Source organism: Oceanimonas sp. GK1 (assembly GCF_000243075.1).
Taxonomy (GTDB): Bacteria; Pseudomonadota; Gammaproteobacteria; order Enterobacterales; family Aeromonadaceae; genus Oceanimonas.
In genome coordinates, this window is sequence record NC_016745.1 from 1,195,001 (window position 1) to 1,250,489 (window position 55,489).

Annotated in this window: 53 protein-coding genes, 4 tRNA genes and 2 rRNA genes (2 of these 59 cut by a window edge); 32 read left to right on the plus strand and 27 right to left on the minus strand. The window is 61.5% G+C overall.

Features of this window, described 5'->3' with window-relative positions:
• Both GU3_RS05745 and rrf read left to right on the plus strand, forming a co-directional pair.
• Window positions 1–2,559: ribosomal RNA gene (locus GU3_RS05745) — 23S ribosomal RNA — on the plus strand; it begins 332 nt to the left of the window's first position.
• A gap of 85 nt (window positions 2,560–2,644) precedes the next feature.
• Window positions 2,645–2,759 (plus strand): 5S ribosomal RNA (rrf, locus tag GU3_RS05750).
• A gap of 130 nt (window positions 2,760–2,889) precedes the next feature.
• Here the strand turns inward: rrf and GU3_RS05755 are convergent.
• Entirely contained in the window at window positions 2,890–3,177 is a 288-nt protein-coding gene (locus GU3_RS05755; RefSeq protein WP_014291588.1) for a hypothetical protein, read from the minus strand.
• Between the two features lie 148 nt (window positions 3,178–3,325).
• Here GU3_RS05755 and cobU point away from each other — a divergent pair, with 148 nt between their 5' ends.
• Entirely contained in the window at window positions 3,326–3,883 is a 558-nt protein-coding gene (cobU, locus tag GU3_RS05760; protein ID WP_014291589.1) for a bifunctional adenosylcobinamide kinase/adenosylcobinamide-phosphate guanylyltransferase, read from the plus strand.
• A 2-nt stretch (window positions 3,884–3,885) separates the two neighbouring features.
• Here the strand turns inward: cobU and GU3_RS05765 are convergent, their stop codons facing one another.
• Window positions 3,886–4,434: a LysM-like peptidoglycan-binding domain-containing protein gene (locus GU3_RS05765; protein ID WP_014291590.1), complete on the minus strand. Its 549-nt coding sequence runs from the start codon at window positions 4,432–4,434 to the stop codon at window positions 3,886–3,888.
• 201 nt (window positions 4,435–4,635) lie between these two features.
• On the opposite strand from GU3_RS05765, the gene gltX reads away from it, so the two are divergent.
• From gltX to GU3_RS05795, 6 genes are all read left to right on the plus strand, one after another.
• Window positions 4,636–6,048: a glutamate--tRNA ligase gene (gltX, locus tag GU3_RS05770; RefSeq protein WP_014291591.1), complete on the plus strand. Its 1,413-nt coding sequence runs from the start codon at window positions 4,636–4,638 to the stop codon at window positions 6,046–6,048.
• A gap of 206 nt (window positions 6,049–6,254) precedes the next feature.
• Window positions 6,255–6,330, plus strand: a tRNA-Ala gene (locus GU3_RS05775).
• A gap of 28 nt (window positions 6,331–6,358) precedes the next feature.
• Window positions 6,359–6,434: transfer RNA gene (locus GU3_RS05780), tRNA-Ala, on the plus strand.
• A gap of 38 nt (window positions 6,435–6,472) precedes the next feature.
• Window positions 6,473–6,548, plus strand: a tRNA-Ala gene (locus GU3_RS05785).
• Between the two features lie 19 nt (window positions 6,549–6,567).
• A tRNA-Ala gene (locus GU3_RS05790) sits at window positions 6,568–6,643 on the plus strand.
• Window positions 6,644–6,743: 100 nt separating this feature from the next.
• Window positions 6,744–7,415, plus strand: a complete 672-nt coding sequence (locus GU3_RS05795) for a DNA-3-methyladenine glycosylase I (protein ID WP_014291592.1) — start codon at window positions 6,744–6,746, stop codon at window positions 7,413–7,415.
• On the opposite strand, the gene GU3_RS05800 is transcribed toward GU3_RS05795, so the two are convergent.
• On the minus strand, window positions 7,412–8,014 hold the full coding sequence (locus tag GU3_RS05800; RefSeq protein ID WP_014291593.1) for an arylesterase: 603 nt from the start codon (window positions 8,012–8,014) through the stop codon (window positions 7,412–7,414). The two genes, GU3_RS05795 and GU3_RS05800, sit on opposite strands and share 4 nt — an antisense overlap.
• Between GU3_RS05800 and GU3_RS05805 the strand changes: the two genes are divergently transcribed.
• Window positions 8,013–8,696, plus strand: coding sequence for an ABC transporter ATP-binding protein (locus GU3_RS05805; protein WP_014291594.1), 684 nt, complete (start codon window positions 8,013–8,015; stop codon window positions 8,694–8,696). The two genes, GU3_RS05800 and GU3_RS05805, sit on opposite strands and share 2 nt — an antisense overlap.
• Window positions 8,689–11,112 carry an ABC transporter permease gene (locus GU3_RS05810; RefSeq protein WP_014291595.1) on the plus strand — a complete coding sequence of 808 codons (2,424 nt, stop codon included), beginning with the start codon at window positions 8,689–8,691 and terminating at the stop codon, window positions 11,110–11,112. The genes GU3_RS05805 and GU3_RS05810 overlap by 8 nt, the downstream gene beginning before the upstream one ends.
• Window positions 11,113–11,238: 126 nt before the next feature.
• Here the strand turns inward: GU3_RS05810 and GU3_RS05815 are convergent, their stop codons facing one another.
• From GU3_RS05815 to yfbV, 3 genes are all read right to left on the minus strand, one after another.
• On the minus strand, window positions 11,239–12,144 hold the full coding sequence (locus GU3_RS05815; protein WP_014291596.1) for a TIGR01777 family oxidoreductase: 906 nt from the start codon (window positions 12,142–12,144) through the stop codon (window positions 11,239–11,241).
• A 151-nt stretch (window positions 12,145–12,295) separates the two neighbouring features.
• Complete coding sequence (tpx, locus tag GU3_RS05820; protein ID WP_014291597.1) at window positions 12,296–12,796, minus strand: thiol peroxidase; 501 nt, start codon at window positions 12,794–12,796, stop codon at window positions 12,296–12,298.
• A 178-nt stretch (window positions 12,797–12,974) separates the two neighbouring features.
• Window positions 12,975–13,415, minus strand: a complete 441-nt coding sequence (gene yfbV, locus GU3_RS05825) for a terminus macrodomain insulation protein YfbV (protein WP_014291598.1) — start codon at window positions 13,413–13,415, stop codon at window positions 12,975–12,977.
• Window positions 13,416–13,691: 276 nt separating this feature from the next.
• On the opposite strand from yfbV, the gene GU3_RS05830 reads away from it, so the two are divergent.
• Both GU3_RS05830 and pta read left to right on the plus strand, forming a co-directional pair.
• On the plus strand, window positions 13,692–14,912 hold the full coding sequence (locus GU3_RS05830) for an acetate kinase (protein ID WP_014291599.1): 1,221 nt from the start codon (window positions 13,692–13,694) through the stop codon (window positions 14,910–14,912).
• Window positions 14,909–17,068 carry a phosphate acetyltransferase gene (gene pta / locus GU3_RS05835; protein ID WP_014291600.1) on the plus strand — a complete coding sequence of 720 codons (2,160 nt, stop codon included), beginning with the start codon at window positions 14,909–14,911 and terminating at the stop codon, window positions 17,066–17,068. The genes GU3_RS05830 and pta overlap by 4 nt, the downstream gene beginning before the upstream one ends.
• 70 nt (window positions 17,069–17,138) lie before the next feature.
• Here pta and GU3_RS05840 read toward each other — a convergent pair whose 3' ends face one another.
• Window positions 17,139–17,318, minus strand: coding sequence for a DUF2892 domain-containing protein (locus GU3_RS05840; RefSeq protein ID WP_014291601.1), 180 nt, complete (start codon window positions 17,316–17,318; stop codon window positions 17,139–17,141).
• A 161-nt stretch (window positions 17,319–17,479) separates the two neighbouring features.
• On the opposite strand from GU3_RS05840, the gene GU3_RS05845 reads away from it, so the two are divergent.
• The 3 genes from GU3_RS05845 to GU3_RS05855 all read left to right on the plus strand — a co-directional run bounded on the left by GU3_RS05845 (window position 17,480) and on the right by GU3_RS05855 (window position 21,862).
• Window positions 17,480–18,232, plus strand: coding sequence for a M15 family metallopeptidase (locus GU3_RS05845; RefSeq protein ID WP_014291602.1), 753 nt, complete (start codon window positions 17,480–17,482; stop codon window positions 18,230–18,232).
• A gap of 526 nt (window positions 18,233–18,758) precedes the next feature.
• Window positions 18,759–20,252 carry a sodium:alanine symporter family protein gene (locus tag GU3_RS05850; RefSeq protein WP_014291603.1) on the plus strand — a complete coding sequence of 498 codons (1,494 nt, stop codon included), beginning with the start codon at window positions 18,759–18,761 and terminating at the stop codon, window positions 20,250–20,252.
• 164 nt (window positions 20,253–20,416) lie between these two features.
• Window positions 20,417–21,862 (plus strand): NAD-dependent succinate-semialdehyde dehydrogenase, encoded by a 1,446-nt coding sequence (locus GU3_RS05855; protein WP_014291604.1) that lies wholly within the window; start codon window positions 20,417–20,419, stop codon window positions 21,860–21,862.
• Window positions 21,863–22,017: 155 nt separating this feature from the next.
• On the opposite strand, the gene GU3_RS17270 is transcribed toward GU3_RS05855, so the two are convergent.
• On the minus strand, window positions 22,018–22,716 hold the full coding sequence (locus GU3_RS17270) for a hypothetical protein (protein WP_014291605.1): 699 nt from the start codon (window positions 22,714–22,716) through the stop codon (window positions 22,018–22,020).
• A gap of 54 nt (window positions 22,717–22,770) precedes the next feature.
• On the opposite strand from GU3_RS17270, the gene GU3_RS17010 reads away from it, so the two are divergent.
• From GU3_RS17010 to GU3_RS05870, 3 genes are all read left to right on the plus strand, one after another.
• Window positions 22,771–23,019 carry a hypothetical protein gene (locus GU3_RS17010; protein ID WP_148265853.1) on the plus strand — a complete coding sequence of 83 codons (249 nt, stop codon included), beginning with the start codon at window positions 22,771–22,773 and terminating at the stop codon, window positions 23,017–23,019.
• On the plus strand, window positions 22,931–23,779 hold the full coding sequence (locus tag GU3_RS05865; RefSeq protein WP_014291606.1) for a glycine betaine ABC transporter substrate-binding protein: 849 nt from the start codon (window positions 22,931–22,933) through the stop codon (window positions 23,777–23,779). Before GU3_RS17010 ends, GU3_RS05865 begins: the two co-directional genes overlap by 89 nt.
• A 95-nt stretch (window positions 23,780–23,874) precedes the next feature.
• Entirely contained in the window at window positions 23,875–24,315 is a 441-nt protein-coding gene (locus tag GU3_RS05870; RefSeq protein ID WP_014291607.1) for a c-type cytochrome, read from the plus strand.
• 60 nt (window positions 24,316–24,375) lie between these two features.
• Here the strand turns inward: GU3_RS05870 and GU3_RS05875 are convergent, their stop codons facing one another.
• Together GU3_RS05875 and GU3_RS05880 are read right to left on the minus strand one after the other, a co-directional pair.
• Window positions 24,376–24,867 carry a heme-binding protein gene (locus GU3_RS05875; protein WP_014291608.1) on the minus strand — a complete coding sequence of 164 codons (492 nt, stop codon included), beginning with the start codon at window positions 24,865–24,867 and terminating at the stop codon, window positions 24,376–24,378.
• 108 nt (window positions 24,868–24,975) lie between these two features.
• Window positions 24,976–26,637: a VRR-NUC domain-containing protein gene (locus GU3_RS05880; RefSeq protein WP_014291609.1), complete on the minus strand. Its 1,662-nt coding sequence runs from the start codon at window positions 26,635–26,637 to the stop codon at window positions 24,976–24,978.
• Between the two features lie 122 nt (window positions 26,638–26,759).
• Between GU3_RS05880 and GU3_RS05885 the strand changes: the two genes are divergently transcribed.
• The 3 genes from GU3_RS05885 (at window position 26,760) to GU3_RS05895 (ending at window position 31,040) form a co-directional block, all read left to right on the plus strand.
• Window positions 26,760–27,365, plus strand: coding sequence for a bifunctional 2-polyprenyl-6-hydroxyphenol methylase/3-demethylubiquinol 3-O-methyltransferase UbiG (locus tag GU3_RS05885; protein WP_202798271.1), 606 nt, complete (start codon window positions 26,760–26,762; stop codon window positions 27,363–27,365).
• Complete coding sequence (locus tag GU3_RS05890; protein ID WP_014291611.1) at window positions 27,365–30,262, plus strand: DEAD/DEAH box helicase family protein; 2,898 nt, start codon at window positions 27,365–27,367, stop codon at window positions 30,260–30,262. Before GU3_RS05885 ends, GU3_RS05890 begins: the two co-directional genes overlap by 1 nt.
• Window positions 30,263–30,332: 70 nt before the next feature.
• Window positions 30,333–31,040, plus strand: a complete 708-nt coding sequence (locus GU3_RS05895) for an inorganic diphosphatase (RefSeq protein WP_014291612.1) — start codon at window positions 30,333–30,335, stop codon at window positions 31,038–31,040.
• Between the two features lie 132 nt (window positions 31,041–31,172).
• On the opposite strand, the gene fis is transcribed toward GU3_RS05895, so the two are convergent.
• The 17 genes from fis to GU3_RS05980 all read right to left on the minus strand — a co-directional run bounded on the left by fis (window position 31,173) and on the right by GU3_RS05980 (window position 46,381).
• Window positions 31,173–31,472: a DNA-binding transcriptional regulator Fis gene (fis, locus tag GU3_RS05900; protein ID WP_014291613.1), complete on the minus strand. Its 300-nt coding sequence runs from the start codon at window positions 31,470–31,472 to the stop codon at window positions 31,173–31,175.
• A 2-nt stretch (window positions 31,473–31,474) separates the two neighbouring features.
• Window positions 31,475–32,464 (minus strand): tRNA dihydrouridine synthase DusB, encoded by a 990-nt coding sequence (dusB, locus tag GU3_RS05905; RefSeq protein ID WP_014291614.1) that lies wholly within the window; start codon window positions 32,462–32,464, stop codon window positions 31,475–31,477.
• Window positions 32,465–32,636: 172 nt separating this feature from the next.
• On the minus strand, window positions 32,637–33,512 hold the full coding sequence (gene prmA / locus GU3_RS05910) for a 50S ribosomal protein L11 methyltransferase (RefSeq protein ID WP_014291615.1): 876 nt from the start codon (window positions 33,510–33,512) through the stop codon (window positions 32,637–32,639).
• A gap of 35 nt (window positions 33,513–33,547) precedes the next feature.
• Window positions 33,548–35,023 carry a sodium/pantothenate symporter gene (panF, locus tag GU3_RS05915; protein ID WP_014291616.1) on the minus strand — a complete coding sequence of 492 codons (1,476 nt, stop codon included), beginning with the start codon at window positions 35,021–35,023 and terminating at the stop codon, window positions 33,548–33,550.
• Complete coding sequence (locus tag GU3_RS05920; RefSeq protein WP_014291617.1) at window positions 35,013–35,255, minus strand: YhdT family protein; 243 nt, start codon at window positions 35,253–35,255, stop codon at window positions 35,013–35,015. The genes panF and GU3_RS05920 overlap by 11 nt, the downstream gene beginning before the upstream one ends.
• Window positions 35,256–35,480: 225 nt before the next feature.
• Window positions 35,481–35,846 carry a RidA family protein gene (locus GU3_RS05925; protein WP_014291618.1) on the minus strand — a complete coding sequence of 122 codons (366 nt, stop codon included), beginning with the start codon at window positions 35,844–35,846 and terminating at the stop codon, window positions 35,481–35,483.
• A 121-nt stretch (window positions 35,847–35,967) separates the two neighbouring features.
• A complete protein-coding gene (accC, locus tag GU3_RS05930; RefSeq protein ID WP_014291619.1) occupies window positions 35,968–37,308 on the minus strand; it encodes an acetyl-CoA carboxylase biotin carboxylase subunit in 1,341 nt (446 codons plus the stop codon).
• Window positions 37,309–37,317: 9 nt separating this feature from the next.
• Window positions 37,318–37,779 (minus strand): acetyl-CoA carboxylase biotin carboxyl carrier protein, encoded by a 462-nt coding sequence (gene accB / locus GU3_RS05935; protein WP_014291620.1) that lies wholly within the window; start codon window positions 37,777–37,779, stop codon window positions 37,318–37,320.
• Between the two features lie 36 nt (window positions 37,780–37,815).
• Window positions 37,816–38,265 (minus strand): type II 3-dehydroquinate dehydratase, encoded by a 450-nt coding sequence (gene aroQ, locus GU3_RS05940; RefSeq protein WP_014291621.1) that lies wholly within the window; start codon window positions 38,263–38,265, stop codon window positions 37,816–37,818.
• Window positions 38,266–38,589: 324 nt separating this feature from the next.
• Window positions 38,590–40,539 carry an acetate--CoA ligase gene (gene acs / locus GU3_RS05945; protein ID WP_014291622.1) on the minus strand — a complete coding sequence of 650 codons (1,950 nt, stop codon included), beginning with the start codon at window positions 40,537–40,539 and terminating at the stop codon, window positions 38,590–38,592.
• 155 nt (window positions 40,540–40,694) lie between these two features.
• Entirely contained in the window at window positions 40,695–41,312 is a 618-nt protein-coding gene (locus GU3_RS05950; RefSeq protein WP_014291623.1) for a 3'-5' exonuclease, read from the minus strand.
• A 111-nt stretch (window positions 41,313–41,423) separates the two neighbouring features.
• Complete coding sequence (locus GU3_RS05955) at window positions 41,424–43,214, minus strand: putative nucleotidyltransferase substrate binding domain-containing protein (protein WP_014291624.1); 1,791 nt, start codon at window positions 43,212–43,214, stop codon at window positions 41,424–41,426.
• Between the two features lie 76 nt (window positions 43,215–43,290).
• Complete coding sequence (locus GU3_RS05960) at window positions 43,291–43,722, minus strand: YqaA family protein (protein WP_014291625.1); 432 nt, start codon at window positions 43,720–43,722, stop codon at window positions 43,291–43,293.
• Entirely contained in the window at window positions 43,715–44,404 is a 690-nt protein-coding gene (locus GU3_RS05965) for a gamma-glutamyl-gamma-aminobutyrate hydrolase family protein (protein WP_014291626.1), read from the minus strand. The genes GU3_RS05960 and GU3_RS05965 overlap by 8 nt, the downstream gene beginning before the upstream one ends.
• The gene (locus tag GU3_RS05970) at window positions 44,392–45,360 is read right to left on the minus strand and encodes an amidoligase family protein (protein ID WP_014291627.1); all 969 of its coding nucleotides are present in this window, start codon (window positions 45,358–45,360) and stop codon (window positions 44,392–44,394) included. The genes GU3_RS05965 and GU3_RS05970 overlap by 13 nt, the downstream gene beginning before the upstream one ends.
• Before the next feature lie 41 nt (window positions 45,361–45,401).
• Window positions 45,402–45,755 carry a DUF2956 domain-containing protein gene (locus GU3_RS05975; protein ID WP_014291628.1) on the minus strand — a complete coding sequence of 118 codons (354 nt, stop codon included), beginning with the start codon at window positions 45,753–45,755 and terminating at the stop codon, window positions 45,402–45,404.
• 8 nt (window positions 45,756–45,763) lie between these two features.
• Window positions 45,764–46,381, minus strand: coding sequence for a molecular chaperone TorD family protein (locus tag GU3_RS05980; RefSeq protein WP_014291629.1), 618 nt, complete (start codon window positions 46,379–46,381; stop codon window positions 45,764–45,766).
• Between the two features lie 252 nt (window positions 46,382–46,633).
• Between GU3_RS05980 and glyA the strand changes: the two genes are divergently transcribed.
• From glyA to GU3_RS06030, 10 genes are all read left to right on the plus strand, one after another.
• Window positions 46,634–47,887 (plus strand): serine hydroxymethyltransferase, encoded by a 1,254-nt coding sequence (gene glyA / locus GU3_RS05985; RefSeq protein WP_014291630.1) that lies wholly within the window; start codon window positions 46,634–46,636, stop codon window positions 47,885–47,887.
• A gap of 297 nt (window positions 47,888–48,184) precedes the next feature.
• On the plus strand, window positions 48,185–48,634 hold the full coding sequence (nrdR, locus tag GU3_RS05990) for a transcriptional regulator NrdR (protein ID WP_014291631.1): 450 nt from the start codon (window positions 48,185–48,187) through the stop codon (window positions 48,632–48,634).
• Window positions 48,635–49,750, plus strand: a complete 1,116-nt coding sequence (ribD, locus tag GU3_RS05995) for a bifunctional diaminohydroxyphosphoribosylaminopyrimidine deaminase/5-amino-6-(5-phosphoribosylamino)uracil reductase RibD (RefSeq protein WP_014291632.1) — start codon at window positions 48,635–48,637, stop codon at window positions 49,748–49,750.
• Window positions 49,750–50,403 (plus strand): riboflavin synthase, encoded by a 654-nt coding sequence (locus tag GU3_RS06000; protein ID WP_014291633.1) that lies wholly within the window; start codon window positions 49,750–49,752, stop codon window positions 50,401–50,403. The genes ribD and GU3_RS06000 overlap by 1 nt, the downstream gene beginning before the upstream one ends.
• 30 nt (window positions 50,404–50,433) lie before the next feature.
• Window positions 50,434–51,543 (plus strand): bifunctional 3,4-dihydroxy-2-butanone-4-phosphate synthase/GTP cyclohydrolase II, encoded by a 1,110-nt coding sequence (gene ribBA, locus GU3_RS06005; RefSeq protein WP_014291634.1) that lies wholly within the window; start codon window positions 50,434–50,436, stop codon window positions 51,541–51,543.
• Window positions 51,544–51,714: 171 nt separating this feature from the next.
• On the plus strand, window positions 51,715–53,763 hold the full coding sequence (siaA, locus tag GU3_RS06010; RefSeq protein WP_014291635.1) for a biofilm regulation protein phosphatase SiaA: 2,049 nt from the start codon (window positions 51,715–51,717) through the stop codon (window positions 53,761–53,763).
• Window positions 53,723–54,265, plus strand: coding sequence for a biofilm regulation protein kinase SiaB (gene siaB, locus GU3_RS06015; RefSeq protein WP_014291636.1), 543 nt, complete (start codon window positions 53,723–53,725; stop codon window positions 54,263–54,265). Before siaA ends, siaB begins: the two co-directional genes overlap by 41 nt.
• A gap of 20 nt (window positions 54,266–54,285) precedes the next feature.
• On the plus strand, window positions 54,286–54,663 hold the full coding sequence (siaC, locus tag GU3_RS06020) for a biofilm regulation phosphoprotein SiaC (RefSeq protein WP_041542975.1): 378 nt from the start codon (window positions 54,286–54,288) through the stop codon (window positions 54,661–54,663).
• Window positions 54,656–55,438: a biofilm regulation diguanylate cyclase SiaD gene (gene siaD, locus GU3_RS06025; RefSeq protein WP_014291638.1), complete on the plus strand. Its 783-nt coding sequence runs from the start codon at window positions 54,656–54,658 to the stop codon at window positions 55,436–55,438. The genes siaC and siaD overlap by 8 nt, the downstream gene beginning before the upstream one ends.
• Before the next feature lie 30 nt (window positions 55,439–55,468).
• Window positions 55,469–55,489 carry the beginning of an alpha/beta hydrolase gene (locus GU3_RS06030; protein ID WP_014291639.1) on the plus strand. Its footprint extends 639 nt past the window's final position, so the window shows 21 of its 660 coding nt (coding positions 1–21); it begins with the start codon at window positions 55,469–55,471; its stop codon lies off the right edge, out of view.

A 55,489-nucleotide genomic window follows, 5' to 3' on the forward strand; every position in this document is an offset into this window, starting at 1 on the left:
TACACCAAACCGCTCTCGTTGTGAAATCGAGTAGGACGGGACACGTGATATCCTGTCTGAACATGGGGGGACCATCCTCCAAGGCTAAATACTCCTGACTGACCGATAGTGAACCAGTACCGTGAGGGAAAGGCGAAAAGAACCCCTGTGAGGGGAGTGAAATAGAACCTGAAACCGTGTACGTACAAGCAGTGGAAGCCCCCTCGTGGGGTGACTGCGTACCTTTTGTATAATGGGTCAGCGACTTACTTTTAGTAGCAAGGTTAACCGTATAGGGGAGCCGTAGGGAAACCGAGTCTTAACTGGGCGAATAGTTGCTAGGAGTAGACCCGAAACCCGGTGATCTAGCCATGAGCAGGTTGAAGGTTGAGTAACATCAACTGGAGGACCGAACCCACTAATGTTGCAAAATTAGGGGATGACTTGTGGCTGGGGGTGAAAGGCCAATCAAACCGGGAGATAGCTGGTTCTCCCCGAAAGCTATTTAGGTAGCGCCTCGGACGAATACTACTGGGGGTAGAGCACTGTTTGGGCTAGGGGGTCATCCCGACTTACCAACCCCATGCAAACTCCGAATACCAGTAAGTACTATCCGGGAGACACACGGCGGGTGCTAACGTCCGTCGTGAAGAGGGAAACAACCCAGACCGCCGGCTAAGGTCCCAAAGTCCTAGTTAAGTGGGAAACGAGGTGGGAAGGCTCAGACAGCCAGGATGTTGGCTTAGAAGCAGCCATCATTTAAAGAAAGCGTAATAGCTCACTGGTCGAGTCGGCCTGCGCGGAAGATGTAACGGGGCTAAAACTAGGCACCGAAGCCGCGGATTCACACTATGTGTGAGTGGTAGGGGAGCGTTCTGTAAGTCTGCGAAGGTGTGTTGTGAAGCATGCTGGAGATATCAGAAGTGCGAATGCTGACATGAGTAACGATAAAGGGGGTGAAAAACCTCCTCGCCGGAAGACCAAGGGTTCCTGTCCAACGTTAATCGGGGCAGGGTGAGTCGGCCCCTAAGGCGAGGCCGAAAGGCGTAGTCGATGGGAAACGGGTTAATATTCCCGTACTGACACACATTGCGATGGGGGGACGGAGAAGGCTAGATGGGCCAGGCGTTGGTTGTCCTGGTGAAAGGGAGTAGGTGGTGCGTTTAGGCAAATCCGGACGCACAACACTGAGACCCGAGACGAAGGTACTACGGTACCGAAGTCATTGATGCCCTGCTTCCAGGAAAAGCCTCTAAGCTTCAGATGTGTGTGAACCGTACCCCAAACCGACACAGGTGGTCGGGTAGAGAATACCAAGGCGCTTGAGAGAACTCGGGTGAAGGAACTAGGCAAAATAGTACCGTAACTTCGGGAGAAGGTACGCTGGAGCGGGTGAAGTCCTTCGCGGATGGAGCCTGAGCCAGTCGCAGTGACCAGGTGGCTGGGACTGTTTATCAAAAACACAGCACTGTGCCAACTCGCAAGAGGACGTATACGGTGTGACACCTGCCCGGTGCCGGAAGGTTAATTGATGGGGTTAGCCGCAAGGTGAAGCTCTTGATCGAAGCCCCGGTAAACGGCGGCCGTAACTATAACGGTCCTAAGGTAGCGAAATTCCTTGTCGGGTAAGTTCCGACCTGCACGAATGGTGTAACCATGGCCACGCTGTCTCCACCCGAGACTCAGTGAAATTGAAATCGCCGTGAAGATGCGGTGTACCCGCGGCTAGACGGAAAGACCCCGTGAACCTTTACTATAGCTTGGCACTGAACATTGACCCTACATGTGTAGGATAGGTGGGAGGCTGTGAAGCGGTGACGCCAGTTGCCGTGGAGCCGACCTTGAAATACCACCCTTGTATGTTTGATGTTCTAACTTGGCCCCCTTATCGGGGGTGAGGACAGTGCCTGGTGGGTAGTTTGACTGGGGCGGTCTCCTCCCAAAGAGTAACGGAGGAGCACGAAGGTTGGCTAAGTACGGTCGGACATCGTACGGTTAGTGCAATGGCATAAGCCAGCTTAACTGCGAGACGGACAGGTCGAGCAGGTGCGAAAGCAGGTCATAGTGATCCGGTGGTTCTGAATGGAAGGGCCATCGCTCAACGGATAAAAGGTACTCCGGGGATAACAGGCTGATACCGCCCAAGAGTTCATATCGACGGCGGTGTTTGGCACCTCGATGTCGGCTCATCACATCCTGGGGCTGAAGTCGGTCCCAAGGGTATGGCTGTTCGCCATTTAAAGTGGTACGCGAGCTGGGTTCAGAACGTCGTGAGACAGTTCGGTCCCTATCTGCCGTGGGCGTTGGATGATTGAGAGGGGCTGCTCCTAGTACGAGAGGACCGGAGTGGACGAACCTCTGGTGTTCGGGTTGTCACGCCAGTGGCACTGCCCGGTAGCTAAGTTCGGAATCGATAACCGCTGAAAGCATCTAAGCGGGAAGCGAGCCTCGAGATGAGTCATCCCTAGGCACTTGATGCCTCTAAAGGGCCGTCCGAGACCAGGACGTTGATAGGCAGGGTGTGGAAGCGCTGTGAGGCGTGTAGCTAACCTGTACTAATGACCCGTGCGGCTTAACCATACAACACCCAAGAAGTGTGAGAGACTTGTAGTCTCGAGAACAAAACAGATTCATCACAAAGCTTTTTTCGAATTCAAGTTTAATGCCTGGCGGCCATAGCGTTGTGGAACCACCTGACTCCATGCCGAACTCAGCAGTGAAACGCAACCGCGCCGATGATAGTGTGGCAGCTGCCATGTGAAAGTAGGTCACTGCCAGGCACCCATTCCAAAAGCCCGATACTGATGTATCGGGCTTTTTTCGTTTGTTCGTTTTTGCATTGCTGCTGTGAACTCAGCGACGATGCCAAACGCAGCGCTCGTTCAACCGCTGCGTTTGGAACACATGTACTCAGTCCAGCAGAGCCTGGGCGATTTGTTGCCACTCTTCCCGGGTGGAGCAGGCCGGGCGTTTTTTACCGGCGCGCCCGTACCAGTAGTCGGCGTTCCAGAGCACACCTTCCACGCGATGCAGATAGGCGTGTACCCAGGCCGAGGGCTGATCGCCGTTATCGCGGATCTGTTCGTGGGCATCTTCCCAGTGGCCATTGGCATCCAGCCAGAGGGCGGTCAGGGCGTCGGAAAGACCGGCAGGGGGCTGAGGTTGGTTGAGCGAGGCATGAAAGGCCTTAAAGTTCATGAACGGCTTCCTTGGGTCATCATTAAAATTTGAGGTTAATCACAGTTTATCATTTTCCATGCTCGGATCAGATCCGTTCATCACCATGGTGCTGGGTTTCAGTATCATGGTTGCTGAAAAACGGTAGGCCATGATAAGGAGATGCAGCGTGAAGGCAGCAGGACAAGACGTTGAGTTATCCAGGCGAGAACTGGTACTGGGGGGCGCCCGTTCGGGCAAGAGCCGGCTGGCGGAGCGACTGGTTGAGGCCACCGGCTGGCCGGTGACTTATATCGCCACTGCCACCCAGGGGAAAGACGAGGAAATGGCCGAGCGCATACGCCATCATCAGGCACGGCGGCCCGGGCACTGGACGCTGGTGGAGGAGCCCCTGGCCTTGGCGCAGGCGTTGAACACCCATGCTGAGCCTGAGTGTTGTGTGCTGGTGGACTGCTTGACCCTGTGGTTGACCAACCTGCTGTTGTGCGACGACGCCGGGCGGCTGGCCTATGAAAAAGCCGCCCTGCTGGAGACCCTGCCACAGCTGCCGGGGCGCATCGTGCTGGTCAGTAACGAGGTAGGGCAGGGCATAGTGCCCATGGGGGCGCTGTCGCGACGTTTTGTGGATGAGGCCGGCTGGCTGCATCAGGCGCTGGCCGAGCGGTGTGAGCGGGTGAGCTTTGTTATTGCAGGCCTGCCCCAGGTGCTGAAAGGACCAGCGCTGTAATGTTACTGCACATTCACCATGGTGAACTCCTGGCCGAGCCGGCGAAAGGCGTTCAGTACCAGGCCGTTGTCGCGTACTTCCAGGTAGTGCAGACGACCGTCAGCGGTGAGTACCAATGTCAGCTGCTGACCCGCTTGCAACCGGCTCAGGGGCTGGTAGGAAGGCTCGGCCCGGATCAGGGCAATCAGTTCCTGACCGGGCAGCTGCCAGCTTCTGAACAGGGAGGAGAGGGTTTCGCCAGAGGCCAGGGTATGGTCAATGCGCCTACCGCCGGCAGGCACATCAATGACCCGCTTGTCGGCGTCGCTCAGCGGCACCGACAGGCTGCCGGTTACCGGCGCCTTGGGGGCCGGCGGCGCAGGCTGCCACCCCAGCAATACCAGCCAGGCCGGGATCAAGATCAGAAGGGCAAGCCGGTGCCGCCGGGGAATGCCTCCCATGGCGCTCAGTAGTCGTCCCAGCCCTTTGCGGGCGGGCAGGGTAATGCGGTTGAAACGTGCTCTCACGGTGTCACGCTGATGGCTTTTGGCAGCGCCTTTTGTTCTGGTCATAATCCCCCCTCCGTCGCGGCCACAAGTGTATCCAGCGGCTGACAACTCCACAAGCGAATGCGACGGTGATGGAAGCGAATGGCACTGCCCGCGACTGGCGTGCGACAAGGCGTTTCACCTGTGCCTTGCGGGTGTTAAAATAATCACCGTTTATCTTTTCATACGGCCCGCAGGCCCCTTCACTCAATCAAGGCAGACAGAATGACAGTTAAAACACGGTTCGCCCCCAGTCCTACCGGCTTTCTTCATGTTGGCGGTGCCCGCACGGCCCTGTATTCCTGGCTCTACGCCCGCCATCATCAGGGTGAGTTCGTGCTGCGCATTGAAGATACGGATCTGGAGCGTTCCACCCAGGAAGCCATCGACGCCATTCTGGAAGGCATGAACTGGCTGGGCCTGAGCTGGGACGAGGGTCCTTACTATCAGACCCAGCGTTTTGACCGTTACAACCAGCTGATCGATCAGTTGCTGGAAGAAGGCAAAGCCTATAAATGTTATTGCTCCCGGGAGCGTCTGGACAGCCTGCGTGAGCAGCAGATGGCCGCCGGTGACAAGCCCCGTTACGATGGCATTTGTCGTGATCCCGATAATCATGGCGATGCCGATGCCCCCTGTGTTGTTCGCTTTAAAAACCCGGACGAGGGCACCGTGGTGTTCGACGACCACGTGCGTGGCCGTATCGAGATTGCCAACGATCAGCTGGATGACCTGATCATTCGCCGTACCGACGGCGCACCCACCTACAACTTCTGTGTGGTGGTGGACGACTGGGATATGAACATTACTCACGTGGTACGTGGTGAAGACCATATCAATAATACCCCGCGCCAGATCAACATCTACAAGGCACTGGGCGCGCCGGTGCCGGAGTTTGCCCATGTGTCCATGATCCTCGGCGACGACGGCACCAAGCTGTCCAAGCGCCACGGTGCGGTGAGCGTGATGCAATACCGGGATGACGGCTACCTGCCCCAGGCCCTGCTCAACTACCTGGTGCGGCTGGGCTGGTCTCACGGTGATCAGGAAATCTTCAGCCTGGAAGAGATGATTTCCCTGTTCTCCCTGGATGACATCAGCAAGTCGGCGTCGGCCTTCAATACCGACAAGCTGTTGTGGCTGAACCAGCACTACATCAAGACCCTACCCGCTGAAGAAGTGGCCGGCCATCTGGAATGGCACATGCAGGATCAGGGCATCGATTTTGCCGAGGGCCCGGCGCTGGCCGAGGTGGTCAGTCTCTACGCTGAGCGCTGCAACACCCTGAAGGAGCTGGCGGCCCAGAGTCGTTATCTGTTTGAAGACTTCAGCGAGTTTGAAGCCGGGGCCGCCAAGAAGCACCTGCGCCCGGTCGCCGCCGAGCCCCTGAGTCTGGCCCGTACCCGGCTGGCGGCGCTGGCCGACTGGCAGCCGGCTGCCATTCACGAGGTGATCAACGCCGTGGCCACCGAGCTGGAGCTGGGCATGGGCAAGGTGGGCATGCCGCTGCGCGTCGCGGTCACCGGCATCGGTCAGTCGCCGGCCATCGACGGTGTGATGGCGTTGCTGGGCAAAGACAAGGTGCTGGCCCGCATCGACATGGCCCTGGCTTTTGTGGCCGAGCGCGCCGAAGGCTGATCACCGCCAGTGTGAAAAACATCAACGGCGCTGCTCGGGCAGCGCCGTTTTTTTATACGCACAGCCGGGATGAGACCATTTTATCGCCGGATTGTTTAAAACTTGATGGGTTGAACGATTTTTTCTATTTGGCGGTTGACTCTGAACGGCCCTGTGCCTATTATGCGCATCGCTCGCAGGGACAAGGTTTCTGCAGCGACTTGTGCGGGGCTATAGCTCAGCTGGGAGAGCGCTTGCATGGCATGCAAGAGGTCGGCGGTTCGATCCCGCCTAGCTCCACCAATCAAGTCGAGAGCAGTTTCTGCCAAATGGGGTTATAGCTCAGCTGGGAGAGCGCTTGCATGGCATGCAAGAGGTCCGCGGTTCGATCCCGCGTAGCTCCACCAGGCGGCAGAAACAAATACCAGTAAAACAGCATTGTTTTGGGGCTATAGCTCAGCTGGGAGAGCGCTTGCATGGCATGCAAGAGGTCGGCGGTTCGATCCCGCCTAGCTCCACCAAAACAAGCCTGTCAAATTTGGGGTTATAGCTCAGCTGGGAGAGCGCTTGCATGGCATGCAAGAGGTCCGCGGTTCGATCCCGCGTAGCTCCACCAAATTTTAAAAAGCCGCAGTTAACCACTGCGGCTTTTTTCGTTCTGGTGTTTTCCCCTGCAACTACGCACAATAAAAACAAACTCGAACGAGACTGTTTTTATGGAGCACTTCGATCACATCTTTGCGCGCGCCTGCGCCCGGCAGGGCGGTGAGGCGGCACTGCGCCGGCTGATCGCCACGCCGGTACTGAGCCCCGGTGAGTTGGCGGCCATTCCCGATGACCGCTGGCTGTCTTCCTTTACCATGAGCCTGTTTCAGTCCGGTTTTGTGTGGAAGGTGATCAGAGACAAATGGCCGGACTTCGAGCAGGCCTTTTTTGGCTTTGATCCCCATAAAATGCTGCTGCTGGATGAGCATCATCTGGAGCGGCTCAATCATGATTCCCGCATTGTACGCCACGCGAAGAAGATCGCCGCCGTGCCGGTCAATGCTCAGATGGTGCTGGATCTGGGCAAGGACCATGGCGGTTTCGGTGCCTTTGTGGCCGCCTGGCCTGCAGACGACGTGGTGGGCCTGTGGCGGCACATTCGCCGGCACGGCCGCCTGTTGGGGGGCAATATCGCGCCTTATGCCCTGCGCCGGCTGGGGGTGGATACCTTTATCTTTACCGGGGATGTCAGTGCCTACCTGCGACATCACGGCGTGGTGGACGCGGCGCTGGGCGCTAAAAAAGCCATGAACCAGGCCCAGGCCGCCTTTAATACCTGGCGGGAGCAAAGCGGCCTCAGCCTGGGCGAGATCAGCAAGACCATCGCCTTTTCCATCGGCTAGGGCGTCAGATAGGGGGTGAGAAACTCGCCCACCTGCCGGGCAATCAGCGGCTGGGCTTTAACGGTGGGATGAATGCCGTCGTCCATCATCATGCCCTGCTCACCCATCAGTGGCGCCACGAAAAACGGCAGCAGGGGCAACTGGTGCTGACTCGCCAGCCGGCTGAATACCTGTTCGAACTGCTGCAGGTAGCGCCGGCCATAGTTGGGCGGCAGTTGAATGTCGGTGAGAATAACCCGGGCACCGGCATCGCCGGCCAGCGCTATTAACCGCTCCAGGTTGCGCTCAATCAGCCCGGGAGGCAGACCACGCAGACCATCATTGCCGCCCAGCTCCAGCAGTACCAGGCTGGGCTGATGCCGTTGCAGCAGGGGCGGCAGCCGTTGCAGGCCGCCCTGCGTGGTGTCGCCGCTGACGCTGGCATTGATGACGGTGACCTGCCGGCCCTCCCGCCGCCACTGCTCGGCCAGCAGGTGGGGCCAGGCCTGATCCGAACGCATGCGATAGCCGGCACTCAGGCTGTCGCCCAGAATAAGCAGGGTGTCGGCCAGTACCGTGGGCGACACCAGACACAGCAACAGCACAAGGATTCGCAGCATGACAACCTCTCCCATCATTCGCGTGGTGGATCTCGGGCACAGGGTCAGCCTGGGCGACGAGCAAATTACCATCCTTCAGGGTGTCAACCTGGAAGTCAAGGCCGGCCAGCGGCTGGCACTGGTGGGGGCCTCGGGCTCGGGCAAGTCCACCCTGCTGGGACTGCTGGCGGGGCTGGATACCGCCAGCCGGGGAGAAATTCATATTGCCGGCCAGCCGCTGCATGCCCTGGATGAAGAGCAGCGGGCGGCGCTCAGGGCGCAGCATATCGGTTTTGTGTTTCAGTCTTTTCTGCTATTGCCCACCCTCACCGCCCTGGAAAACGTCATGCTGCCCGCCGAACTGAAAGGGGAAAGCGGTAACCGGGAGCGGGCCATGGCGCTGCTGGAGCGAGTGGGGCTGGCCGAACGGATGCGGCATTTTCCCGCCCAGCTTTCCGGTGGCGAGCAGCAAAGGGTAGCCATTGCCCGGGCCTTTATGACCGAGCCGGACATATTGCTGGCGGACGAGCCCACCGGCAACCTGGATCAGCAGACTGGTGCCCGCATTATCGAGCTGCTGTTTGAGCTTAACCACCAGCATGGCACCACCCTGGTGATCGTGACGCATGATGAATCCCTGGCCAGCCGTTGCGAGCGCCGCCTGCTGATGACCGCCGGTCATCTGGAGGAGCAGCATGGCTAGCCTGGGCTGGGGACTGATTCGACGGGAACTGGCCAGCGGGCCGCTCAGGCTGTTTGTGCTGGCCCTGGCGCTCTGTGTGGCCAGCATTCTCAGCGTGACCCTGGTGGCGGATCGGCTGAATGCCGCCTTGCAGGTGTCGGGGCGGGACTATATTGCCGCCGACCGGGTGCTGGCGGGCAGTCGGCCCGCCGAGACCGGTTGGCTGAGCGAGGCACAACGCCGCGGCCTGGCGGTGTCGGTAAGCCAGTCCTTTAACAGCGTGCTGTTTGCCAACGAGCAATTGCAGCTGGCCAGCCTTCGGGCGGTGGATGACGCCTTTCCCTTTTACGGCGATCTGGTGCTGGCCCCGGCAGACAAGGTGAGGCCCGGTCACATCTGGCTGTCGGCCCGGCTGCTGGCGTTGCTACAGGTGGCACCGGGAGAAACGGTGGAGCTGGGCAACCTGCGGCTGACCGTGGCCGGTGAGCTGGTCAGCGAGCCGGATCAGGGCTTCTCGCCCTTTTTGCTGGCCCCCCGGGCGCTGATGCACCTGGAGGATGTGGCCGCCACCGGCATTTTTATGGAAGGCAGCCGCAGCCGTTACCGCTATCTGTTTAAGGGCGAAGATAACATCCTCGACGCTTACGCCAGCTGGCTGCAGCCGCAGTTGCAGCAGGGCCAGCGCTGGCGCGGCCCGAGCAACGCCGACACACCGGTGGCCCGCTCCATCACTCGGGCCGAGCAGTTCTTTCGGCTGGCCTCGCTCATTGGGGTACTGCTGGGCATTCTGGCCATGGCCATTGCCCTGGGGTTCTTCTCCCGCCGAGAGCAGGACCGCATTGCCCTGCTGAAAACCCTGGGGGCCGGTCGCCGCCAGCTGCTGATCTGGCTGGGCCGTTTGCTGACGGGGCTGATGATGCTCGGTGCCCTGCTTGGGGCTGTGGCGGGCTATGGCGTGCACCAGCTGATCCTGCTGGCACTGAATGACGCCATGGCGGTGCCGCTGCCGCCCCCTTCGCTCAGGCCCTTTGCGGTGGCCGGCGGGCTGGCCCTGCTGACCACTGTGATGTTGTCGGTGGTGCCCATGTTGCGGCTGTTGAAGGTGCCGCCGCTGCGGGTATTGCGCAACGAGGCCGAGGCGCGCATTTCTCCCTGGCTCAGCGGCGGCATTCTGCTGGCGGGCACGGTAACACTGAGCTGGCTGTTTGCCGGCAGCCTGGGGCTGGCGATGGGGCTGTTGTCGGGCCTGCTGGCACTGGCCCTGCTGTTGGGCGGCCTGTGCCGGGGGCTGCTGGCCCTGGCCCGGTTAACCCGGGGCTCGGTGGCCTTTCGGCTGGCGCTGGGCCGGTTAAGCCGGGCCCGGCTGGCCACCCTGCTGCAGTTTGGCGGCGTGGCGCTGGCGCTGTTTCTGGCCAGTCTGTTGTGGGTGGTGCGGGGCGAGTTGACCGAGGGCTTTCTGGCCAGGCTGCCGGCCGACACCCATAACCGCTTTTTGATCAACATCGCCGAACAGGAGCTGGAGCCGGTGCGGCAGTTGCTGAAGGAGAACGGGCTGGAGTCGTCCCGCTTTTATCCCATCGTGCGCGGGCGGCTGGTTAGCGTGAATGAAGTGCCGACGGAAGAGATCAACAGCGAGCAGGGCGGAGGGCTGGGGCGCGAGCTCAATCTCACCTGGAGTGCCGAGGTGCCCGAAGGCAATCGCATTGTAGGCGGACACTGGTCGGCCGCCGCCGGCGGCGTCTCGGTGGAAAGCGGGCTGGCAGAGCGGCTGGGGTTGGTACTGGGCGACAGGATCACCCTGGATCTGGCCGGGCAACCGGTCACCGCCGAGGTACGTAGCATTCGCGAGGTGGACTGGGACAGCATGAAGCCCAACTTTTTCCTGGTGCTGAGCCCGGATGTGCTGGCCGATTATCCGGCGGCCTGGATGGCGAGCTTTTACCTGCCCGAGCCGCAACGGGCGCTGGAGGTCGAGTTGATCCGCGCTTTTCCCACCATCACGGTGTTTGACGTGGATGCCCTGCTGCAGCAATTGCGTTCCATACTGGCCCAGGTGAGCCAGGCCTTGCTGGTGATCATGGCGCTGGTGACCGGCGCTAGCCTGCTGGTGCTGCTGGCCCAGGTGGAAGCCACCCTGGAGAGTCGGCGGCGGGAGCTGGTGCTGTTGCGTACCCTGGGGGCGGGGAACCGGTTGATCCGGGCCTCGCTGCGCTGGGAATGGCTGGGAGCCGGTCTGGTGGCCGGCCTGGCGGCGGCATTGGCGGTGGAGCTGTGCGTGGCGGTACTGCTGCCCTGGTGGCTGGAGTTGCCCTGGCAGCCGCACCCGTGGCTGTGGCTGGCATTGCCGGCCCTGGGGGCCGGCCTGCTGCTGCTCACCGGGCGCGCCGGCGGTCTGCTCAGCGGCGCCCTGATCAACCGGTTACGGCAGTGGGGGTGACTCCTTCCGGGACGGTAAGCCGTAAGTGGTTGTGTGCCAGTGAAAGCGGCGCCTATAAAATACCGTCACTCCGGCGCAGGCCGGAATCCAGGACGGATTGCACAGCCGCTTGCAGCATGACATTGCTTAACGCCGGGGCGTGCTCAGGGTTTCTTTCAGTGCCTTGTCGAGGGTGGGGTAGCGAAAGTGAAAGCCCGCCTGCTGCAGCCGCACCGGCATCACCCGCTGGCCGGTCAGCAGCAGATCGGCCATTTCCCCGAACAGCAGTTTCATGGCCCAGGCCGGCACCCGGGCGAAATGGGGTTTGCCCAGGTTTCCGGCCAGGGTCTTGCTGAACTGGGCGTTGGTCACCGGCTCCGGCGCCGTGGCATTAAAGGGGCCGCGGCATTCCTCGTGCTCCAGCAAAAACAAGATCAGGTTGACCACGTCTTCAATGTGGATCCAGGACATATACTGCTTGCCCGAGCCGATGGGGCCACCCAGCCCCAGCCGGTAGCTTGGCAGCATCTTCACCAGCGCACCGCCTTCTGCCCCTAGCACCACCCCCAGCCGGATCAGGCAAACCCGGGTGCGTTCGGTGTCTGCCAGCTGGGCCAGCTCTTCCCAGCGGGCGCAGACCTGGTGACTGAACTCGGAGTGAGGATGGGTGTCTTCGTCGACCAGGGTATCGCCTTGGCGACCGTAAAAGCCCACCGCCGAGCCACTGATCATCACGGCGGGCGGGTGGCTGCCGGCGCGCAGTTTCTCCACCAGCTGCTCGGTGATATGCCAGCGGCTGTGACAGATGCGTTCTTTCTGGGCCGGGCTCCAGCGCTTGTCGGCAATGGGCTCGCCGGCGAGGTTGATGACCGCATCGAAACGGTCGAGATTGGGCAAGTCGTCGAGGGAAGCCAGGGCTTCAATGTCGTGCCCCAGACGTTGATACACCTTATTGGGTGAACGGCTCAGTACCGACACCTGGTGGTGCGGCCGCAAATGGCTCATCAGGCGGCTGCCGATAAAGCCGGTTCCTCCGGTAAGCAGTATCTTCATCACAGACTCCTTTAATGGCGGGGCCGGAGGCCCCGCGCCGGGCAGGGGTTATCCACATTATCTGTGAGTAAGTCTGTAGATTACCCCACCCTGTCAGGATAGTTGGTTGATCTTAATAATAAAATTCAATACGCGCAGGGATCCGTCAGGATCACTTTAGCGCCGCCAGGGCACCTTCGTAATCCGGCTCGTTGGTCAGCTCGGCCACCCGCTCAACGTGGGTCACCTTGCCGTCTTCATCAATACACACCACGGCACGGGCCGCCAGACCGCGCAGGGCACCGTCGCTCAGGGCCACGCCATAGTCGGCCAGGAACTCGGTGTGACGGAAGGCAGACGCCACCTGCACGTTTTCCAGGCCTTCGGCGGCGCAGAAACGGCTGCCGGCAAAGGGCAGATCCATGGACACGCACAGCACCTGGGTGTTGTTGAGGCCGGCGGCCTTTTCGTTGAAGGTGCGTACGCTGGTGGCGCACACGCCGGTGTCGATGCTGGGGAAGATGTTCAGCAGCACTTTCTTGCCGGCAAAATCGGCCAGCTTGATGTCGCTCAGATCGGCACCGGTCAGGGTGAAGTCGGGCGCAGCCTGGCCCACGGCGGGCAGCTGACCGGAAACGGCGACGGAATTACCCTGAAAAGTTACGGAAGACATTGAGACTCTCCTGATGATTGCGGTTTGTTGGTGTTTGGTTATCAGTATGAGTGACTAAGGTAGCAGTTTTCCTGTGCTGGAACAGCTTTTTATCGCTGTTGGCATGGCGCCGGTTGTGCTTTGTTGTGGCCCGGATTAAGGGGGAGGGCCAGCACCGCCGTCACCACGCCGGGCCGGGTTACAGCTCCCGTATAAAGGACTTGTCCAGTTGCCGAAAGGCACTGCTGAGGGTCTCGCCCAGCTCGAAGTAGCGGGGACGGGACACCGGGGCCTTGACCTCGCCGCCGGCGGCGGCAATTTTCTCGTGTATCTGCAGGTACCATTGCTTGAGCGAGGGCGGCAGCCGTGTGTCGGCACGCTTGCCCAGCCAGTAGTAGCCCTGCATGGGCAGGCTGGCCAGAAACAGCACCGACGCCACCACACTGGGCCAGTAGTGGGGGGCACCAAACTGAAACTGCAGCAGCAGGCTCAGGGTGATCAGCGCCGGCATGGTTTTCATGCCGAAGCGGGTGGCGGCCATGACGCGGCATTCGGGAAACAGGGCAGCCAGCTGGCGTTCCTGGGGCCAGATGGTCAGGTATTCCTGGCCGCGGTGCAGAGTGCGAGTAAAGGGACTCATGTGTCCTCCCGGCGATAAGATCCGCTGTAGCTAACTTACAAAATAACGATGCAGGTCAAAAAAATGACTCAAGCTGACTGTTATTTTACCACAGACAAAAGGGTAATATTCCTCACCCCGCTGGCCGGCTAACATACCGGCCGCGTCATGGACGGCTTCTGGCCAGACTGCCCGTTGGTAAAGTGCCTTTCTCAAGGATAGAGTGAAAGTGATGGTTATTGCCCGTCAGCGATGGTGGGCAAGCGATTTTTGCAATACCGAAAGAAAGGATCCCCAATGACTAACGATCTGGTCCTGGTGCTGAACTGCGGCAGTTCCTCGCTGAAGTTCGCCATTCTGGACGCCGAAAGCGGCAGCGAGAAACTGTCCGGCCTGGCCGAGTGCTTTTACCTTGCCGATGCCCGCATCAAATGGAAACTTAACGGCGAAAAGGATGAAGCCGCACTGGGACCCGGAGCCGCCCACCAGCAGGCGCTGGATTTTATTGTGCAGCGTCTGCTCAATCCTCACCCCGAGCTGCTGCAGGGGCTGGTGGCCGTGGGCCACCGGGTGGTACACGGGGGCGAAAAATTCACTCACTCGGTGCTGATTGACGAGGACGTTATTCAGGGGATTGAAGCCTGTGCCAGCCTGGCGCCCCTGCACAACCCGGCGCACCTGGTGGGCATCGCCTCGGCGCAAACCTCGTTTCCGGCGCTGCCCCAGGTGGCGGTGTTTGATACCGCCTTTCACCAGACCATGCCCGAGCAGGCCTATTTGTATGCCATTCCCTATTCCCTGTACCGGGAACACGGCATTCGCCGCTACGGCATGCACGGTACCAGCCATTACTTCATTACTCAGGAAGCGGCCCGGGTCCTGAACAAGCCGGCCAGCGAGCTCAACCTCATCAGCTGCCACCTGGGCAACGGCGCCTCGGTGTGTGCGGTGAAAAACGGCCGCTCGGTCGACACCTCCATGGGCCTGACCCCATTGGAAGGGCTGGTGATGGGCACCCGCAGCGGGGATATCGATCCGGCCATCATTTTTCATCTGCACGATGCCCTGGGCTACAGTGTGGAGCGCATCAACACCCTGCTGACCAAGGAATCGGGACTGCTCGGCCTGACCGAGCAAAGCAGTGATTGCCGTTTTGCCGAAGACCATTACCAGCAACTGCCCGAAGCCAAACGGGCGCTGGATATTTTCGCCTATCGCCTGGCCAAATACATTGCCGGTTACAGCTGTGCCCTTGACGGCCGGCTCGATGCCATCGTGTTTACCGGCGGTATCGGCGAAAACTCCGCCCGGGTACGCGAACTGACCCTGTCGAAGCTGGCCCTGCTGGGGGTCACGCTGGATGAACAGGCCAACCTGGCCGCCCGTTTTGGTCAGTCCGGCTGCATCAGCGCGGCTGGCAGCCTGCCGGTGTGGGTGCTGCCCACCAACGAAGAGTGGGTGATCGCCCAAGACGCCCTGGCGCTGGCGCGCGCATCACAACAAGAGGAAAGCCAATGACCAGAACCATCATGTTGGTGCCCGTCAGCAGCGGCGTGGGTGCCACCTCGGTCAGCCTTGGCATGGTGCGGGCCATGGAGCGCAACGGCGTCAACGTCAGCTTTTTCAAGCCGGTGTCCCAGCCCCGTACCCGCCGCAAGGTACAGGATCACTCCACCGCCGTGGTGGCCAACGGCACCAACCTGACGCCGCCGGAGCCTTTTGCCCTGAGTTATGCCGAGAGCATGATCTCGGCGGGCAATTTGGACGTGCTGCTGGAAGAGATCGTGGCCCGCTTTGAAAAGCACGTTTCAGAAAGCGGCGCCGAGGTGGTGGTGGTGGAAGGCCTGATCCCCACCGACAAGCAGCCCTTTGCCACTCGCATCAACTACGACATCGCCAAGGCGCTGGATGCCGACATGGTGTTTATCGCCCAGCCCGGCAGCGACAGCAGCCAGTACCTGAAAGAGCGGCTGGAGCTGGCCTGCGCCAACTTCGGCGGTGTGCTCAACAAGCGCATCGTGGGCTGCATCATCAACAAGGTGGGGGCGCCGGTAGACGAGCAGGGCAACACCCGGCCCGATCTTACCGAAATGTTCAATCCCGGCTACAAGGGCGAGCACGTCACCGCCAACCTGGAGGTGCTGCAGGTCTTCGGCAAAACGCCGCTACGCATTCTGGGCTGCATTCCCTGGAACACCCAGCTGGTGGCCCCCCGGGCGGTGGACTTGGCTCGCCATCTCAATGCCACCATCATCAACGAGGGTGAACTGAACACCCGGCGGCTGCAAAGCGTCACCTTCTGCGCTCGGGCGCTGCACAACATGGTGCAGCACTTCAAACCGGGCAGCCTGCTGGTCGCCTCGGGGGATCGCTCCGACGTGATTGTGTCGGTGTGTCTGGCCGCCATGAACGGCGTCAAGATTGGTGCCCTGCTGCTGACCGGCAGCTACCATCCCGAGCCCCAGATCATGGACCTGTGCCAGCGCGCCATTGAAACCGGCCTGCCCATTCTGATGGTGAACACCAACACCTGGCAGACGGCGGTGAGCCTGCAGCACTTCAACCTGGAGATCCCGGTGGACGACGCCGGCCGCATCGAGGCGGTGCAGGACTACGTGGCCGGCCATATCGACAAGCACTGGATCGAATCCCTGTCGGCCAAGTCGGCCCGCAGCCGCCGGCTCAGCCCGCCGGCGTTCCGCTACCAGCTCACCGAGCTGGCGCGACGCGCCGCCAAGCGCATCGTGCTGCCGGAAGGGGAAGAGCCGCGCACCATCAAGGCGGCGGCCATTTGTGCCGAGCGCGGTATTGCCCGGCCGGTGTTGCTGGGCAGCCACGAGGAAATCATGCGCATTGCCGCCCAGCAGGGGGTGGTGCTGGATGAAAAGGTCGATATCGTGGATCCGGCCGAGGTGCGCGACAACTACGTAGAGCGGCTGGTGGAGCTGCGCAAGTCCAAGGGCATTACCGAGGTGGTGGCCCGGGAGCAGCTGCAGGACAACGTGGTGCTGGGCACCATGATGCTGGAGCGCGACGAGGTGGATGGCCTGGTATCCGGCGCCATCAATACCACCGCCAACACCATTCGCCCGCCGCTGCAGATCATCAAGACCGCCCCGGGCTGCTCGCTGGTCTCGTCGGTGTTCTTTATGCTGCTGCCGGATCAGGTGCTGGTGTATGGCGACTGCGCCATCAACCCGGATCCCACCGCCGAGCAACTGGCGGAGATCGCCATTCAGTCGGCGGAGTCGGCCCGGGCCTTTGGCATCGAGCCGCGGGTGGCGATGATTTCCTACTCCACCGGTACCTCCGGCACCGGCGCCGACGTGGAGAAGGTACGCGAGGCCACCCGCATCGCCCAGGAAAAACGCCCGGATCTGGTGATCGACGGCCCGTTGCAATACGATGCCGCCATCATGGAGAACGTGGCCAAGTCGAAGGCGCCCAACTCCCCGGTGGCGGGCAAGGCCACGGTGTTCATTTTCCCGGATCTGAACACCGGCAACACCACCTACAAGGCGGTGCAGCGTTCGGCGCAATTGGTGTCTATCGGCCCCATGCTGCAGGGCATGCGCAAGCCGGTGAACGATCTGTCCCGGGGGGCATTGGTGGACGACATCGTCTACACCATTGCCCTCACCGCCATTCAGGCTGGCCAGCAGGGCAAGGGCTGATCAACAAGGCTCCCGGCATCAGGCCGGGAGCTTTTTCACCTCACTCTTCACCCCTTACTCCTCACCAGCCTTACTTGCTTTTAATCCCCAGCAGTTTGTACAGCGGGCAAAAGCTGACAAAGGCGGTGGCCAGGGGGATCACGCCAAGCCAGCCCCAGGGCGTTTGCGGACCCACGAAGACCAGGGCGATCAGCACCAGGCCCAGAATAATGCGGATCACACGATCCACGTTGCCGACATTCTTTTCCATCATCCTCTCCTTTAATTTAGTTTTTACTAATAATAGTGTGCCACTGTCCCGGCTGCTGGCAAGTGACCAGGATCAATAAATGAGCGGCAGGCACACCGAGGCTTGCAAAGCGTGCCGGTATTGGCGAGGCTGAGGGCTCTTTATATACCTGAGTAGCCGTCATGAATTTTCTTTCCCAGCCTCTGCAATCCCTGCCCGAGCCGGACTGGCAACAGTTGCAGGCCCTTCCCATTGTTGATAACGGCGATCCCCTGGTACCCCTGGGGCTGGTGCCGTCTCCTCTTCGAGTGTATCCCGCCTATTTTCACCTGGGGGTGCCCGGCGCGCTGACCGATTGTTATGTGCGAAGCTCGGTACTGGGCCGGCTGCAGCAGGCGGCAACCCTGCTGCCCGCCGGCATTGAGCTGGTAGTGCTCGACGGCTGGCGCCCGTTCCGGGTGCAGGAGTATTTGTTCGAAACCCTGGTGGATGCCCTGAAACGCCATTTTCCCGATGAGGATGAGCAGGGGCTACTGGTCCGGGCCCGGCATTTTGTATCGCCGCCAAGCCAGGATGAAGCCTCGCCCAGTCCGCATCTTACCGGGGGGGCCGTGGACGTGTGCCTGTGCGACAGCAGGGGGCAGTTGCTGAACATGGGCACCGGCTTTGACGACATCAGCTCCTGGTCCTACACCGCGGCCTTTGAGGCGGTGGCGAAACCCGGTCCTGTCGAGGCGGAGATCATCGAGCACCGCCGGCTGCTGCACAGCTGCATGACCCGGGCCGGTTTTACCAACCTGCCCAGCGAGTGGTGGCATTATGACTATGGCAACCAGAGCTGGGCCTGGTACAGCCAGGCCCCCCAGGCGCAGTTTGGCGTGATCCGCCAGCACAGCCTGGCCGAGCGCTGGCGCAACCAGGTGAGCCTGAGCTGAACCGGGCGGCGCATAAAGACGCGCCATCCGCTAATCGACCATATTTTATACTGCCTTAACCGGGGCGGCTTGAACAATGACGCGATGGCGCCCGGGTTGTGCTGATTGATTCTCTTGATTAGGCCGTTTTTTCCGGTGAATAAAAGTGTGATGAATGCTGCAAATTCACACATTGGCCCGGTCTGGTGGCCATGACAGTGCGGCGGTTTTTCCGGGCCAGCACGCCCCCTTTCTTCTCCTTCGGCAATCGGCGACTTTTTTTAAGTGTTTAAAAAACAAAGAGTTGCTCGCCTTCCTTGCGCAGTGGCCGATGACCTCGGCAGGGATCTGCATTCGCTTGGTAAATGGAAGTGCCTGGCCAGATAAGCATTACTGATGATGTTGCCTACTTGTTATAAAGGCCATAGCAGAGTAATTTTCTCGCACTTGCCGCACACCACACAGAATTGGCGTGTTGGCTGCAAGTTATTTAGGACGATGTGCTGCTGTTGACGCGCGCGTCCCCCGTTCAACAAAGGATGTGACCATGAACGAACTGGTTAATGCCATTAACGGCTATATCTGGAGCCTGCCCCTGATCTATCTGTGTCTGGGCGTGGGTCTGTATTTCTCCCTTCGTACCCGCTTTCTGCAAGTCCGCCATATTAAGGAAATGGTACGGCTGATGTTTCAGGGCAACTCTTCCGCGGCCGGTATCAGCTCCTTTCAGGCGCTGGCCCTGTCGCTGTCGGGCCGGGTAGGTACCGGTAACATCGCCGGGGTGGCCACCGCCATTACCTTTGGTGGCCCGGGCGCGGTGTTCTGGATGTGGGTGGTGGCCTTCCTGGGTGCAGGTACGGCCTATATCGAATCGGCACTGGCGCAAATCTACAAGGAAAAGGACGACAACGGCCTGTACCGGGGTGGCCCCGCCTTCTACATCGAGAAGGGGCTGGGCATGAAGTGGTACGCTTGGGTGTTTGCGCTCTCCACCGTGCTGGCCTGCGGTATGCTGCTGCCTGGCGTACAGGCCAACAGTATCGCCTCCGGCATTGAAAACGCCTTTGGCATTCCCACCACCGTCTCTGCGGCTGCCGTGGTGATTTTGCTGGGGCTTATCATCTTCGGTGGCGTCAAGCGTATCGCTCACTTCACTCAGATAGTGGTGCCCTTCATGGCCCTGGGCTACATACTGGTGGCCTTTGTGATCATCATGCTCAATATCGGCCAGATCCCCGAAGTGGTGAGCCTGATCGTGGGCAGTGCCTTTGGCATGAAGGCGGGCTTTGGTGCCATTCTGGGCCTGGCCATTGAGTGGGGCGTGAAGCGCGGCATCTACTCCAATGAAGCCGGTCAGGGCACTGGCCCTCATGCTGCTGCCGCCGCCGAGGTGTCTCACCCGGCCAAGCAGGGCCTGGTGCAGAGCTTCTCGGTGTACATCGATACCCTGTTTGTGTGCTCAGCCACCGCCTTTATGATCATCATCACCGGCGCCTACAACGTGATGGGCAAGGCGGGCGATGCCATCGTCGAGCAACTGCCCGGCGTGGAAGCCGGCCCCGGTTACACCCAGGCGGCGGTAGAGTCGGTAATGCCCGGCTTTGGTGGCATCTTTGTGGCGGTCGCGCTGTTCTTCTTCGCCTTTACCACCATTTTGGCCTACTACTACATCGCCGAAACCAACATTGCCTACATCAACCGCAAGGTGCACCGCCCCTGGCTGATGTTCGCGCTCAAGCTGGTGCTGATGGCGTCTGTGGTGTACGGCTCGGTCAAGACCGCCGGTCTGGCCTGGGGGCTGGGTGACATTGGTGTGGGTCTGATGGCCTGGCTGAACATCGTCGCCATTCTGCTGCTGCAAAAGCCGGCGCTGATCGCCCTGAAAGACTACGAGGAGCAAAAGGCGCAGGGGCTGGATCCCACCTTTGATCCGGTCAAGCTCGGCATCAAGAACGCCGATCACTGGGTCAAGGGAAAGCCCTCCCGGGTTGAAGATGCGCAAGATCCGATCGCCCCCGAGGCGCAGGTCGAACGTAGCTGATGCACTATTACCTCTGAACCAAGGCCGGACGCAGTTCCGGCCTTTTTCGTTCTGGTCGCAGTCAAAAGTGGACTCTGGTCCCAGAGTGGCCGCGTGGCTTGTGCCTATACTCGGGCACAGGACCTGTATAAGACGGGTAAACCCGCCAATCAAGGAGAACGAGAATGGACAGCAGCAACGCACTGTGGCAAACCGGCTGGTACTGCAACGGTCAGTGGCAAAACACTCAGGACAGCTACGAGGTACTGAACCCGGCCAGTGGCGAGGTATTGGCGCGGGTGGCCCGCTGTGGCGGCGCCGAGACCGAGCAGGCCATTGCCGCCGCCGCCGCCGCCTTTGAAGACTGGCGCCATTCCACGCCCAAGGAGCGTACCGCCGTGCTGCGCCGCTGGCATGATCTGATGCTGGAGCATCAGGACGAGCTGGCCGAGTTGATGGTGCTGGAGCAGGGCAAGCCCCTGGCTGAGGCCAAGGGCGAGGTCGCCTATGCCGCCAGCTTTCTGGAATGGTTCGGGGAAGAGGCCAAACGGGCCGGCGGCGACACCATTCCCAGCCCCAAGCGGGAAAACCGGTTGTGGGTGATCAAGCAACCGGTGGGCGTGGTCGCCGCCATTACGCCCTGGAACTTTCCCCTGGCCATGATCACCCGCAAGGTGGGCCCGGCCATTGCTGCCGGCTGCACCGCCGTGGTCAAGGCCTCCAGCGTCACGCCGCTGTGCGCCAATGCCCTGGCGGTGCTGGCGGAGCGGGCCGGCCTGCCGGCGGGGGTGCTGAACCTGGTATCGGGAGACTCCGGCCCCATCGGCGAGGCCCTGATGCAAAGCCCGGCGGTGCGCAAGCTGTCGTTCACCGGCTCCACCGGCATCGGCAAAAAGCTGATGGCCCAGGCCGCCGGCACGGTGAAAAAGCTGTCCCTGGAGCTGGGCGGCAATGCGCCCTTTATCGTGTTTGACGACGCGGATCTCGACGCCGCCGTGGCCGGCGCCATGGCCTCCAAGTTTCGCAATACCGGCCAGACCTGCGTGTGCGTGAACCGCTTCTATGTGCAGGACGGTATTTACGAGGCGTTTGTCTCTCGCCTGGCCGAGGCGGCCACGGCGCTGAAAGTGGCGGAAGGCCGGGTGGAGGGCGCCCAGCAGGGGCCGCTGATCACGCAGGCGGCGCTCGACAAGGTGGAAGAACACGTGGCCGATGCCCTGGCCAAAGGCGGCCGGCTGGTGTGCGGCGGTGCCCGCCATGCCCTGGGGGGGACCTTCTACCAGCCCACGGTGATCGCCGACGCCCATGAGGAGATGCTGCTGGCCCGGGAAGAAACCTTTGGTCCGGTGGCGGCCTGCTTCCGCTTCCGCGATGAAGCCGAGGCGGTGAAACGCGCCAACGACACTCCCTTTGGCCTGGCCGCCTATTTCTATACGCGGGATCTGAACCGGGTATTCCGGGTCTCGGAAGCCCTGGAGTCGGGTATGGTGGGGGTGAACGAGGGCATTATTTCCAACGAAGTGGCGCCCTTTGGCGGGGTCAAGGAGTCGGGCCTGGGCCGGGAAGGCAGCCAGATAGGCCTCGACGAGTTCCTGGAGATCAAGTACGTGAACCTGGGGAATATCACCTGAGTCGCACTGGCCTGGCTTTGGTCACTCCCGCGAAAGCGGGAGCCCTGGGCAGGTTGCACGGCACTGGCGGGGTTTGCCGTTATTTGCAGAACAATTCCGGCTCCCAGGCCGGAATGACCACCCACAACAAGGGCCGCATGTGCGGCCCTTGTCTGTTATTCGCTCAGCATGGCCTCCATGGCCGCTTCCCGTTGTTCCGGCGACAGTGCCTGGGATTGCTGGGCCTGGTTCGACGCGGGGGCGTTGGCCTGCTGGGCTTCCAGCGCCTTCAGCTTCTCTTCTGCCTGCTGCAATTGAGCGCGGGTGGCGTCCAGCTCGCTTTGCAGCGGAGTGGGGCTGGCCGGGGCGACCACCGCGGCGGCGGGGGAAGGGATTAGTCCGCCACCCAGAGGCTGAGCAGGCTGGCGAGCGGCCTCGCTTAGCCAGTTTTGCATGACCTCGGGCCAGACCGCCGCCTTGCCGGTGTGCGATTCACTGAACACCTTGGTCTGATCATTGGCACTCAGCAGCACCGACAGCTGGTTACTGTCGGCATTCCACACCAGGCCGGCCTTGTCGGCGTCGGTTTGCTGGGCGGTGCGGGACACCAGGTAGAACAGCGGGCCTTCCTGCTGCAATTCGCCGGCGGTGCGCAGCAACGACACCGTAGTGTCGTAGTGAGGGCCAAGTAGGCTGGTCATACGGGTTTTGATCACCGGTTGTTCAAACAGGTTGGTGGTATTGGGATCCAGCCCCACCATGGGCTTGAGCATGGCCCACATCAGCTGACCCGGTCCCATGGACAGCAGGGGCGCCACACAAGCGCTGAGGGTCAGAGAGAGCAGGGCGGCCTTGAGCAGGATGGACAGACGCATTCGAATATTTAATCCAGGTTATTGATAATAATGACTTTTACCTGAATGAGTCTGATGCGTGCATCAGAGGCCCAACCTCAGGCCGGCGCAAATTATCACAGCCTGAGTAAAAAAAGATCAGCCTTGTGGAAAAATAATCGTCTGGCCGAAGAAGCCATGATCACAGCGCCATTTTTTGGCATGCTGGGCGCCTTGTTCATGAAGGAATGTTCAAATGAAACACTGGCTTTTGTTGATGCTGGCGCTGCTGCTGGGCGCCTGTTCGCCGGCCGAGCAACGGCATATTCGCCTGCTCAGCGGTGACTGGGACACGGCCCGGGCCACCACCGAGCTGGCTCGGCTGGAGCTGGAGCAGGCCGGCTTTGCGGTAACGGTGGAGCAGGTGGCGCCGGGGCAGATCTGGTCCAAACTGGCCGCCGGCGACGCGGACGCCAGCCTGTCGGCCTGGCTGCCCGACAGCAGCCGGCACCATGCGGAGCGCTTTTTTGACAAGCTGCACGATCTCGGCCCCAATGGCCCCGTGCTCAAACTGGGGCTGGCGGTACCGGCCTCGGCCGAGCTGAACACCATCAGCGAGCTGGCCGGCAGTGACTACGGTGAGCACCGTATTGTGGGCATGATGCCGGGCCATGGCAGCCAGGTGCTGACCGAGCAGGCCCTGGCCCGCTACCAGCTGGACGAGCACGAGCTGTTGTCCGGCTCGGGCGAGGCCTATCGCCATCTGGTGAATACCGCCATTGAGCAGCAACTGCCGGTGGTGATCGCCGCCTGGTTTCCCGGCAGTGTGATGCTGAATGACAAGCTCAAATGGCTGCAGGATGATAACGGGTTTTTTGCCCGCCACGAACGGGCCCATACCCTGGTACGGCGGGGGCTGGAAGACAGCGCCCCCAACGCCATGGCCGTGTTGCAGCGGATCCGCCTGGATGAGGCCCAACTGACCCGGTTACTGCAACGGGTGGCCGCCGAGGCGGATCTCACCTTGGCGGTAAACCAGTGGCGGGCCGAAGCGATTGACGAAAGCGAGCGGGCGGTCCGAACAGCCCCGCCAGAGGGGGGCTGACGCCTTATTCTCTTTGTGTATTCAGCAAACCCGACCGAGTGTTTTGCCCTACACTTGTCAGGGGAATTGTTGATGAACAAAGGGAGTCAATTGACATGAAGCGTCTTCAACCAATCATTATCCTGCTGGCCGCCCTGGGGATCAGTGGCTGCGATCCCGCCGCGCGCGGCTTCAGCCTGCCACCGGGCGATGTGGCCCAGGGAGAGCAGGTGTTCCTGAACATGCAGTGCCTGAGCTGCCACACCATGGAAGGGTACGAGCGCCCGGACAATGCCGACGAGCTGTCCGTGGCCCTGGGCGGCAAGGTGAAAAGCATCAAAACCTACGGCGAGCTGGTGACCTCGGTGATCCACCCTTCTCACAAACTGGCCAAAGGCTATGATATGTCGACGATCCAGACCGAAGGTGGTGAGTCGGTGATGCCGCTGTATAACGACATCATGACGGTCGCGGAGCTGGTGGACTTGGTCACTTTCCTGGAGTCCAAATACGAGCTGGAAGTGTATGAGGCCACGGACTACAGCCTCAGGCACTGAGTGACGTTCAGACAAGAGGGGCCCGGCCGCTGTGTACCGGGCCCTGTGATGATATTCGGCTCAGAGGGCTTTGGGCAAGACCTGCTCAATGGCCTGCAGGGCGCAACCTTCATCCACGGCGGCCCCGCCGGCACCGGCCACACCAATGGCGCCAATGACCTGATCTCCCACTTTCAACGGCACACCACCGCCCAGCAGTAACAATTCGTCCAGGGTATTGAGATTTTCGGCGTCCGGGTTGTTGCGGGCCCTTTCCGACAGTTCCCGTGAGGCCGTTTTGGTGGACAGTGAGGTAAACGCCTTGCGCTGAGCGGCCAGGGTGTTGTGCGGGCCCACGTTATCATCCCGCTGCAGCGCCACCAGGTTACCGCCCCGGTCCACCACCGCCGCCACCGCGGTACGGCCCTGGGCATGGCAGGCCGCAAGGGTGGCATCCAGCAACTGGTTGGCCAGGGTGAGGCTCACATCGGCCCGCTGGGGAATGGCCTCGGCGGCAAAACCCGGAGCAGCGCAGAAGGCCAGGGCCAGCAATGACAAGCGAACGGTTTTCATGGTGGTGATTATCTCCATCAAATAGAGTGAGAGCCAATAAGCACCACTATGCCTGTTCGCCCCCGTCAAACGGATTGCCGAACGATTACCATTCTGTAATGGGGCCAATCAGTCCTGCCAGCGGACTTCACACACACTCACCGGCAAGCCATGCTCCCCCATGGCCTCTATCCATAGCTGCTGATGATCCTGCAGCCGGTCGCCGGGGCCTTTTACCTCAATTAACCGGTAATGCCCCGTTTGCGTGTTCAGTTCAAGCAAGTCCGGCATGCCCCTGCGATGATGGCGCAGGTCCAGCAGCAGGTGGCGGAACACGGCGGCCAGGTGAGCGGGGGGGATCACCGCCAACGCCTGCTCCACCAGCTCAACGGGCAGTGACGGCCAGTGCACAAAATCGCAACGAATACCCTGTTTTTGCCGGTGGCGCTCGAGAATAAGGCGGCGGTAATCGCCACCGGCCAGCGTGGCAAAGCCGGCTTCAATCTGCTCGCACCGCGCCTCGGCAAAGCCCGGCCGGTACAGGTCGGCCGGGCCCGCCTGAAACGGGTTGAAAAAGGCGCCGCGCACCGGGGCAAACAGCGCGGGCCAGAACAGCAGCGCAAACAGGCCGTTGAACAGCCGATTTTCCACATGAAACAGCCGGGTTTGCCCATGGGCAAAATGGACCATGACTGCCGCCTCCACCCGTACCTCCGTTGGCCGAGGCAAGGTAATGCGGCTAACCGGCACTGGCGCCGTTGGCGCGGCAGGCAGTGTCAGCCCGGCCTTTCTGGCACTGCGCTGCAATATGCGGGTCAGGTTAAGGCGCGCTTCCGGTTGCGCGATTTCGGCCAGGGCCCGTTGCGCCAGGTTCACCACCACCTCGGGCGCGTCGTTTTTTTCCCGCAGGCGCAGGGCGCGAACCCGCGCGTCCCGGTGCCGGCTTTGCTGATACAGCTCAAGGGCGAGGGCGGTGTCACCCTGGCGCTCTGCCTGCCGCCCCAGTTGAAACAGCAACTTGTGCCGGCGGTATTCAATCCACTCGCAGTTCACTGCCGAAGGCAGGGCATGGTAAAGCCCGGCCACCGGCTCGGTTTCCATTTGCTCTCCCAGACGGTACAGCGCCAGGGTGCAATCCACATCGGCCCTGTGCTGAAAGGGGCGGGAAGCGGCACTCAACGGCACCGGCTCAAACTGTTGCAGGCCCAGCTCGGTGAGCACAAACTCTGACCAGTCCTGATGCAGGTTGCCGAAAAACATCAGCCGCAACCGGTCGAACAGCTCATTGCAGGCAAGCCTTATCACCGTAAAGGGCGCATTGGGCCACCAGTCGGCCAGCGGCTGCGAGTGTTGCTCCGGTTCGCTCAACAGGGCGCTTTCCAGGTCCCGCTTGCGGGCGGAAGCAGTAAAAGCCTGCTCCGGCAGCCGGTGGCGGGCCAGTTGCACACATTCCTCGCGCCGGGCCAGGGCACAGATCTCGCTTAAGGTGAGCGACGGCGCGGGCTCCACAAAGCCGGCATCACTCAGCTCGGCCAGGGCCTGCTCCAAATCCGGTATCTCGGCATACAGCAGCTTGTCGGGTCGAAACAGGCCGCCCTTGCGCATGATCAGCCGCACCAGCAAGCCCTGAGCCGGCTCGCTCAGGGCCAGCCAGCCATGCAGTTGTTCACGCTCGTCGGCAAGCCACAAATCGCGGTAGCGCGCCAGGCAGAAGCGCACCACCTGCTGCATGTTGTGCAGGTAATAGAAGGGATCGTCCAGCGAGGCGGGAGTGATGGGCGGTGTGGTCATGGGCGCATCGTAAGAGAAAACGTGAATAGGGAAGATGACAGATGCGCTGGTCCGGGTCTTTCATAGCTGGCTTCGAACGAGAACATCTGTTTCAGCGTAATTTTGATACAGTAGCCGACAATGTGTGTTTACCGGCCGACTTTATGACCCTCGATTATTACCAGCAAGAGGCAGACGCCTTTTTTGCCGCCACCGTCAGCGTGGACATGACTCCGCTTTATCAGCGCTTTCTGCCCAGGGTCGCCAGCGACGGGCATATCGTGGATGCCGGTTGCGGCTCCGGCCGCGACAGCAAGTACTTTGCTGAACTGGGCTACAGGGTCACCGCCTTTGATGCCAGCCCGGCCCTGGTCAAGCGGGCGCGAGACTACACCGGTCTGCCGGTGGCCTGCCACGACTTTATGACACTTGCTTGTCAGCCGGCCGCCGATGCCATCTGGGCCTGCGCGTCTCTGCTGCATGTGCCCGAAGTGGATCTGGACGCCGTACTGGCACATCTGGCCTCGCAGCTTCGCACCGGCGGCGTGCTGTATTGCTCCTTTAAATACGGTCGGGGCGAGGTGGAGCGTAATGGTCGCCGCTTTACCGATATGGACGAAGCCGGTCTTGAACAATTGGTATCGGCCCTGCCGCTAACCCTGACGGAAAGCTGGCAAACGGCAGATCTGCGTTCAGGGCGGGAGCAGGAGCGCTGGCTTAATGCGCTACTGACAAAGGAGGCCGACTGATGCTGGAGCTGGTAACCGGTGGCGGTGAGCAGGATCCCGTGTTCAATCAGCCGCTGCTGACACCGCTGCTTGAGGCCATTAACCGCACCGGCAAGGGCAGTGCCATCACCATGGCGGTGTCTTTTATTCGCCAGAGCGGGCTTTCGCTGCTGCAGGATGCCCTGAGTGAGGCGCTGGGCAGGGGCGTGGAGTTACGGGTGCTCACTTCCGACTACCTGGACGTAACCGAACCGGTGGCGCTGAGAGAGCTGATGCTGCTGGTTGAACGGGGCGCCGATGTACGCATTTACCAGAGCAGCGGCGAAGCCGGTTTTCATCTCAAGTCCTACCTGTTTATTCACCAGTACACAGAGCAACGCCTGCAAGGAAAAGGTTTTGTGGGCTCCAGCAATTTGTCGAAAGCGGCGTTGACTCAATCGCTGGAATGGAGCTGGCAGCTGACCGTGAACGATGATGGTCACAGTCCGGCGGCTACCAGCCTGCTGGCGCTGCAAGCGCAGATGGAGCGACTGTTTAACGACAGCAGAGTAGTTGTGCTTTCCAATGAATGGATAGACGATTACCTCAAGCGTTATCGCCAAAGCCCGCTGACCCACCTTCGGTTGGTAACCGGCGATACCCGCAGCGACGACGAAACCTTGCGGGAAACCCCCATGCCCAACAGCGTGCAGGCATCTGCCCTGGCGGCACTGCAGGTCAGCCGGACAGAGGGCTATCGCCGTGGTCTGGTGGTAATGGCCACTGGTCTTGGCAAAACCTGGCTGGCGGCCTTTGATGTGCGCCAGATGCAGGCCGCGCGCATTTTGTTTGTGGCCCACCGGGAAGAAATCATTCGCCAGGCCCAGTCCACCTTTATTCACATGAACCCGAAAGCGCACATCGGGCTTTATACCGGCAAGCAGAAAGATCAGGCCGACTGGCTGTTTGCCTCAGTGCAGACCCTGGGGCGGGATGCCCACCTCAGACACTTTGCCCGAGATCACTTCGATTACATCGTGGTGGACGAATTTCACCATGCCACGGCGTCGTCCTACCGTCGGCTGCTGGATCACTTTCAGCCTCGGTTTTTGCTGGGGCTGACCGCTACGCCGGATCGTACCGATCAGGCGGATATTCTGGCCCTGTGCGACGACAACCTGGTGTTTGAATGCCACCTGCGGGAAGCCATTGAGCTGCGTCATCTGGTGCCGCTGGTGTATCACGGCATTTATGACGAGCACATCAACTACGAGGAAATTCCCTGGCGTAATGGCCGCTTCGATCCTGACGCACTGGAACATGCTTTTGCCAGTCACAAGCGGGCCAGACATGCTCTTGAACAGTGGCGGCGGCTGGGGCGCAGCCGCACTCTGGCGTTTTGTGTGTCGGTGCGTCATGCGGAATTTATGGCACAGCTTTTCAAGGATGAAGGCATTAAAGCCGCCGCCGTGTATGCCGAATCTTCGCTGCCCCGTAATCAGGCGTTAAACGATCTGGCCGCTGGCCGGCTGAGCGTGATCTTTTCAGTGGATCTGTTTAATGAAGGCACGGATCTGCCCGCCATCGATACCCTGTTGATGCTGCGGCCCACGGAATCACGCATTGTGTTTTTACAGCAGTTGGGCCGTGGCCTGCGGTTACACCCGGGCAAGCAGGATCTCATGGTGATCGATCTGGTGGGCAACCACAGATCCTGTCTGTTCAAGCCCTGGCAGCTGCAACAGGCACTGGGCGGATCCGGCACGCCGGGAAAAACTGATATCACATTGCCGCCCGGCTGCTTTATCAATTTGGATCCACAGTTGCTCAAACTTGCAGATCAGTTGCGCTATGGCAGCCGGGTAAAAGTGGCGGACGATTATTGCCGGCTCCGAGATCAACTGGGGGCAAGGCCCACGGCGGTGCAGGCCTTTCAGGCTGGCATCGACTTTACCAAACTGCGTAAGCAGCACGGCAGCTGGTTTGGGCTGGTGCACGATCAGGGCGATCTGACGGAGGACGCCGAGCAAGTGCTGGAAAAGCTGAATGACTTTCTGCTGACTGGCATTGAAACTACCAAGTTGACCAAGTGTTTCAAGCTGATCCTGTTGCAGGCCTTGCTGGAGCTGGACGGCCTGCGCCAGCCGCCCTTGCTGACTGAGCTTGCCGAGCAATCCAGGCTGGTGCTGGAACGCCACCCAGACTTGTTTATGGTGGATCTGGCCGAGCCACAGCAGGCCATGGCGGCGGACTCCGCTCAATGGCTCAGTTACTGGAGCAAGAACCCGATAAAACACAGCACCGGCGGTAACAATGACTCCCAGGCAGATTACTGGTTTGAGATCCAAGAAGATCGGTTCTGCCCGCGTTTTATCCTGCCCGTGAATGAGCGGGATACCCTGCACGACATGATGCAGGAACTGGTGGATCTCAGGCTGGCGGAATATCGCCGGCGCAAGATCCAGTTCCAGAGCTTTCAGAAAACGGCGATCCCACCCCAGGCTATTCCTGATGCCGACGTGGTGGAGCTGCCCTTCTATCCGGATCTTAAAATCGCCTGTGGCCATTTCAGAACCGGTAGCAGTGATCAGGCCGACATGATGGCTGTGCCTGGGGAGAACATCAGTGTTGACTCTCAACGCTACTTTCTGGCCAGAGCCAGCGGCCATTCCATGAACGGCGGCAAAAATCCGGTCAACGACGGTGATCTGCTGTTGCTGGAATGGATCACGCCAGACACTGCCGGTAGCATCAGCAACCAGACGCTGGCCATAGAGCGGCAGGACGAAACCGGTGACGATCAATACCTGCTGCGAGTTGTGAGCAAAACTGCCGATGGCAGCTATCTGCTGCATGCCACCAACCCGGACTATGAAGATATTCCTGTGACCGATGAAATGAAGCCGTTTGCCCGCTTGAGAAGCGTGCTGAAGGGATGAGTGCTCTGTCATACCGCCGTCACCTTGCCTGTTCATAGTTATTCACTTCTTTTTCAAGGAGTTGAATCACATGAAAAAAATCCTGACGTTGTCTGCCGCTGCCGGCCTGGTGATGTTGTCGAATGCGGCTCATGCCAATACCCTGGGTGGGCTGGCTTTTGCGAACACCATTCCGCATACCGCCGCCATGACCGCAAAAGACGACTTTACCATTGTGGGCAAGGACGATCTGATGGCGCTGAAGGCACGCAACGAGGATGGCACCGTCAAGGCGATTGTTGAGATCCCGGCCGGCACCTCGGCCAAGTGGGAAGTGAGCAAGGATGATCCCAAGGCGGTGTATTGGGAGTACAAACAGGGCAAACCGCGGGTGGTGAATTATCTGGGTTATCCGGGTAACTATGGTGCCATTCCCGGCACGGCCCTGCCCAAGGAGCTGGGTGGCGACGGTGATCCGCTGGATGTGATTGTACTGGGGCAGGCGGTACCACGGGGGGAAGTGGTGGATGTGCGTATGATTGGCGTGCTGAAAATGCTGGATGACGGTGAGCAGGACGACAAGCTGATTGCCGTGCTGGCCAACGACTCGCCCTTTGCTCATATCGAGAGCATGGCGCAACTGGATGAAGAGTATCCGGGAGCCAGCCAGATCATCGATCTGTGGTTTGCCAATTACAAAGGCCCGGACGGTGGCATGGAAGGCCTGGGCTTTGAAGACGCTGCTTCGGCGCGGAAGGTGCTGAACGCCGCTGCTGCCCATTTTGAGGCGTCTCGTTAAGACCTGCTGCGCAGACTCCGCCGGCTGAAGCGGCGGCTACAGCCGTGTGCTTCACGGTGTGCCACAAAACAGAAAAAGGCGCTGACTCTTTCGAGTTAACGCCTTGAAAGTCAATAGATTGACTGAAATCTATCAGTTCATTCCATACTTCTTGAGCTTTTTGCGCAGGGTGCCGCGGTTAATGCCCATCATGTTGGCAGCGCGGGTCTGGTTGCCGCGGGTGTACTGCATGATCACGTCCAGCATGGGCGCTTCGACTTCGGAGAGAACCAGCTCATACAGCTCAGTCACTTCCTGGCCGTTGAGCTGAGACAGGTAGTTGCGCAGGGCCTGCTCTACGGAGTTGCGCAGCGGGCGCTGGGTCGGCTGCTCGGAAGTCGGAGATTTGGTGGTGGTTACCAGTGCATCAGAAGTCGTAGTTTGTTCGAACATATTCAGTCGGCTCTTCTATTGTTCGTTAAGCTATTATTCGCGAAAAACTGCTCCAAGGCGTCGAGCTGTTGCCCGGCATCCTCGATAGCATTGAAATTACGGCGAAAGTCACGGCCCGCCGCCGTCTCCTGCAAGTACCATCCCACATGTTTTCGAGCAATCCTTACCCCCATTACCTCGCCGTAAAACGCATGCAGCGCGGTCAGGTGTTCTCGAATCATTGCCTGCTCCTCTTCCCTCGGGAGCGGTGCGGGCGTGGTGCCATGCTCAAGATAGTGGCGGATTTCTCTGAAAATCCACGGTCGTCCCTGGGCAGCCCGGCCAATCATAATGGCATCGGCGCCGGTGTAATCCAGCACAAACCGGGCCTTTTGCGGGCTGGTGATGTCTCCGTTGGCAACAACGGGCATCGAGACGGCCTGTTTAATTGCCCTGATGGTGTCGTATTCCGCATTACCCTTGTACATGCAGGCGCGGGTGCGGCCATGCACGGCCAGGGCTCGAATACCGCAGTCTTCGGCAATGCGGGCAATGTGCACGCCGTTGCGGTGGTCCGGATCCCAGCCGGTACGAATCTTCAGGGTAACCGGCACCGACACTGCATTGACCACGGCGCTGACAATGTCCTGCACCAGCTCCGGGTATTGCAGCAGGGCGGAGCCTGCCATCTTCTTGTTTACTTTCTTTGCCGGACAACCCATGTTGATGTCGATGATCTGCGCGCCCTGATCCACATTGTATCGGGCGGCATCGGCCATCAGCACCGGATCGGCGCCGGCAATTTGCACGGAGCGAATGCCGGTTTCTCCTTCATGGTCCATACGCCGGCGCGACTTTTCGGAATCCCGCAACAGGGGATTGACCGACATCATTTCCGACACGGCCATGCCGGCCCCCATGCGCAGGCACAGGGTACGGAAGGGTCTGTCGGTTACGCCCGCCATGGGGGCCACCAGCAGGGGGGCGTCCAGTTTGTAAGGACCAATTTCCATGAGATTACGGCTGCTTCGGCTCAGGGTCGCGTATCTTACGCATTTTTGACGGTGCTGAAAAGCTCACAAATTGACCGGCGCATAATTTTTTATAAGTCAAGGTTCCGGTGCATTTTTTACGCAATGGTGAGGCGGTTTCAGGGTTAAAAAAGGCTCCGTAAGGAGCCTTTGATCAGCGCTTGCTGCCGTTCAGGCGGGCCCATTCTTCCCGAAACACGGGCTCGGCCATGTCGAACCACTGGTCATAGACCTGGTTCAGGCCCTCGGCCTGGGTTTCCAGGATGCCGGACAGGGCGAGCTGGCCGCCGGGGCGCACCAGACCGCTGATGATGGGGGAGAGCTCTTTCAGCGGGCCGGCCAGAATATTGGCCACCACCACATCGGCGGTGAGGCCTGCGGGCTGATCCTGGGGCAGGTACACGCTCAGGCGATCGGCCACGCCATTGCGCTCGGCGTTGTCGCGGCTGGCCTGCAGGGCCTGGGGATCGATGTCGATGCCGATTACTTCCTTGGCGCCCAGCTTCAGTGCCGCCAGCGCCAGAATGCCGGAGCCGCAGCCAAAGTCGATCACGGTTTTACCGGTCAAGTCCTGTCCGTCCAGCCACTCCAGACACAGCGCCGTGGTGGGGTGGGTGCCGGTGCCAAAGGCCAGGCCCGGATCCAGCATCACGTTCACCGCGTCGGGATCGGGCACATCGCGCCAGCTCGGGCAAATCCACAGCCGGTTACCAAAGCGCATGGGATGAAAGCTGTCCATCCACTCGCGCACCCAGTCCTTGTCTTCCAGTTGTTCCACCTTGTACACCAGATCCTTGCGGTAGAACTTTTTCAGAAAGTCGATAATGGGCGCCGGATCGGTTTCGGCGTCGAACAGGCCGACCACCACGGTGTCGTCCCACAGCAGGGTTTCACCGGGCAGGGGCTCGAACACCGGTTTGTCTTCGGCGTCCATGTAGGTCACCGCCTGAGCGCCACGGCCGGAGAGCATGTTGCTGACCTTGTTGGCGGTTTTTTCGGTGGCGTTGATGCGAATTTGTATCCAGGGCATGGCGGTCTTCGTCGTGGGCTAAAGGGCTTATTCTATCACCGCGCGGCCGGTGTGTCCGCCTGGCGGCCAAACAGGGCGCGCACCTCGGCCGAGGGCGGCGGCGTGAGCAAGGATCCCGCCACATAGGCCAGGCCCGAGATCGCCAGGCTCGGCACAATGGCGTGCAGCCCCAGGGGTTTGATGCCCAGGTTCAGCAGCAGGCTGTAGCTCACCGCGCCGGTGAGCATGGAGGCCAGCGCCCCCGTGCTGTTGCCGCGCCACCAGTACAGGCCCAGCACCAGTGGCCAGAAAAAGATCGCCTGCAGGGCGCCAAAGGCCATCAGGTTGAGCCAGATGATCATCTCCGGCGGGCTCAGGGCCGCCCACAGTACTATCAGCCCCAGCACCAGGGTCACCAGCTTGCTGGCGCGCTTGATGGTGGCGGGGGCCGGCTGGGTTTTGCACAGGTGGTTAAGGTAGAGGTCTTTGACCAGGGTGGCGGCGGCCTGAATCAGCTGGGAGTCGATGGTCGACATAATGGCGGCCATGGGCCCGGCCAGGAACAGTCCGGCCACCAGCGGCGGCAACACGGTGAGCATAAGCGTGGGCATCACCTTGTCGGGCACGGTGAGCTCCGGCACCAGCACGCGGCCCAGGGCCCCGGCGAAGTGCATGCCAAACATCAGCAGGGCGCCCACCAGGGTGCCGATAATAATGCCTTTGTGCATGGCGGCGCTGTCCTTGTAGGCCAGGCAGCGCACCGCCGAGTGGGGCAGGCCAATCACCCCGAAGCACACCAGCACCCAGAACGACAGCATAAAGCTCATGCCCAGCATGCCGTCGGGGCCCTGGGGCTGCACCAGGCCGGGATCAATGGCCTCCAGCTCGGCAAACATGGTCGCGGCACCGCCACCGGCCTGCAGCACGCCGGCCAGCAGCACGACCGTGCCCAGCAGCATCAGTATGCCCTGCACCGCATCGGTCACCACCACGGCGCGAAAGCCGCCCACCAGGGTGTAGAACAGCACGGCGCCGGCAAACAGCATCAGCCCGCTCTGGTACGACAGTCCGGTCACGGTTTCCAGCAGCCGGGCGCCGCCAATAAACTGCACCACCATGGTGGCCACAAAGGCGGCGAGCAGGCCCAGGCCCGCCAGCAGTACCACCAGCGGGCTTCGGTAGCGGGCCAGCAGCATGTCGTTGATGGTGAGTGCATTCACCCGCCGCGCAATGTGGGCGAACTGTTTGCCCAGCACCCCCAGGGTCAGCCAGACCGTGGGCACCTGGATCATTGCCAGCAGCACCCAACCCAGCCCCATACGGTAGGCCGCGCCCGGCCCGCCGATAAAGGACGAGGCCGAGGCGTAGGTGGCTACCATGGTCATGGCCAGCACAAAGCCGCCCATGGAGCGGCTGCCGAGAAAGTAGTCCTGCACAAAGCCGTTGGTGCTTTGGCGGCGGCCGAGCCACAGCCCCAGTCCAATCATCACCGCCAGATACACCAGCAGGGGAAGGATAAGCTCAGGATTCATGACCAGGTTCCAGGTTTACCGCCTTGAAACACCAGCGCACCATCAGCGCGCACAGCACCACAAACAGCAGCGGGTTGAACAGGCAGCTCAGCAAAAACCACAGCGGCCAGCCGGCCAGGGTGAGTGCCGGCGGCACCAGCCAGGCACAGGCCGCCCAGGCCGCCAAATACAGCAGGGCCAGCAGCACGCTGAGCAAGGCCTCGCGCCGGGCAATGAATACAATGGGGTTCATGATGAGGGCTCCTTCGAATCGGGCGCAGCATACCAGTGAGCGGGTAGGGGAACAAATTAGAGGGAGGGTGGCTGTTTCCTGGAGCGCAGGCTGCCAGCCTGCATTAGCGCCCGCAGGGCGCTCGAAGAGGTTGCCGCTGCACGGCAATATGCGGGCAGGCTGCTCGCGCTCCAAAAAAGGCACGATTGCCGGCAGAAAAATACCGGGCCGAAGCCCGGTATGGCATTACTTCAAATATTCCTCGCCGGCGGCGGCCACAAAGGCCATTTCCACCAGGTAGCCGGGGTTGGCCAGCTCGGCCTTGACGCAGGCGCGGCTGGGTGCGGTGCCCTCGGGGAACCAGTCGTCCCACACCTGGTTAAAGGCGGGCAGAAGGGCAAAGTCGGTGAGGTAAATGGTGACCGACAGCAGCCGGCCCTTGTCGCTGCCGACCTTGGCCAGGGCCTGCTCGGCCTGCACCATGACCTGCCGGGTCTGCGCTTCAATGCCGAGGGACAGGTCGCACTCGGGCACTTCCACAAAATGGGCGATGCCGTTGAACACGGTAATGTCGGACCAGCGTTTGCACGGGTTGATGCGGTGAATCTTCATGATGGGATTGTCTCAGTGGGCTGAGGGCATAGTGTAACGGCTGGCTTGGCCGGGAAAAACCGCCGGGCTCGCAAAACAAAAACGGCGCCCTTGGGCGCCGTTTTATCATTCCGCACAAGCCTTACAGGCCCAGCTTCTTCTCAAGGTAATGGATGTTGGTTCCGCCATTGCGGAAGTTCTCATCGCTCATGATTTCCTTGTGCAGCGGAATATTGGTCTTGATGCCGTCGATCACCAGCTCGTTGAGGGCGTGCTTCATGCGGGCGATGGCGATGTCGCGGTTTTCGCCGTAGCAGATCAGCTTGCCGATCATGGAGTCGTAGTAGGGCGGTACCCGGTAGCCGGCATAAATGTGGGAGTCCCAGCGCACACCCAGGCCACCCGGCGAGTGGAAACGGGTGATCTCGCCCGGGCTCGGCACGAAGGTACGGGGGTCTTCGGCGTTGATCCGGCATTCAATGGCATGACCGCGCACCACCACCTGATCCTGGGTGATGGACAGCGGCAGGCCGGCGGCCACGCGCAGCTGCTCCTTGATCAGGTCCACACCGGTGATCATTTCGGTCACCGGGTGCTCCACCTGAATACGGGTGTTCATTTCAATGAAATAGAACTCGCCGTTTTCGTAAAGGAACTCAAAGGTACCGGCGCCGCGGTAGCCGATGTCGACACAGGCCTTGCAGCAGCGCTCGCCGATGAACTTGCGCATTTCGGCGGTAATGCCCGGCGCCGGTGCTTCTTCTACCACCTTCTGGTGGCGGCGCTGCATGGAGCAGTCGCGCTCGGCCAGATGAATGGCGTTGCCCTGGCCGTCGGCCAGTACCTGAATTTCGATATGGCGCGGATTTTCCAGGAATTTCTCCATGTACACCATGTCGTTGCCAAAGGCGGCACCGGCCTCGGCCTTGGTCATGGCAATGGAGTTTTCCAGCTCGCTCTCGGAGCGCACCACGCGCATGCCGCGACCACCGCCGCCACCGGCGGCCTTGATGATCACCGGGTAGCCAATGCGCTTGGCAATGGCGGCGTTGCGCTTGGCGTCGCCGCCAATGGGGCCGTCCGAGCCCGGTACGCAGGGCACGCCGGCCTTCTTCATGGCGTCAATAGCGGACACCTTGTCGCCCATCAGGCGAATGGTGTCGCCACGGGGGCCGATGAAGATAAAGCCGGACTTTTCCACCTGATCGGCGAAATCGGCGTTTTCCGCCAGAAAGCCGTAACCGGGGTGAATGGCCACGGCGTCGGTCACTTCGGCGGCGGCGATGATGGACGGCACGTTCAGGTAAGACTGGGTGGCCTGGTTGCCACCGATGCAGATGGACTCGTCGGCCAGCAGCACGTGCTTGAGATCGCGGTCGGCGGTGGAGTGAACCGCCACCGTCTTGATCCCGAGCTCCTTACAGGCGCGCAGAATGCGAAGGGCGATTTCACCGCGGTTGGCGATGACTACTTTATCCAGCATGGGAATTCCTTATTCGATGATGAACAGGGGCTCGTCGAATTCAACGGGCTGGGCGTTGTCGACCAGAATGGCCTTCACCACGCCGGCCTTGTCGGCCTCGATCTGGTTCATCATCTTCATGGCTTCAACAATACACAGGGTGTCGCCCACGTTCACGGTCTGGCCCACTTCCACGAAGTTTTTGGCACCGGGGCTGGAGGCGCGGTAGAAGGTACCGACCATGGGGGAACGCATCACGTGGCCGCTCAGCTCGGGGGTGGCGGCTTCAGCGGCCGGGGCCGCAGGGGCGGCGGCAGGGGCAGCGGCGGGAGCCGGGGCGGCCTGCACCTGATACTGGGGCATCATCTGGGCCGGCGCCGGGGCGCCATAGCGGCTGATGCGTACCGATTCTTCACCCTCGGCAATTTCCAGCTCGGCGATACCGGATTCTTCAACCAGTTCGATCAGTTTCTTGATTTTACGAATATCCATGAGCGTTCTCTTTAGTTTTGTTGATGCTGATATGAATCAGCGACGGGCCAGATAGCGGGCCGCCGCCTCAAGGGCAAATTCGTAACCATCGGCACCCAGGCCACAGATCACCCCCACCGCCTTGTCTGCCAGGTAGGAATGATGGCGGAAGGGCTCGCGGGCGTGCACATTCGACAGATGCACTTCAATGAAGGGAATGTTCACGCCCAGCAGGGCATCACGAATGGCCACACTGGTGTGGGTGAAGGCGGCGGGATTGATGATGATAAAATCCTGCCGGCCATCGGCCTGGTGGATGGCGTCGAGCAGAACGTGCTCCGCGTTGGACTGGACATGGCTGAGGTCGATATCACGCCCGGCGGCCTGCTCGGTCAGGCGGGCAACGATGTCGTTCAGGCTGTTGTTGCCATAAATGCCCGGTTCGCGTCGGCCCAGCAGGTTAAGGTTTGGCCCGTTGAGCAGCAGAATTCGGTATTTATCGGCCATTGTGCAGCAATCCTCGTCAATCTTGCGGTATTCACGTCGAGTTACAGGGAGCCTAGCGTTTTTTGCCGGTCGCTGGCAAATAAAAATACGCGTTTCGACCCGGTGCGCCCAATTATAGTGATTTCATGAAAATTGGCAGCAATTTACTGGTCTAATGACTAATAATTTTTTATCCGTGCGAAGGGATACGGCAGGCTACAGGCAGGATGAACGGCAGAACGTTCCGCAAACTGTGATTGTTGCTGCGACAAAAAGCGACAGCAACTGAACGGCAGGCATAAAAAAACGCCGCTGGAAGCGGCGTTTTTCAGTGGCGGGGCTGGGTCAGGCGACCTGGCTGCGCTCTTCGATCAGGCGATCCACCACACTCGGATCCGCCAGGGTGGAGGTATCCCCCAGGGAGTCGGTCTCGCCGGTGGCAATCTTGCGCAGAATGCGACGCATGATCTTGCCGGAGCGGGTCTTGGGCAGGCCTTCGGCCCAGTGGATCACGTCGGGCGTGGCGATGGGGCCGATTTCCTTGCGCACCCAGTCCTTCACTTCCTTGTGCAGCTCGGCGGACGGCACTTCGCCGGCGTTGAGCGTCACATAGGCGTAGATGCCCTGGCCCTTGATGTCGTGGGGAACCCCCACCACGGCAGCCTCGGCGATCTTCGGATGGGCCACCAGCGCCGACTCGATCTCGGCGGTGCCCATGCGGTGGCCGGACACGTTCAGTACGTCGTCCACCCTGCCGGTGATCCAGTAGTAGCCGTCTTCGTCGCGGCGGGCGCCGTCACCACTGAAGTAGGTGCCGGGGAAGGTGGAGAAGTAGGTCTGCTCAAAGCGGTCGTGGTCACCGAACACGGTGCGCATCTGACCGGGCCAGGAGTCCAGGATCACCAGGTTGCCGTCGGTGGCCCCTTGCAGCTGGTTGCCTTCACCGTCTACCAGCGCCGGCTGCACGCCAAAGAAGGGGCGGGTAGCGGAGCCGGGCTTGAGATCGGTGGCGCCGGGCAGCGGGGTGATCAAAATGCCGCCGGTTTCGGTCTGCCACCAGGTGTCCACGATGGGACAGCGTTCGTCGCCGATCACCCGGTAGTACCATTCCCAGGCTTCCGGGTTAATGGGCTCACCCACCGAGCCCAGAATGCGCAGGCTGGCGCGGCTGGTGTCTTCCACCGCTTCGTCACCCTTGGCCATAAAGGCACGGATGGCGGTCGGCGCGGTGTACAGAATGTTGACCTGGTGCTTGTCGACCACCTGGGCCATGCGGTTGGTCTTGGGATAGTTGGGCACGCCTTCAAACAGCAGGGTGGTGGCACCGTTGGCCAGGGGGCCGTAGATCAGGTAGCTGTGACCGGTGATCCAGCCCACGTCGGCGGTACACCAGTACACATCGCCCGGGTGGTAGTCAAAGACATACTTGAAGGTCATGGCGGCATACACCAGGTAGCCACCGGTGGTGTGCAGCACGCCCTTGGGGGTGCCGGTGGAGCCGGAGGTGTACAGAATGAACAACGGATCTTCGGCGTTCATTTCCGCCGGGGGGCAGTCGGTACTGACCTTGGCCACGGCTTCGTGCCACCAGATATCACGATGATCATGCCAGGCGATGTTGCCACCGGTGCGCTGATACACGATCACGCTCTTGATGGTGGTGACCTCGGGGTTGGTCAGGGCTTCATCCACGTTGGCCTTGAGCGCCACCCGGCGACCGCCACGCAGGCCCTCGTCGGCGGTGATCACCACCTTGGCCTTGGAATCGATAATACGGCTGGCCAGCGCATCGGGAGAGAAGCCGCCAAACACCACGGAATGCACGGCGCCAATGCGGGTACAGGCCAGCATGGCCACGGCCGCTTCCACCACCATGGGCATGTAGATGCTGACCACGTCGCCCTTCTGCACGCCCTTGGCCTTCAGCACGTTGGCAAAGCGGCACACCTGCTCGTGCAGCTCGCGGTAGGTGACCTTCTTGTCGTCCTCGGGGCTGTCGCCTTCCCAGATAATGGCGACCTCATCGGCCTTGGTGGCCAGATGACGGTCGATACAGTTGGCAGACAGGTTCAGGGTGCCGTCTTCAAACCACTTGATGCTGATGTGGCCGGGATCGTAGGAGGTGTTCTTGACCTTGGTGTAGGGTTTGATCCAGTCAACGATTTTGCCCTGCTCACCCCAGAAGGCATCGGGGTTGTCAATGGATTGCTGATACATGGCCTGATAGCCGGCCTCGTCCAGCAACGCGGTCTTTGCAATTTCGGGCTTGACCGGATGAACCTTTACTTCACTCATTATTCCGCTCCTTGGTTGTAACCATTGGTTAACAAGGTGACCCAGATGGTCGTTACGCTCAATTAGACTTTCGGCTAGCCAAAGCCCGCCGGGCTGGGTGCATCATGCTTTCCCTGCCCAGTATACGGTCTTGCGAGGCGCTTGCCAGCCTCCTGTTAACGACGGTTTAAAGTGGGTTCCGGTGCCAGCGCCAGGTACATCAGTGCCGTGGTCAGGGCATCGCCAAAGGCGGTATGGCGTGCCAGCAGGGGCACCTTCAGCTGGCGGGCCATGTGCTCGAAGTCGAGGTTGGGATCGATCTCGGGGTTTTGCCGCAGCTGACGCCGCCGGTAGAGGTGGGCCAGCTCAATGTGGCGGTTGGGCAGCTCAAAGCCGAACTGCTCCCGGGTCAGCCGGCTCAGAATGGCAATGTCGAAGCGCACGTGATAGCCCAGCAGCGGCCGGTTCTGAATAAACCCCAGCAGCCGGCCCAAGGCCTCGTGGGTAGGGGATCCTTCCCCCAGATCCTGATGGCGCAGGCCGTGAATGCGAATGCTGTCGCCGGTGAGCTTGGGGCTGGCGCCCAGGGTCAGCTCCAGCCGCTGGCTGGTGAGCACCCGGCGGCCACGAATGGGCACGGCGGCAATGGTCAGCACATCGGCCCGGCGCGGATCCAGGCCGGTGGTTTCGGTGTCGATGGCGATGATCTCATCGCCCCGGTAGGGCTCGAACAGGTGACGCCAGGGGCTGTCGGCGAACTTGCGCGCCAGCCACAACCGCTTCAGTGGCAGCATGTTGACTCCGTTTTGTGACTGTTGGTCATTCCGGGCTAGGCCCCGGAATCCATTCTGCAGACCACGGTGCAATCCGCCTCGGACACCGGCCTGCGCCAGCATGACGGCACCCTACAATCCCCGGATCTGAAAGTGCACTTCCAGTTTCTGCTTGAATTTCTTGACCACGTGCAGGGCATGGCGCAGCAGATCCCGCTGGTGCCGGGGCAGGGCGGCCGGATCCAGCAACTGGCTGAGGCCGTCGCCGCCCCGGGCCAGCTGCTGCTCCAGCCGCAGTTGCCAGAACAGGGTCAGCGCCGCACTCAGGTTGTCGGCCTGCTCCGGTTCGAAAATGTGCTGGTCGGTGAGCAGACGAATGCGCTCCAGGGTGTTGGTTTCAAACACCCCCTGCTCCAGGGCCAGGGCCCGCACCCCCTGCACCACCGGAAAGATGCCGCCGCGTTTGATGTCGAGCCCCTTGTCGGACTGCTTGATGTCCCCAAAAAAGGTCAGCGGGGTGTGAAAGCGCAGCGCCTGAGCGGCGAACTCGCTCAGCAGCAGATCCCGGCCCTTGACCGCCGCCAGCAGGTGCTTCTGAAAACGCCGCACCAGGGACTCGCGCCCGGCAATAAAGTGGGGATCGGCGATAATGGCCAGTTGCATATGGCTGTCCGGGGTATTGCGGCTGACCCAGTGGTCGAGGCAGGCGGTCCAGTCGTCCAGGCGCTTTACCCAGTCGGGATTGTTGACCATCACCTTACCCGGGCAGGGCGGATAGCCGAGCCGCTCCAGATAACGGCTGAACTGCTCGGCGTAGGGCAGCACCTCGGCGGGGCTGAGATTCTGATCCAGTATCAGGGCATTGTCCTGATCGGTTTTCAGTACCTGCTCGCCTCGGCCCTCGCTGCCCAGCACCATCAGCGCCAGCCGGTCGTGCAGCTCGGGCGGAAAGGCGAACGCAAAGGCCTTGCGCATCAGCTGGCTGTTGAGGCTGGCCAGCAGCTTCATGATAAAGGGCAGGCGCACGCCGTTGTTGTGCAGGTTTTCCACCAGCATGCCGAGAGTGGCAGCGGCCTCGGCCAGCTCGTCGATGTTGCCGGCCCGCAGTATGCGCAGCCCCAGCACCTGGGAGTGGGTGGAAAACTGGCTGAGCAGCTGGGTCATCTCGAGAATGCCTGCCAGCTGCTCACCTTCCATCACCGCCACCCGCTCAATTTTTTTCTGCACCATCAGCATCAGGGCATTGAACAGAAAGTCGCCCTTTTGCACCGACACCAGGTTGAAGCTGGCCAGCACATGCACCGGCTCGCCGGCGGGCAGTGCGTCGAGTACGGCGCCGTAAAGCAGATCGGTGCCGGTGAGCATGCCAAAGCTGCCGTCGTGGGCCACGATCAGCGACTCCAGGTGATGGGTTTTGAGCAGCTGGGTGGCCTGAAAAATCGAGGTCTGGCCGTCGATCACCATGGCCGGCTGTATGTTGCTGTTGTCGATACGGGTAAGAATGAACTCCGACAGGTTCTTGCGGGGCGCCGCGGTTTGTTGCCGGCCCTGAAGATCCTGCTGAAACCAGGCGGCAAAGTCCGGATTGTCGGTCATCAGGGTGAGAAAGGCCTGGGTCGGCAGCACAAAGCACAGGGTTTCTTCCAGCGCCACATAGCCGTGGCGGCATTCACCGTCGAACTGGCCGCGAAGGTCGAACAAGTCGTCAGTGGTGTACTGGGCGAACACCTCGCCCCGCTCCTTGTGGCGCTCTTCCACCACGCCCTTGAGAATGATGTAAAGGCAGTCGAGCAGCTGCCCGGGCTCCAGAATGGTTTCCCCCCGGGCAAAATAGGCGATGTCGGTCTGGTCGAGCAGATCCTGGCGCTGGTCCAGGGTCAGGGTATTAAAGGGCGGATGATCGAAATTGAACTGATCCTGCATAAGGCCTCCTTGCCGTTATCCGCCCAGTATTACAGTGGTACCGGCTTTTGCCAGCCGACTTTGGTCGCAGGCGAAACTATAGCAGCAGGGTGTCGGCGAACCAGAGAACCACGGCGTAGCGCAGCGCCTTGCCGATAAACACCAGCAGGGTAAACAGTGCCAGCGGTACCCGCATGATGCCGGCGATAAAGGTCAGGGCATCGCCGCCCACCGGCGCCCAGGCCAGCAGCAGCGACCATACCCCAAAGCGCTGAAACCAGCGCTGGGCCCGGTCGAGCTGCTTGTCGTTCACCGGAAACCAGCGTTTGTGGCGGTAGTGCAGCAGGTATTTGCCCAGCCCCCAGTTGACCATGGAGCCAAGGGTATTGCCGATGCTGGCCAGAGCCCACAGCAGCAGGGCGGCGTCGGGCTGGCGGGTGAGCACCGCCGCCAGCACCACTTCCGAATAAAAGGGGGCTATGGTGGCCGCCAGCAGGCTGCTGCCAAACACCAGCAGGTAATCAGTCATAGAGGGCCTCGGGCCAGCTCTGTTCGGCGGCCTGCACCAGGTGTTGAAACAGCCGTCGCTGACAGGACAGGTAGGGCAGGTATTCCGGGTGCCACTGCACTCCCAGCAGATAGTGATCCGTGGTGCTTTCAATGGCCTGCACAAAGCCGTCCAGATCCCGGGCCACCACCGCCAGGCCGCCGCCGAGGCGGTCCACCGCCTGATGATGCAGGCTGTTAATGCGCCAGCGGGGCTGTTGCATAATGTGGCTGAGTCGGCCGTTGCCACAGCCAATGGCGGTCTTGCGCGGCAGCGGCGTGCGCCGGTTGGAGGTATGCAGTCGCTGCGGGCGAATATCGGCGTGCAGCGAGCCGCCCAGCACCACGTTGATAAGCTGAGCGCCCCGGCAGATGCCGAGCAGGGGCAGGCTGGTGTCGAGGGCGTGCTCAATCAGCTCTATCTCAAAGGCATCCCGCTCCGGATCCGCCGGCGCCCGCCCGGTGTCGTGGCCGTACAATGCGGCGTCGATGTCGTCGCCGCCGCCGATGATTAAGCCTTGCAGCTGGTCGCGCCGGTGCCGGTGCATGTTGGCCGGGGTCAGGTGCAGGCCCCGGCCGCCGGCGAGATGCAGGGCCAGGCGGCTGGCCCACCAGGCCAGGGGCAGCCGGCTGTTGGGGCCGGTCACGCCGATCAGCGCAGCCATGGGCGTACCTTCAGGCTCCAGGGATCGATAAAGTCGGGGGTCAGTTGATCCAGGTGTGTCAGATAGGCCCGGCAGGCCCCGGCCAGGCGCTGCTCGTTACTGGCCAGCCGTTCCACCTGCAGCCAGCCGGTCCAGGCGTGGCGCAGGGACCACGCCGGGTTGTCGATATCGGAGTTGGGCAGCCGGTAGTGCAGGGTGGGGCGCTTGTGGACCTTGTCGTCCTGTACCACCGCCTGCACTTTGGACTCGTCGTGCCAGGCCAGCAGGGGCAGCAAGTCCATGGCCCGGTTGCGGGTCGGGTTCCAGGCCAGGTAGTCGGCGGTAAAGCCGGCCATGTCGGGCCGGTAGCGGGGGTTCAGCACCAGTCGCACATAGTCCTTGGGAAAAGCGCGAATATAGGGGGAAATTTTGCGGGCGGTGACGATGTCTTCGTGCTCCGTCAGCCAGTCGTGCAGGCACAGGTAGGCGCGAAAGTAGCGCAGCAGAGTGGCAATGCCGGTATCTGGCAGCTCGGGGTTGAGGTGCAGGCCAAAGGCATAATACAGGGCGTGGCGGGTGCCATGGGCGCCGTGTTGGCGCAGCTGTTCAAACAGGCGGTTGAGCTCATCGAGCCGGGACAGGGGCAGGGGCGGGCACACCAGCTCCAGCGGCACCAGTTGCCGTGCCAGGCTGCCCAGCAACTCGGTGGCGGCCTGCTCCAGCTCGCCGGGCGGGTGCCGGCGCTGGGCCCGGGCCAGTTGCTTGAGGTAGTCAAAGTCGAGCTCGGCGCGAAAATCCCCCAGGGGCGTGGCAATCTCGAACTCGTATTCGGACACCGGCCGGCGCTCGCCTTCCAGGGTGTCGGCCACCAGGGCCACCAGTTGCGGCAGGGACAGGCCGCTCAGCTCCAGCTCCACCCCCAGCCGGCGTTCGGCACCTGCTGAGGTATGCGGCTCGGGGGGCAGGGGCAGTGACATGGGCTCTCCTTGGTCAGCGGTAAGGGGTCAGCAGTCGTGGTTCAGCCGTGGCGGGTCAGCCACAAGTATAGAAAGAAGCTGGCCCAGCTCAGCCCCAGCAGGGCCCAGGGCAGCAGGCCGGCGCGGACCGACGGGGCCGGTGCCGATGCCGGCTCCGGGGCGGCATCGGTGCCGGTGTCCTGCTGGCGTTGTTGCTGCCGGCGGGCCTTGTCGGCGGCGCGGGCCCTGGCCTTTTGCTGCTTCTTGTATTCTTCTATGCCCTTCTGAATGCCCTGAGCAATGAGCCGGGTCTGCTCCTTGGTCTGGCCCGGGCGCTGGGTGGCTTTGGCCACCCGCTCGGCTTCGGCCTGGGTTTCGGGCGAGGCCTCGGATTTTTTGTGCTTGCTGTAACGCATGGGCTGGCCTATTCCGCCACGTTGTTGAGGTAGTGCAGATCCATGATAAACACCGCCTGCAGCAGATGGGCGGCAGCGGCATAAAAGCCTTGCCCGTCCCGCTCGCCACAGCGTTCTGCAAAGGCCGGCAGCCAGTCGATGAGCTGAGTGTTGGCCAGCTCCCGCTGCTGGTCGAGCAATCGGGCGCGCGCCTCATCATCGCTGTCGGCGGCGGCCAGGGCCAGGGTGCCCATCATTTCCAGCTGATTGCACACATGCAGCGGGTCGTCGTCGTTCAACTGGGTGCCGTGCTGCTTGAGCAACACCGTCATCAGCAGCAGGGCCTCCTGGTCGGGCTCGGTCAGGCTGGTGATGTTGAGCAGCGACGGCGCCGCCGTCAGGGCCTGCCACCGTTGTGCCAGGCCGGCCTGGGGCTGGCTCAGTTGCAGCGCCAGCTCCGCCTGGCGACGAAAGGCCTCGGCAGCCTCGGTCAGCGGATCCAGGGTGGCCAGGCTGTCGAGAAAGCGGTGCATGTCGTAACCGCCGAATTCGTTAAGATCGTCTTCGCTCAGGGGGGCGGCAAAGAGGGCGGTAAACCAGTGATACAGCTCGGCTCGGCGCTGGGAAGTGACTCTGAACGCTTGCATAATCCCCTTTCACTTTAAATGGTCGGCCCTCGTCGGGCAGTGAATTGAAACCCCATTCTATCGGGTTTGCCGGTCAACTTCATGCTCGGGGGAGAAAGGGGGCTTGTGTTAATGGGTTTTCAACTTTTTGTGAACTTTTCAACATTAAAGTAAAAAAAACGTGTTTAGCCGGGCTTCGGGGCTAGGCCAGGCTGCCGCTTGGGGGTACACTCTGGCTTTCAGTGACAATCCCCCATGAGTCAGGAGAGACGGATGTTAAAGCGTGAGATGAATATCGCCGACTATGATCCCCAGCTGTGGCAGGCCATCAGCGATGAAACCGTGCGCCAGGAAGAGCACATTGAGCTGATCGCTTCCGAAAACTACACCAGCCCGCGGGTGATGCAGGCTCAGGGTTCCCAGCTGACCAACAAATACGCCGAAGGTTACCCGGGCAAGCGTTTCTACGGCGGCTGTGAATACGTCGACGTGGTGGAAGAGCTGGCCATTGAGCGCGTTAAAGAGCTGTTTGGCGCCACCTGGGCCAACGTGCAGCCGCACTCCGGCTCTCAGGCCAACTCTGCCGTCTTCCTGGCCCTGGTCAAGCCCGGCGACACCGTGATGGGCATGAACCTGGCCCACGGTGGTCACCTGACTCATGGCTCTCCCGCCAACTTCTCCGGCCGCCTGTACAACATCGTGCCCTACGGCATCAACGATGAGGGCGTGATCGATTATGAAGAAATGGAGCGTCTGGCCGTTGAGCACAAGCCGAAGATGATCATCGGCGGCTTCTCCGCCTTCTCCGGCATCGTGGACTGGGCCCGCATGCGCGAAATCGCCGACAAGGTAGGCGCCTGGTTCATGGTCGACATGGCCCACGTGGCTGGCCTTATCGCCGCCGGTGTATACCCCAACCCGCTGCCCCACGCCCACGTGGTGACCTCCACCACCCACAAGACCCTGGCCGGTCCCCGTGGCGGCATCATTCTGTCTGCCGCCAACAACGAAGAGCTGGAAAAGAAACTGAACTCCGCCGTGTTCCCGGGTGGTCAGGGTGGCCCGCTGATGCACGTCATCGCCGGCAAGGCCGTGGCCTTCAAGGAAGCCCTGGAGCCCGAGTTCAAGGAATATCAGGCTCAGGTGGTGAAAAACGCCCAGGCCATGGCCGACGAGTTCCAGAAGCGTGGCTTTAAAGTGGTTTCCGGTGGTACTCACAACCACCTGTTCCTGCTGGATCTGATCGACAAGGACATCACCGGTAAGGAAGCCGACGCCGCCCTGGGTCGTGCTTTCATCACCGTGAACAAGAACGCCGTGCCCAACGATCCGCGCTCGCCGTTCGTGACTTCCGGTATCCGTATCGGTACCCCGGCGGTGACCCGTCGCGGTTTCCGTGAAGCCGAAGTGCGCCAGCTGGCCGGCTGGATCTGCGATGTGCTGAGCAACATCAACGACGACGCCACCATTGCTCGCGTGAAAGAGCAGGTGCTGGACATCTGTCGTCGCCACCCGGTTTACGCGTAAGCGTTAACGGGATGGGTGAACAGGGACTGGGGACTGGTGTTTCCGGTCCCTTTTTTATTGCCGGTTATTAACCGGGCATCGAGGTTGCCGCTGCGCGGCAATATGCGGGCAAGGCTGCCCGCGCTCCAAAGGCGGCATGCTTCTGTGGAGCGCAGGCTGCCAGCCTGCATTAGCGCCGCAGGCGCTCTATCCAGTCCCGAGTCCCCAATCCCGAGTCCCTGTATTTAACTCCCCGCTTTAAATCCACAGCCCGCTTCTTTACACTAACAGCCGGTTAACAGGCCCCGCGGAGGCACCATGCACTGCCCCTTTTGTAACGCAACCGAAACCAAGGTGATCGACTCCCGTCTGGTGGGGGATGGCCTGCAGGTGCGCCGGCGGCGGGAGTGCAATGCCTGCCGGGAGCGTTTTACCACCTTTGAAACCGCCGAGCTGGTGATGCCGCGCATCATCAAGACCAGCGGTATTCGCGAGCCCTTCAACGAAGACAAGCTGGAAGCGGGCATGCAGCGGGCGCTGGAAAAGCGGCCGGTCAGCACCGAGGCCATTGAGCAGGCCATCAGCCGCATCAAATCCCGGCTGCGCGCCACCGGCGAGCGGGAGGTGCCTTCAGAGCTGGTGGGCAACCTGGTGATGGAAGAGCTCAAGCAGCTCGACAAGGTGGCCTACATTCGCTTCGCGTCCGTATACCGTTGTTTTGAAGATCTGCGCCAGTTTGGCGAAGAGATAGCCCGCCTGGAGCAATAAGTGTTCACAAAAGACGATGCGCGCTGGATGGCCAGGGCGCTTGAGCTGGCCCGTCGCGGCCGTTTTACCACCAGCCCCAATCCGGCGGTGGGCTGTGTGGTGGTTAAGGATGGCAACCTGGTGGGCGAGGGCTTTCACCAGCGCGCCGGCGGCCCTCACGCCGAGGTGTTTGCCCTGCGCGAAGCCGGCGCCGCCGCTCAGGGCGCCACCGCCTACGTGACCCTGGAGCCCTGCTCTCACCATGGCCGTACGCCGCCCTGCGCCCAGGGGCTGATTGACGCCGGCGTGACCCGGGTGGTGGCCGCCATGGTGGATCCCAACCCCCGGGTGGCGGGCCGCGGCCTGGCCATGCTGCGTGAGGCAGGCATTCAGGCCGAGGCCGGACTGATGAGCGAGGCGGCGGAGGCGGTGAATGTGGGGTTTCTGCACCGCATGCGTACCGGCCGGCCCTTTGTGACGCTCAAGCTGGCCGCCAGCCTGGATGGCCGTACCGCGCTGGCCAACGGCGAAAGCCAGTGGATCACCGGCCCCGCCGCCCGGCGCGACGTACAGCGCCATCGGGCGCAAAGCTGCGCCCTGCTCTCCGGCGCCGACACCGTGCTGATGGACAACGCCGCCCTCAATGTACGCTGGGCCGAGCTGCCCGCCTCGCTGCGCCATGCCTATGCCGAGCAGGAACTGCGCCAGCCCCTGCGCATTGTGATCGACACCCAAAACCGGCTGCACTCAGGGCTGCGGCTGTTTGCGCAGCCCGGCCCCATTTTATTGCTGCGCGGCCAGGTTACCGGCGGCTTTGGCGACGAGGTGGAAGAGTGCGTATTGCCGCTAACCTCTCATGGCAAGCTGGATCTGGCCCTGCTGCTGGATGAGCTGGGCCGGCGTCAGCTCAATCACCTCTGGGTAGAGGCGGGGGCCACCCTGGGGGGCGCCCTGGTTGCGGCCGGACTTATCAACGAGCTGGTGCTCTATCAGGCCCCCATGCTGATGGGCAACCCGGCCCGGGGCCTGCTGGCGCTGCCGGAATTTACCGCCATGAGTCAGCCGCCCCGGCTGGCCTGGCAGGACTGCCGCTTTGTGGGCGGCGATCTCAAACTGATTGCAAGGGTAACCGACTGATGTTTACCGGTATTGTTGAAGCCACCGGCACCCTGGCCGCCATTGAACGCAAGGGCGCCTCCTCGGTGATCCGCATTCACTGCCCGACATTGGACCTGTCCGATGTGGCGCTGGGCGACTCCATCGCCACCAACGGCGTGTGTCTTACGGTCACGGCGCTGGGCAAGGATTACTACTGCGCAGACGTGTCAATTGAAACCCTTAATCGCACCGGCTTTGCGGATTACCAGTCCGGGCAGGCGGTGAACCTGGAAAAGGCGCTGTTGCCCACCACCCGTCTCGGCGGCCATCTGGTGTCCGGCCATGTGGACGGCGTGGGGCGCATCAGCAAAAAGGCCAAGGTAGGGTTTGCCATTGAGCTGTGGATCGACGCCCCGGCAGAACTTTCCCGTTATATTGCCGAAAAGGGCTCCATCACCGTGGACGGCATTAGCCTGACCGTGAACGCGGTGGCGGGCGCGGCCTTTAAATTGACGCTGGTGCCCCATACATTGGATAACACCACACTGAATGACTGGCAGGTTGGCCGCAGCGTCAACCTGGAGGTAGACATTATCGCCCGCTATCTGGAACGCCTGCTGAGCGGCGGCCAGAGTGAAGCGTCAAGCGGACTGACCCTGGCGACCCTGGCCGCCAGCGGTTTTGTGAAATAGCGGCTAACCGAATCAACCAAGGGGAACATCATGGCCTTAAGCAGTACCCAGGAAATCATCGACGATATTCGTCAGGGCAAAATGGTCATTCTGATGGATGACGAAGACCGGGAAAACGAAGGCGATCTGATCATGGCCGCCGAGCACGTGCGCCCGGAAGACATCAATTTTATGGCCAAATACGGTCGGGGCCTGATTTGTCTGACCCTGACCGAGGCCCGCTGCCGCCAGCTCGACATTCCCCAGATGGTGAGCCGCAACACCGAGCAGTTCTCCACCGCCTTTACCGTGTCCATCGAGGCCGCGGAAGGGGTGACCACCGGTATTTCCGCCGCCGATCGGGCCCGTACCGTGCAGGCCGCCGTGGCCAAGGATGCCAAGCCCGCCGATCTGGTGCAGCCCGGCCATATCTTTCCGCTCAAGGCCCAGAACGGCGGTGTGCTGACCCGCGCCGGCCATACTGAGGCGGGCTGTGACCTGGCCCGGCTGGCGGGGCTGGAGCCGTCGGCGGTGATCGTGGAAATCCTTAACGAAGACGGCACCATGGCCCGCCGTCCGGATCTGGAAAAGTTCGCCGAGCAGCACGGCATCAAGCTGGGCACCATCGCCGATCTCATCGAGTACCGCAACCAGAACGAAACCACCATCGAGCAGGTGGCCCGCTGTAAACTGCCCACCGAGCACGGCGAGTTCGAACTGGTGACCTTTCGCGACACCATCGACAACCAGGTGCACTTTGCCCTGCGCAAGGGCGAGATCAAGGCCGACCAGCCGGCGCTGGTGCGGGTGCATATTCACGACATGCTCACCGATGTGCTGATGACCGACCGCCATGCCAGCCGCAGCTGGCCGCTGGACAAGTCGATGGCGCGCATCGCCGACGAGGGCGGCGTGCTGGTGATCCTCGGCAAGGAGGAAACCCCCGACCATCTGCTGTCGGTGGTGCGCATGTTTGAAGCCGCCGACAAGGGCGAGCGGCCCGAGGCGGCCAAGCGCCAGGGTACCTCCCGCCGGGTGGGCGTGGGCTCGCAGATTTTGCGCGCCATGGGCGTGGGCAAGATGCGCCTGCTGAGCTCCCCCAAGCGTTACCATGCCCTGTCCGGCTTTGGCCTGGAAGTGGTGGAGTACGTCACCGAGTAAGCAGACTCGTTACCCCCGCGAAGGCGGGGGTCCATTCTGCGGATCTACCCTGTTACCCCTTCGCTTTCCCCTTTTGACACACATTTTAAATACGCCTTCCCGATTGAGTTTGACCGAAAAAAAGTCAACAATACCGGCCTCAATCGTATCAATTTCACGACGAAGGCAGGCATGGCCATCTGGGGAAAGGGACTTCGGGCAAAATCCATCTGGGCTTTGTTGCTGGCCTGTGTGCTGGCCTTTGTTCCGGCGGCCGGCATCGGCTGGCAGTTGCTGGCCGGGGTGCAGGAGCACTTTGGCCGGGCCTACGCCGACAACTTTACCCGCCTCAATCACCAGCAACTGCTGGTCCCCCTTACCCGTGAGCTGGCCCTGGCCGAGCGTTTTGCCAACTCGGTACTGACCCGTCAGTGGCTGGCCGGCGAAAGGGATGGCCGCCTGTTTGCGCGGGAAGCGGAAGGCTTTGCCGCCGACTTCAGCAGCCATTCTTGGTTTATGGTCAGTGCCGACTCCCTCAATTATTACTACCGTGCCCCCGAACAGCCCTTTGATGGGCGGCCGAGCTACCGGCTGGATGCACGCAGCGCCGATGATCAATGGTTCTTCAACCTGATGCGCGCGGGCGAGCGGCTGAATATTAATGTCAACCACGACAGCCGCCTTGGCACCACCCGGGTGTGGATCAACGTGCGGGTGGAAGAGCAGGGCAAGGCCCTGGGGCTGGCCGGCACCGGCATTGATCTGACCCGCTTTATCAACGATTTTATCGCCATTGATAAAGCGGGCGTGATGCCCATGATCCTCGACCGGGACGGACGCTTTCAGGCCCACGCCGACGCCAGCCTGATTGCCCTGGGCTCGGCAGCGGGCATGAACGGAGAGGGAACCACCCTGCACGACCGGCTGGACACGGCCGGCGAACGTGAACGGCTGACGGCCTTGCTGGCGCAAGCCAACAGCACCCCCAGTGGGGTGGCCATGGACTGGTTTACCCTGGAGGGGCGGCGCCAGTTGCTGGCCATCAGTTACATTCCCGAGCTCGACTGGTACCTCGCCACCGTCATGGATCTGGGGCTGGCCCAGGTGCTGGATCCGGGCCTGGTCAAGGCCGCCCTGCTCGGCCTGGTGCTGATGCTGGCGGTGCTGCTGCTGGGGCTCGCCTATGGCGTGGAACGCACCGTGCTGCGCCCCCTGCGCCGGTTGCAGGGCTCAGCCACCGCCATTGCCGATGGCAGCTACGAGGTGTCGCTGCCGGCGCCCTCCGGCGATGAAATCGGTGACTTGAGCCGGGCCTTTGGCGTCATGGTGGACAAGGTGCGCAGCCACACCGAGGAGCTGGAGCAAAAGGTGCAAAGCCGCACCCAGGCGCTGGAGCAGGCCAACCGGCAAATGCGCCAGGCGCACCAGCAGATCAACGACTCCATTGATTACGCCAGCCTTATCCAGAAAGCCATTTTGCCCGACCGGCAACTGACCCGGGTACTGGGCGAGCATCATTTTGTGCTGTGGCATCCGCGGGATGTGGTGGGCGGCGATTTCTACCTGTTTCAGCCCGGTGAGCAGGGACGCTTTCTGGTGGGGGTGGTGGACTGCGCCGGTCATGGCGTAGCCGGGGCGCTGATGACCATGCTGGCCCGGGCGGCCCTGGATCACGCGGTGCGCGAGCACGGCATGGACTCGCCGGCCGCCATTCTGCAACTGGCGGATCAGACCCTGCGCGGCATGCTGCAGGACTGCGAGCTGCCCCGGGGGCTGGCCACCACCATGGACGCCGGTCTGGCATACCTGGATCCGGTGGCGCAGCGGCTGGTGTTTGCCGGCGCCAAGATGTCCCTCTATTGCAGCGACGGGGATACCGTGGAAGAGCACAGGGGGCAGCGCCGCAGCCTGCTGGACCGGCGGCCGGGGATCTTTGAAGATCGGGTGCTGCCGGTGCATCACGATCAGGTATATTACCTGAGCACAGACGGCTACCTGGATCAGGCCGGCGGCGCCAAGGGCTTTGGTCTGGGCGGCAGCCGGTTCCGGGAGTTGTTGCGCACCCACGCCGGGCTGCCGCTGGCGGAACAGGCCGAGGCCCTGAAAGAAGCACTGGATCAATACCGTGGCGATCACGCCCAACGGGATGACATTACCCTGCTGGCGTTTCGCATGGACGCCGAGCGACAAGGAGCAACCGATGCAAGGCATAGACCTGCTGTCGATACGCGAGCAGTTTAATCAAAACCGTATTCTGCTGTGTTTCAACGGCCCCATTTCCCGCAGCTTGATCGAGGAGATCGGCAAGGCGCTGCGCAACTACCTGCAGGCCGATAACGCCCAGCCCGGCGCCGCCATGGACGTGTTCGGTGTTTACATTGAGCTGACCCAGAACATTCGTCATTACGCCTCCCTCATGGGGTATGGTGAGCGGGACGGCTCCGCCACCGTGGTGGTGGCCAGCGGGGAAGACGGCCACTACCGGGTGATGGCCGGCAACCTGGTGGACATGGCGGACGGCCAGGCCCTGTGCGATCGCATCAATACCCTGGCGGTCATGGACAAGGCCGAACTCAGGGCCGCCTACAAGACTCAGCTGCGCCAGCCCCGGAGTGAGCAGGGCGGCAGCGGTGCCGGCCTGGGGCTGCTGGACGTGGCGCGCAAGTCGGCGCAGCCGATCATGGCCCGGCTGGTGGACGTGGGTGACGGGCGCGGTTTTTTAAGCATTTTGGCGGTGGTATGAGCATGAACACGGAACTGGCAATGAACACACTGGCGATCTCCGGCACGACGTCGACGCCGACTATCATGTGCGATCCCGCCCTGGGCAGGGTGGTCATGAAAGGGGATTCCTACCCGGAAAACTCCTTTGAGTTTTTTCATGAGGTGATCGGCTGGATTGAGCAGTATCTGGAGGCCGGCGATGGCGCCCTGCACCTGGAGCTTCATCTGGTCTACATGAACACCAGCAGCGTCAAGGCCATGATGGACATCTTCGATCTGCTGGAAGCGGCCTTTGCCAAAGAGCGGCAGGTGGCGGTGCAGTGGTTCTTTGACCCGGACAACGAGCGGGTGGAAGAGCTGGCCGAAGAATTCCGGGAAGACTGCAGTTTTCCCTTTGAGGTGCTGCCCCATGGCTGAACTGCCTTCGGATGAGGAGCTGGCGCGGCTGCTGGCTGCTCCCGAGCATCAGCACAACCCGCTGTTGCCGCTGCTGGCGGCCCTGGCGGAGCGCAACCGGGAGCAGCGCCTTCGGCTGGAGCGGCTGCTGCGCATTTCCGACAGCAGCTACGGCCTGGCCATTTCCCGCAACCAGGACCTGCTGCAGCAGTACGATCGCCAGCTCAAGCGGCTGGACAAGATCACCCGCATCTCGGACCGCTACCAGCGCAACCTGCTGGAGCTCAACGATCAACTGCGGCAGGCGGCGCACCGGGATCCGCTCACTGGCCTTGCCAACCGCCGCCAGCTGATGGAGCGGCTGCATGATGAGCAGGCCCGCTGCCGGCGCGGCCAGCCCGCCTTTGCCCTGGCCATGCTGGACGTGGATCATTTCAAGCGCATCAACGACACCTATGGTCACGACACCGGCGACCGGGTGCTGTGCCGGCTGGCAGACACCCTGGCCGGCCAGTTGCGCAGCCAGGATCTGTGCGCCCGCTGGGGCGGTGAAGAGTTTGTGTTGTTGCTGCCCCATACCGCGATGGAGCCGGCCGGAGCACTGCTGAAAAGGATCATGACGGCGGTGCGCGAGCTGGTGATGGACGATCTGGTTAGCCTGCAGCTGACGGTCAGTGCCGGGCTGGCAATCCACCAGCCCAGCGAATCGCTGGACGACACCATCAGGCGGGCCGATCAGGAGCTGATCCGTGCCAAACAGGCCGGCAGGGATCGACTGCATGTGGCCGGCCCCTGAATATCCCTTTCGATAAATAACGGAGCCGGCATGCTGACCAGCCTGAAGATT

Excerpts from the sequence above, each read along its gene's own strand:
- GU3_RS05925 (WP_014291618.1), bottom strand. The coding sequence starts at position 35,846 with ATGAAGATTCACCGCATCAACCCGTGCAAACGCTGGTCCGACATTACC.
- fis (WP_014291613.1), bottom strand. The coding sequence starts at position 31,472 with ATGTTCGAACAAACTACGACTTCTGATGCACTGGTAACCACCACCAAA.
- GU3_RS05980 (WP_014291629.1), bottom strand. The coding sequence starts at position 46,381 with ATGCAAGCGTTCAGAGTCACTTCCCAGCGCCGAGCCGAGCTGTATCAC.
- GU3_RS05845 (WP_014291602.1), top strand. The coding sequence starts at position 17,480 with ATGAATTTTCTTTCCCAGCCTCTGCAATCCCTGCCCGAGCCGGACTGG.
- GU3_RS05865 (WP_014291606.1), top strand. The coding sequence starts at position 22,931 with ATGAAACACTGGCTTTTGTTGATGCTGGCGCTGCTGCTGGGCGCCTGT.
- GU3_RS05965 (WP_014291626.1), bottom strand. The coding sequence starts at position 44,404 with ATGGCTGCGCTGATCGGCGTGACCGGCCCCAACAGCCGGCTGCCCCTG.
- GU3_RS05970 (WP_014291627.1), bottom strand. The coding sequence starts at position 45,360 with ATGTCACTGCCCCTGCCCCCCGAGCCGCATACCTCAGCAGGTGCCGAA.
- GU3_RS05920 (WP_014291617.1), bottom strand. The coding sequence starts at position 35,255 with ATGAACCCCATTGTATTCATTGCCCGGCGCGAGGCCTTGCTCAGCGTG.
- GU3_RS05830 (WP_014291599.1), top strand. The coding sequence starts at position 13,692 with ATGACTAACGATCTGGTCCTGGTGCTGAACTGCGGCAGTTCCTCGCTG.
- prmA (WP_014291615.1), bottom strand. The coding sequence starts at position 33,512 with ATGCCCTGGATACAAATTCGCATCAACGCCACCGAAAAAACCGCCAAC.
- GU3_RS05890 (WP_014291611.1), top strand. The coding sequence starts at position 27,365 with ATGCTGGAGCTGGTAACCGGTGGCGGTGAGCAGGATCCCGTGTTCAAT.
- GU3_RS17010 (WP_148265853.1), top strand. The coding sequence starts at position 22,771 with ATGCGTGCATCAGAGGCCCAACCTCAGGCCGGCGCAAATTATCACAGC.
- glyA (WP_014291630.1), top strand. The coding sequence starts at position 46,634 with ATGTTAAAGCGTGAGATGAATATCGCCGACTATGATCCCCAGCTGTGG.
- panF (WP_014291616.1), bottom strand. The coding sequence starts at position 35,023 with ATGAATCCTGAGCTTATCCTTCCCCTGCTGGTGTATCTGGCGGTGATG.
- yfbV (WP_014291598.1), bottom strand. The coding sequence starts at position 13,415 with ATGAGTCCCTTTACTCGCACTCTGCACCGCGGCCAGGAATACCTGACC.
- GU3_RS05950 (WP_014291623.1), bottom strand. The coding sequence starts at position 41,312 with ATGCTGCCACTGAAGCGGTTGTGGCTGGCGCGCAAGTTCGCCGACAGC.
- GU3_RS05895 (WP_014291612.1), top strand. The coding sequence starts at position 30,333 with ATGAAAAAAATCCTGACGTTGTCTGCCGCTGCCGGCCTGGTGATGTTG.
- accB (WP_014291620.1), bottom strand. The coding sequence starts at position 37,779 with ATGGATATTCGTAAAATCAAGAAACTGATCGAACTGGTTGAAGAATCC.
- siaD (WP_014291638.1), top strand. The coding sequence starts at position 54,656 with ATGGCTGAACTGCCTTCGGATGAGGAGCTGGCGCGGCTGCTGGCTGCT.
- dusB (WP_014291614.1), bottom strand. The coding sequence starts at position 32,464 with ATGGAAATTGGTCCTTACAAACTGGACGCCCCCCTGCTGGTGGCCCCC.
- GU3_RS05955 (WP_014291624.1), bottom strand. The coding sequence starts at position 43,214 with ATGCAGGATCAGTTCAATTTCGATCATCCGCCCTTTAATACCCTGACC.
- ribBA (WP_014291634.1), top strand. The coding sequence starts at position 50,434 with ATGGCCTTAAGCAGTACCCAGGAAATCATCGACGATATTCGTCAGGGC.
- nrdR (WP_014291631.1), top strand. The coding sequence starts at position 48,185 with ATGCACTGCCCCTTTTGTAACGCAACCGAAACCAAGGTGATCGACTCC.
- siaB (WP_014291636.1), top strand. The coding sequence starts at position 53,723 with ATGCAAGGCATAGACCTGCTGTCGATACGCGAGCAGTTTAATCAAAAC.
- GU3_RS05975 (WP_014291628.1), bottom strand. The coding sequence starts at position 45,755 with ATGCGTTACAGCAAGCACAAAAAATCCGAGGCCTCGCCCGAAACCCAG.
- GU3_RS17270 (WP_014291605.1), bottom strand. The coding sequence starts at position 22,716 with ATGCGTCTGTCCATCCTGCTCAAGGCCGCCCTGCTCTCTCTGACCCTC.
- GU3_RS05815 (WP_014291596.1), bottom strand. The coding sequence starts at position 12,144 with ATGAAGATACTGCTTACCGGAGGAACCGGCTTTATCGGCAGCCGCCTG.
- aroQ (WP_014291621.1), bottom strand. The coding sequence starts at position 38,265 with ATGGCCGATAAATACCGAATTCTGCTGCTCAACGGGCCAAACCTTAAC.
- GU3_RS05875 (WP_014291608.1), bottom strand. The coding sequence starts at position 24,867 with ATGAAAACCGTTCGCTTGTCATTGCTGGCCCTGGCCTTCTGCGCTGCT.
- pta (WP_014291600.1), top strand. The coding sequence starts at position 14,909 with ATGACCAGAACCATCATGTTGGTGCCCGTCAGCAGCGGCGTGGGTGCC.
- siaC (WP_041542975.1), top strand. The coding sequence starts at position 54,286 with ATGAACACACTGGCGATCTCCGGCACGACGTCGACGCCGACTATCATG.
- GU3_RS05800 (WP_014291593.1), bottom strand. The coding sequence starts at position 8,014 with ATGCTGCGAATCCTTGTGCTGTTGCTGTGTCTGGTGTCGCCCACGGTA.
- GU3_RS05850 (WP_014291603.1), top strand. The coding sequence starts at position 18,759 with ATGAACGAACTGGTTAATGCCATTAACGGCTATATCTGGAGCCTGCCC.
- GU3_RS05765 (WP_014291590.1), bottom strand. The coding sequence starts at position 4,434 with ATGACCAGAACAAAAGGCGCTGCCAAAAGCCATCAGCGTGACACCGTG.
- GU3_RS05960 (WP_014291625.1), bottom strand. The coding sequence starts at position 43,722 with ATGACTGATTACCTGCTGGTGTTTGGCAGCAGCCTGCTGGCGGCCACC.
- GU3_RS05870 (WP_014291607.1), top strand. The coding sequence starts at position 23,875 with ATGAAGCGTCTTCAACCAATCATTATCCTGCTGGCCGCCCTGGGGATC.
- tpx (WP_014291597.1), bottom strand. The coding sequence starts at position 12,796 with ATGTCTTCCGTAACTTTTCAGGGTAATTCCGTCGCCGTTTCCGGTCAG.
- accC (WP_014291619.1), bottom strand. The coding sequence starts at position 37,308 with ATGCTGGATAAAGTAGTCATCGCCAACCGCGGTGAAATCGCCCTTCGC.
- siaA (WP_014291635.1), top strand. The coding sequence starts at position 51,715 with ATGGCCATCTGGGGAAAGGGACTTCGGGCAAAATCCATCTGGGCTTTG.
- GU3_RS05855 (WP_014291604.1), top strand. The coding sequence starts at position 20,417 with ATGGACAGCAGCAACGCACTGTGGCAAACCGGCTGGTACTGCAACGGT.
- acs (WP_014291622.1), bottom strand. The coding sequence starts at position 40,539 with ATGAGTGAAGTAAAGGTTCATCCGGTCAAGCCCGAAATTGCAAAGACC.
- GU3_RS05840 (WP_014291601.1), bottom strand. The coding sequence starts at position 17,318 with ATGGAAAAGAATGTCGGCAACGTGGATCGTGTGATCCGCATTATTCTG.
- GU3_RS05805 (WP_014291594.1), top strand. The coding sequence starts at position 8,013 with ATGACAACCTCTCCCATCATTCGCGTGGTGGATCTCGGGCACAGGGTC.
- GU3_RS05880 (WP_014291609.1), bottom strand. The coding sequence starts at position 26,637 with ATGACCACACCGCCCATCACTCCCGCCTCGCTGGACGATCCCTTCTAT.
- gltX (WP_014291591.1), top strand. The coding sequence starts at position 4,636 with ATGACAGTTAAAACACGGTTCGCCCCCAGTCCTACCGGCTTTCTTCAT.
- GU3_RS05795 (WP_014291592.1), top strand. The coding sequence starts at position 6,744 with ATGGAGCACTTCGATCACATCTTTGCGCGCGCCTGCGCCCGGCAGGGC.
- GU3_RS05810 (WP_014291595.1), top strand. The coding sequence starts at position 8,689 with ATGGCTAGCCTGGGCTGGGGACTGATTCGACGGGAACTGGCCAGCGGG.
- GU3_RS05755 (WP_014291588.1), bottom strand. The coding sequence starts at position 3,177 with ATGAACTTTAAGGCCTTTCATGCCTCGCTCAACCAACCTCAGCCCCCT.
- GU3_RS06000 (WP_014291633.1), top strand. The coding sequence starts at position 49,750 with ATGTTTACCGGTATTGTTGAAGCCACCGGCACCCTGGCCGCCATTGAA.